Here is a 55,088-nt window from a genome sequence, read left to right as displayed (position 1 = left end):
CGCCAAGCTGCGGGTCAGGCGGTCAATTTTGTAAACAACCACAATGTCGACTTGGCCACGCTCAATGTCAGCCATCAGGCGTTTGAGTCCCGGGCGCTCGGTATTTCCACCAGAGAACCCGGGGTCGTCGTAGTCATCCACCACCGGTATCCAACCTTCGGAGCGTTGACTGGTCACGTAAGCGTGGCCAGCCTCTTTTTGGGCATCGATCGAGTTGAACTCCTGTTCGAGTCGCTCGTCGCTTGATACGCGGCAATACACAGCGCAGCGTTTGCGCGCCTTCGATGATGAATCGTGGGTGGTGGTACTCACTCAGCGTCCTTGCGATTGGATCGAAGGCCAAAAAACAGTGGTCCAGACCAGGGGGTGCCAGATATGTGCCTGGCAACAGCTGACAGGCTCTTATACAACCTGCCCTCATATTCAAAGCGACCTTCAGCAGTCACGGTTACCTTGTGGTCACGCTCTCCCCACTCGCGCAGCAAAACGGTGCCAGGTGCAAGTTCAATTGCCCGCGCAATCTGCCGGCCCTTGATCTTTGAGTGGCGCATGCCGATGTTGATCAATCTGCGCTGAGTTTCTGCAGAAAGACCGCCAAACGCCTGCTCCTGGAGTTTGTATGCCACTCGCGATTCCACATAGCTGCGGTTGGGGTACTCGGGTCTGCGTTTGAAAAACCGATCCCATAAGACCCAAAGGTCTGGCATTGGCAGGCTGGACAGCGCAGCCACTTGAGCCGCCACTGAAGTGGAGTCTTTCATTTGAAAATCCTTTGTTGATTGGGGCTCGTATGAACGCTCTGGTTGCCAGAAAAGCCAAGGTCAATTTGTCTCTGTGTTTGATCTGTCGCAGACTCGCTACAAGCGTGGGTGCGCATAATTGCTGTGCAAAGAATGGATGTGATCTCGGCTGCGCGCTGACGCGCTGACATCTCGTTCGGGTGAGTGAGTTTGGTTGGTTTCATGGTTAGCACAGGGCATTTGAAAGACCCGCAAATCATGATTCAAATCATCCGAACCAATGGGTAAGCTAGGGCAACAGGGGGAAATGAATGAGAGCATTGGGGCTCGTATTGGCACTGCTCATGACCTTAGGCGCAGTCAGGGCCGAGGTACTGACGGGGCATGTGTTGGGGGTCGCGGACGGTGACACCATCACAGTGCTGGATGCCGACAAGGTGCAGCACAAAGTTCGACTGTCGGGCATTGATGCGCTAGAAAAGAATCAACCGTTTGGCCAGTTTGACTTCCAATTTCATTGCACATTTCGCCAATGCCTGAGGACTGAACCGCAGAAGGAAGACACAGACCAATATTCCAAAGTAATGATGAGCTTAGATTTCAACTATTCGCCCCAGTTGGGGTGTTAAAACCAACGGCAGTATCAAAAATGTCCTCACCTCGAAACCAGACCACGACCTTGTCGAGCGTTTTTTTCCTTCTTACACTTTGGTGTTTTAGCGCTTTGGCAGGCGAGTACGACTCACCATACGGAGAGTGGCACGGTCAGACTGAATACCAACCGTACATCAGGTCAGTCTCAGATCCAGCGGGGCATATCGTTACCGAACTGACAATCAACATTGACCAGGGTGGCAAAGTGGTTGGCTCAAGCACTGAGAACAAATGCAAACTCTTAGGTCTCGCGGCGCCAGGGTTGGCCGCACATATCGTCACCCTGAACGTGACGTTTACCGGCTGTTTGTACCCCGGATTCAATCGCACGTATAAGGGACACTTATCGGTTGCAGCGAAAGAACGGCACGCTAAGTTCACACTCCAAGCCATTGACATGACGCCCGGCAGGCCTGGTAGTTTCAACATCAACGCCACTATGCGCAGATAAGGCACATCGGTGGTATGCGCAAATCAATCTAGTCCCGAGGGTGGTCGTGGCGCATCAACGGAGTTTGGGCGATTCGAATCACAGTGCCCTAAGGTACCTGCCCGTTGGAGAAGTCCGCCTTGACCAAAATTGTTGGCGATCATTGGGCGGCTTCCCACCCCGGCGACTATCGATTCAGTGCCTGCGCTATTTTTCGAGTGACAAACCGAGGAGAGAACTTGCCGAGAAATGCCAGTGCACTGTTTTTAAATCCCGAGATCGCAATCGTCCTGTTGTTTTGAAACCCGGTAACCCCAACCCGGGCCACCTCTTCAGCCGATTGCGCACCCAGTTTAAAAAGTCCAACGCCCTCCATTCCGGCAGCTGCAACAAATCCCGTATGGGTCGGACCCGGGCACAGGCAACTGACATGCAACTTTGTCCCGCCAACTTCTTCATGCAAAGCCTCGGTATAAGACAACACGAATGCCTTTGACGCGTAATAAATCGCCATGTTCGGACCTGCCTGAAAAGCCGCAGTTGATGCCACGTTGAGCACACCTCCGGTGTCTCGGGCCAGCATGCCTGGAAGCAGTAACCGGGTCAGAAGCACCAGGGAAGTTATGTTGACTTGCACCATGTCCATCTGCCGCTGGACATCCAGATCGGCGTGTGGACCCAACAGGCCAAAACCGGCGTTGTTGACCAAAACATCGATCTGAAGATCCCGTCGCGTCAGTTCCTCCAAAATATTCGCAGGAGCCTGAGGGTCACATAGATCGGCAACTATGACTTGCGCAGAAACCTTGTGTTGCATCTGAATTTCAAGTGCCAGTGCTTCAAGAGCGGCGCGCCCTCGGGCCAGCATCACAAGGTTGTGCCCCAATTGAGCAAACTGTCGCGCCAGTTCCATGCCGATGCCCGACGAGGCGCCTGTGACCAAAACCGTGTGCTTTGACATGAGAGGTTTCCTTGGGTTGTGTGGAATGAAACCAGCGGTTGCTTTGATACCGAATCTCACCAAATTGCTGTCAGAAAGTTCAACAATCAGATGACAAGTATGGCGCGTTGATGGTCGGATAGCTTGGCATGGCCCAATCGATCCAGCCCGTCACAAGGGAATTGCTCAGTTCCGCTAATTCTGAATGGCGCAATCGGCGCCAACTATTTCAGGTGTGGACAAAACGCTTGTGTTGAATCACATCCAGTCATATACTGTGTTTTTATACAGCATAGGGAGGCACCATGCCAGCAAATCAGCCGGACTCAGAGTCGGCAAACATCCACCCCACCCCGCCGGATTCTGACTCAGCAGCAGAAAGGGTCGCCAAACCCAAACGCGGCGAAGATTTTGGCAACACGCTGTTGCCTGGCATGGCCCAGTTCCAGCTATTGGCAAGAAAGGTCAAGCAACCGTTGCGGCTACAGCGCTTGATCGAGCACCTGTGCGATACCAGTTTGCCCAGTGACTTGATCCAGGAGATCTGCAGCACCAAGGCCGCATTGCCCCCAAAGCTGCGAACCCAGATTTATGCCTGGCTGGCTCAAACCGCGACACAGCAGCTTGCAACCCTGGAAAAAATCAGTAGCCGAATCACTGCGCTGACCGACATTTTTGGTCATCAGGCGGTGATGGCCATGCTGGATTTACAAAATGAGCAGGATGCGCTGGTACTCGCAGATCCTTCAGAAAAATGGTCACGCGCGCTTTACCTCTACCTGGCACAGTTTGTTGACACGCCAGACATCCATGCCGGATGGCTGCCAGACACCCGCTTTGAGCAGGCCGAGCGTCGCCAGTCAATGAACCAGCACTGGAACTCCAAAGATTTTGCCAGCCACTATCTTGGCCCCAAAGACACGGAACCCTTGCCCCTGGCAGCTTACGAGCAGGCGTTGCGCGAGCAGGTGGCAGCACTGTACCCCGGTGTTAACCCGCAGTTGATCGTGATCGACCATCATTGCACTGATGACATCTCTCACACTCATCGCCATGGACTGGCCGACCAGGCACTTGGCCGAACACAGCGTCAACACACGATTTCCGCCACCTTCAATGCCGCACGCGCCCAGTACAAAACAGTGGTCGGCGACTCTGCCACGGACGCCCAGATCGTTGAAGTTGATCAGCCTGCAGCCATTGAAGTCGTGTTCGCATGGGAGAGTGCCACTGGAATGCTGGGTGTCTTTTGTCCAGACAATGCTTATCGACCAAGCTTGGCCAGTAGTTTCCAGCAATTGGTTTTGGGCATAGAGGGTTTGCCGAACCAAATTCCGATGTGCTCGTTTGATCTGCAGGCTTTTGGGGATGCCGCTGTGCTGCAACAGATAGCCGGTACCCTGGTCGATGGCGTGCAGGACCTGGCCATCCAGAAGATCCGCCTGACCAATCCGATCGCGGTTGAAAGTGCGCAAAGCAACATTCCTGCTCGCAGTCGCACAGCATCGAATTCACTGCAGATCAGCCGGCACAGCCGAGACAGGCGCAGTATTTATCAGGTCAGCCGCGATGTGTACCGCATTCCTGCCATCGACGGACACGACATCTCACACGTGACACTGAGCCTGGTCATGAAGGATCAGCCCGATTGCAAGGCGCACCGTGTTGCGGTGCATGTCGCCAGACCCAACGGCCTGACGCATGGCTGCAAGTCAGCGCTGGACCGCCAAATCATGCAGCTTCAACTCAGTGCCATCGGTGTGATGAATCTGGCCATGGCATGACGCTGCGATGCCTTTATGACGACTACCTCTCGGCCCTGGAATATGTTCAAGACATAGGAGATACTGTCTTCGAGCAAGCGATCTGGCCCCACTCACAGGCATTTCTCAGTCGAGGTTGGATCAGGATTGCGGGCTACTTTGCCGGACAGAACATTGAGGGTGAAGATGGCTGTGTGGATGAAGTCACCCACGACATCGATCTCGCAGCAGGTGTCTACCGATACCCAAATCCCAGGTGGCGCGGCAGTACCGTCGTGCGCCCCTTAGGGGAGATCACGTTTTACAAGCTGTGTGTCGAGCGCTTCCTGGATGATCTGTCAGCAGTCATCGGCAGCGCGCTCCAGCGGCGATCCGCTACCTTTGAGCATGTACCTGGGCATCTTTGGGAGTTGGGTCAGGTGCGAGTCGGCCAGTCCAGCCAATGGGCTCGGGTATTTGTTGGTCGCCATCTCCGTGGGGCTGCACACACCCAAATCAAGGCTTGGCTCGATGATGAGGTCTGGCCAGGGCAAAGTCTCTTATTGGTCCACAAGGCCACAAATCCCCCCATATTGGGCGAGCATATCGAGCGCTGCCTGTCCGACTTGCTGGAAGTTGATGGGGGCCATCCTCAGTTCAGAGTTGACAAGTTGCAGCGCATCTTGCTGCGCTATGCACAGACTGCGGCGGCATCGGGACCCGTCGAGTACATCGATGGGAATGCGCTCAAACTGGCACACCTTGACGAACCGATCCAGCTTTCGCCTGCTCTGGCGAGGATTGTCAAACAGTGCTGGGGCACCTCAGAAAAGCCGCCGCCAATCGTCTCGTGGGCTGAAACCAATGAACGGGTAAAGACTGGGTACGTGTCGTTTGACGATGCATTTGGCAGTCAACCGGCCCGCGCACAGATCTTTGCCTTGGTCAAACGTGGCAAATATCAGCTTCGGCGTGGCGAAGGAGGCCACAACCATAGATCAACCCTAAGCACGTCCACAAACACGCCATAAAACCCGGCTGGACGATCGGTGTGCATTCCAACCAGGAGGTACACCCAAATGCAAAACCCAACCGCTTTTATCCATTCTGATCGGCCCAGCCGACAGACCGTGCGCCCGGCCGTGGCGCGCATCGCCATCAACGAGCTTGAACTGTCGCAGCGCTGGGGACTGTCGGTCAAGACACTGCGCCGCTGGCGCCAGGAAAACCTCGGTCCCATCTTTTGCAAGATGGGGGCTCGGGTCACCTACTTGCTCTCTGAGGTCGAGGCCTATGAGCGCCGGGTGTCGCGTCATTCCACCGCGCGCTGTGTCTACCAGTGACGCAGGAGTTGACCATGACCGATCTGACACTTTACCCAGGCGACATCGCTGCCATGTCAGTGGCACAAATGGCCAGACTTGCACCTGTGCAAAAGCACGAGCTCAAAAAGAACCTGCTTGAGGCCAGCGACTTTCTCAAAAAACAAATGCTCAAGCTGGATGCGGCGCTGGAGCAGTCCTATGCCGAAAGGGCCAAAGCCGCGCTTATGGAATCCGGCCGTGACTTTGGCACCACGCACATCACGGACGGTCCTTTGTGCATCAAGGTCGAATGGCCCAAAAAAGTCAGCTGGGACCAAAAGAAACTGGCCGAGATTGCCGAACGCGTGGTGGCATCGGGCGAGCAGGTCAAAAGCTACATGGACGTGAAGTTGGCCGTATCCGAAACCCGCTACACCCATTGGCCACCGGCGCTACAGCAGCAATTTGCCGACGCCCGCAGCGTGGAAGCTGGCAAGCCGACATTTACCCTGAACCTCGACCAGGAGGAGGCATAAATGGCACTTCCCATCATCAGTGCGGACCAGCGACGTGCTCAGCGTCGGGGTGTCAAGATCGTCGTGCTGGGTGTCAGCGGCATTGGCAAGACCAGCCAGCTCAAATCCCTGGCGACCCACTCCACTTTGTTCATTGATCTTGAAGCCGGTGACCTGTCGGTTTCGGATTGGGATGGCGACTGTCTGCGACCGCGCACCTGGCCCGAGTTTCGGGATCTGGTGGTCTATCTGGCCGGCCCCAACCCCGCGCTGCCCGATCAGTCACCGTTCTCGCAGGCGCACTTTGACCATGTCTGCTCGGTCTATGGCGACCCGGCAAGCCTGGACAAGTACCAAACCTACTTCTGCGACTCCATCACGGCGCTCTCGCGGCTGTGCTTTAACTGGGCCAAAAGTCAGCCAGCAGCATTCTCTGAGCGCACCGGTAAGCCCGACTCACGCGGCGCGTATGGTCTTTTGGGCCAGGAGATGGTCACCGCATTGACCCATCTGCAACACGCGCGCGGCAAAAACGTGGTGTTTGTGGCCATCCTGGACTGCAAGACCGACGATTTCGGCCGCAAGGTGTTTGTGCCACAGATTGAGGGCAGTGCGACCGCCTTGCAGTTGCCAGGCATTGTGGACGAGGTGGTCACCTTGGCGGAAATCAAAGCCGATGACGGCAGCGCCTATCGGGCATTTGTCACCCAGACCATCAATCCCTACGGCTTTCCAGCCAAGGACCGAAGCGGTCGTCTTGACCTGCTGGAGCCGCCCGACCTGGGCGCACTGATCGCCAAGTGTGCAGCGACTGGCGCACCCACACAGCACCCACAAGCCCCAAGCCCCACCGATTCCAAGGAGTGATTCAAATGAACGACAACAGCCCCAATGCCTGGTCAGATTTCAACGATGCCGAGTCACAGCAGTCAGGCTTTAACCTGATCCCCAAGGGTGAGCTCGTACCCGTGCTGATGACACTCAAACCCGGTGGCCACTACGACGCCAGCCAGGGTTGGTCGGACGGCTACCCAACCTTGTCATCCAAGACGGGCGCCGTCTACCTGGCCGCCGAGTTTGTCATCACCGGCGGCGAGTTCGCCAAACGCAAGATGTGGTCGAACATCGGTCTGTACTCCCCCAAGGGTCCAACCTGGACCCAGATGGGCAGAACCTTTGTGCGTGCAGCACTCAACAGCGCCCGAAACGTGCTGCCCCAGGACAACAGTCCCCAAGCGGCTGCGTCCCGGCGTATCCAGGGATTCGTTGAACTCGACGGTCTGGAGTTTGTTGTGCGCGTGGACATCGAAAAGGATGAACGCGGCGATGACCGCAATGTGGTGAAGATCGCGGTGGAGCCTGACCATCCGCAATACGCCCAAATCATGGGCGTGCCGTCCAGAACAGTCCCAGCGTCGGGGAGTTCTGCAGCGGCAGCGGGTTCTTCATCCGCAGTTCCTCCACAACACTCTGGCAAAGCAGCGTCGGTGGCACAGCGCCCAGTTCTTGCGGGTAAACCGGCCTGGGCTCAGTAGCGAAGGGCAGCCACGTGAACACGAGTACTTTTGCTGCCCCACGCGTCGCAGCGTCGCCGCACCCTGCCTGCTTTGACAACACCCGCCAGTACCTTCAATGGCGCAAGTACGCCGTTCGCTCGCGGGTGGGTGAGAGCGATTTCTGCACCGATTGCACCCGCGCCTACCAGCACCAGATGATCAAGCAGTGTCGCTGCGCCCATGCCCATACCCGCTTCTCAGTGGACTGCGATGGGTTTGCGCAGGGGCGTCACCCGGTCAGCGAACGCCTTGTCCACCTCAAAAGGAAAGGCAGGCGATGAAATGCTGGGTCTGCTCCCGTCAAGCCCGGGGTTACGGTCACACCGATACCCGGCACCACATCGGCCAGCCTCAGCGCTACCCGCTGGACTGGGTGTTCTGTTCCGAACGCTGTCAAAAAGCGTTTCACGCCATGTACGGCAACTGGGTCAGACTGAAGGACGATCTGGTCGACTCCAAGGGGGTGACCATGGTCAATCTCTCTGAGCTCGAGCGAGCCGCCATGATCCAGTGCCTTAAGGCCTTCGGCGAAGCAGCCGGGGCCATTGGGTTCACCAAACCACTGGGTGACTATTCTGAATCCGAGGCCTTGGCGGTAGTCGAATCAATCGTGACCTGCTTCACGCAGGCCATGGTGGAGCATCACGAGAAATCCAAGTACCCACCGGTGCGTGGACTGCCTGAAGTTCCAGACCCGATGGCAAACATGCAAGCCAATCCGTTGGCCGACATGGAAAGCGACCTGCCCTGGGAGGATGCCAAATGATGGACTACAACTCATCATCCAGCGTGAGTGGCCAGATCAGCACCTTGATCGATCTGGGTCTGCAAAAGACCCGCTCCAAGGAGAAATCCCGCCAGTATCTGGGCGCATCTCGTCTGGGGGTGTCGTGCGAGCGCGCCCTGCAATACGAGTACGCCCAGGCGCCAGTGGACCCAGGACGGGAAACGCATGGTCGAATCCTGCGCATTTTTGAGCGCGGCCACGTCAACGAAGACAGCATGGTCACCTGGCTGCGTGCTGCCGGGTTCGATCTGCGCACCCACAAACCCAACGGCGAGCAGTTTGGGTTCTCAACGGCTGAGGGTCACTTGCAAGGACACATCGATGGTGTCTTTGTCGGCGGACCTGAAGGTTTCAAGTACCCGGCACTTTGGGAGCATAAATGCCTCTCGGCAAAGTCCTGGCGCGATCTTGAGAAGAACAAGCTCGCGGTCTCCAAGCCGGTCTATGCCGCGCAAGTGGCTCTCTACCAGGCCTACCTGGAGTTGTTTGAGAACCCGGCCATCTTCACAGCAGTCAACGCCGACACCATGGACATCTACGCAGAGTTGGTCCCGTTTGACGCGGCGCTGGCCCAGCGCATGTCCGACCGGGGTGTGAAGGTGATTGCCGCCACTGAGGCCGGTGAACTGCTGCCTCGCGCCTACCTTGATGCCACCCACTTTGAATGCAAGTTTTGCGCGTGGCAAGACCGCTGCTGGAGAACAACCCAATGAACACAAAAAACCAAGAATTTCAAACTGATGCCGAGCCCATGATCGACGCCAAGCAGGCTGCCTGCGCGCTGCGGCTGCCCCTGTACTGGTTTGGCGACCCCAAGATGCGGACCAAACACCGTATTCCGCACTATCTGCTGGGCAGCCTGGTTCGATTTCGCTTGCGGGATCTGCGTGCATGGGCGGCCGACAGCCGCACAGCGGGGGCCTCACAAACTGATGCCCGTGAGTCGGAGGGTGTCCGTCATGATGGACTTTAACGACCTCACGCCGGGATCGGTCCCATCCTTCGAGGGTCAGCGCGAGGAGATTCGCGCCAGTTTGCTGTTGCGACTTGAGTCAGTGCTGATGGACATGTTCCCCGCTGGCAAGGTCAAGCGTGGCAGGTTTCTGGTTGGCGACATCCTGGGCAGCCCGGGCGACAGCCTGGAGATCGTGGTCACCGGCGAGAAAGCCGGGCTCTGGACCGATCGTGCAACGGGTCAGGGTGGAGACATCTTTGACCTGATCTCGGGCCATTTGGCACTCAACGTCCATTCTGACTTTGCCAAGGTACTGAGTTTTTCGGCGCAGTTGCTCGGAAAAATCCCTCAGGGGCCAACGCGCAAACGCAAGGCACAGCCCGCCATGGATGAACTCGGTCCAGCCACAGCCAAGTGGGAATACCAGGACGGCGAAGGCAAGTTGATCGCCATCGTGTACCGCTATGACCCACCGGGGCAGAAAAAGGAATTTCGCCCCTGGGATGTCAAGCGCAAGAAGGCAGCGCCTCCAGATCCACGGCCACTCTACAACCAGCCGGGCATGCTAAAACCTGACCAGGTGGTGGTGGTCGAGGGTGAAAAGTGTGCCCAAACCCTGATTGATGCGGGCATCTGCGCCACCACCGCCATGCACGGAGCCAACGCGCCGGTCGATAAAACCGATTGGTCACCGCTGGCTGGCAAGGTGGTGATCATCTGGCCCGACAAGGACAAGCCTGGCTGGGAATATGCAGATCGTGCCGCGCAGGCGATGTTGGCCGCTGGAGCCAAGACCTGCCATATCCTGTACCCGCCAGAGGCTGCGGCCGAGGGGTGGGATGCAGCAGATGCTCAAGCCGAGGGCTTCGATGTTGCAGGCTTCATTGCTCACGGCCCGCGAATGCAGATGTATTTGGTGGCCGATGGCCCTGACTCCAATACCACCGGCAGTGCAACTGAAGAGGCTGTCTGGGGCACGGAAGATGCGTTGGCACTGTCCTTCACCCGGCGCTATCGCAACGATTGGCGCTATGTTGCCGCTTGGGGCAAGTGGCTGGTTTGGGACGGCCTGCGCTGGCGTGCCGAAGACACACTGGCTGCAACCGACTTGATTCGGCATGTCTGTCGGCACGCATCGCTCAAAGCGGACAATCCCAGAATTGCGGCCAAACTGGCGGCATCCAGCACCATCGGTGGCGTTGAGCGTTTGGCACGCGCTGACCGCCGTCACGCCGCAACCACGGATGAGTGGGATGCCGATCCCTGGCTGCTTAACACCCCCGGCGGCGTTGTTGATCTCAGGAGTGGGCGACTGCGTGTCCATGACCGATGCGACCGCATCACCAAGATCACCACGGCCACACCTCGAGGTGAGTGTCCGATCTGGCGGCAGTTCATCCTGGAGGTCACTGGCGACGATCTGGAAATGCAGGCTTACCTGCAACGCATGGTGGGTTACGCCTTGACCGGTTCAACCCGAGAGCACGCACTGTTCTTTCTGTATGGCACGGGTGCCAATGGCAAGTCTGTGTTTGTCAACACCCTGGCTGCCATCCTGGGCGACTATGCCACCAACGCGCCAATGGACACGTTCATGGAAACCCGCACCGACCGACATCCAACCGACATGGCCGGTCTGCGTGGGGCACGCTTTGTGGCGGCGATTGAGACGGAACAGGGTCGCCGCTGGGCTGAATCCAAGGTCAAGAACCTCACTGGTGGCGACAAGATCGCCGCACGCTTTATGCGCCAGGACTTCTTTGAGTTCTTTCCGCAGTTCAAACTCTTTGTCGCGGGCAACCATAAGCCTGCCATTCGCAATATCGATGAGGCCATGAAGCGGCGCTTGCACCTGATTCCGTTCACCATCACCGTGCCGCCTGAAAAGCGCGACAAACACCTGCAGCAAAAACTCCTGGCCGAGCGTGACGGCATCCTGGCCTGGGCCTTGGAGGGCTGTCTGGCATGGCAGCGACTGGGTCGCCTTGATCGCCCGCAGCAGGTCACGGATGCCACCGACGAGTATTTTGAAGCCGAGGATGCCTTGGGTCGCTGGCTTGATGAGCGTTGCGTGGCTGTTGACAGTGCAAAATCACTGACCGCCGAGTTGTTCAACGACTGGAAGTCCTGGGCAGAGGCGGCTGGTGAATTCATTGGCGCGCAACGCAGGTTCTCAGACCTGCTGATCACCCGTGGCTATGAAAAGTGGCGCAACGGCTCTGGTGTGCGTGGCTTCAAAGGCATCGGACTGAAGTCGCCACCCAGTGCCAGCTACACCCCCTACGCAGACAACTGACCCCATGACAAACCATCGGTCTGACGCAGTCGTCACAGTCCCTCGTTAGTCTCTACACGTGCGCGTGACGCGCGCCTTATGGGAAGTTACGACAAGCTGTGACGACTGTGTCAGACCACCCCAGAAATGACACACCTCATGAACAACACAATCCTTACCTTGGACCTTGGCACCACCACCGGTTGGGCCTTGATTTCGCGTGACGGCCAGATCACCCACGGCTTTGTCAGTTTCAGGTCGCAGCGCTTTGAGGGCGGCGGCATGCGCTACCTGCGCTTCAAACGCTGGCTCTCAGAAGTTCCGGCACTGGCTGACGAGATTCACTCGGTCTATTTTGAGGAAGTGCGCCGACACGCAGGAGTAGATGCCGCCCATGTCTACGGTGGCCTGATGGCCACACTGACCTCATGGTGCGAGCACCACCGCATTCCTTACCAGGGTGTGCCAGTGGGCACGATCAAGAAGCGCGCCACCGGTAAAGGCAACGCTAGCAAGGCTGAGGTCATCGCTGCGATGCGCGCCCTTGGTCACACTGTCGCCGACGACAACGAAGCCGACGCTCTTGCCATCCTGCACTGGGCACTTGACACGCAAGAGGTGTGAAATGAAGGTTCCCACCCACCACTACCAATGCCCCATGGGTCGCTTGCAGCCCAAAGTCACTGACCTGGATGCCATGAAAGAGCGCGGTTGGCGCGATCAGAACATCCTGGTGGTCAGCGCCGAAGACCAGCGACTGGACTACCTTGAGCGGGAACTGGTGCGTCGCATTGGGGAGCGCCTGTATGGCACACCAAGGACACGTCATGGCTGAGCGCGAAACACCGTGGACACAGGAAGACGTGGCCAATCGCTTCGAGAACGCTGCGGTCACAGCCAGGCGACTGCCTTCGGCCAAGGTGCAAGGCTACTTCAACGCCTGGCCGACGATCGTGCGCTGCCAGTGGGAGCTCCTGGCACGCGATGAACGCCAAGTCTGCCGCTTCCCACCAACACCGAAGGACGTCGAGCAGATGCTCGAGGTCATGACCTGGGTGGAGTGGCTTGAGGTCGAGCAACGCCATCTGGTCTGGATGCGGGCCAAGCGTTATGGCTGGCGAGACATCTGCACCCGCTTTGGCATGTGCCGCACCACTGCGTGGCAAAACTGGCAAAAGTCCATGCAATTGGTGGCACAAAGGCTCAACGACAGCCGCAAAAAGAAAGGCTGAGCCGACAAGTGCAGGCGACCTTATCCGTGTCAAATGGGCAGAGAGGTCAATACGTCTAGCCCTTGTCCAGAGTTTTGCCAGTTTGTCCTTTTCGGCGTTCAAACGGGGCTGAACATCCAGCCTGTTTTTCGGTACATTTACGGCTATGGAGTGAAAAGGCCGTCGGCAATCAGGCACTGCATTTCGAATCCGAGGGGTCCTTCCTGACCAAAATCCAATGCGGGGGGCAACAGCGCAAGACTCGCCTACCGACAGACTGCAAACCAAGGTTTGCGGCAGTTTGCACCGGCCTCAGGTTTGCACGATTTTGATGCATCGCAAGACCATTGAACGATAATTCATGCCCGCCGCAAGGGCGAAGTTTTTTCGTGATTGCGGCGCATACGAACTATCAGAAAGACAAGCAGCATGGCCATTTCAAAAGCAACCTTGACGGCAATTCACAAGACTGGCGTGGTAACGCAGAACCTGCAGACAGCACTGCGCACAGAGGCCAAAAAATACGCGGATCGACTGAGCAAAGCACTCGCTGACAGCGCCGATGGCCAAGTCTTTGAGTTACTCGATGGCCCTCTTGTCAACCACTGGAAGGGCGTGGGCCGACTCTCCAAGATGGTCGAATCGATCGAGAAGGAGTTGATGGCAGTGATGCAACTTGCTACAGAACTTGTCGCCGATGTGCAAAAAGTCTCTGAAGAAATTCTGGCAGCCAGTGTGCCTAAACCTGTGGCGGCAGCACCGAAGAAGATGCCCGCCAGTGGCAAAGCGAATGTTGCTGCGAGCAAGAAGGAATCCAACCCCACAAAGCTGCTAAGCGTCTTGACAGCCAAACTGAGCAGCGACGCATTTACGATCCTGACGCAAACCGAGTTGGCCAAAGCTGCAGGTATCCCGATGGGCTCGATCGCTGCCACTATCAAACGAGTGGCGGCAAGCGGCGCAGTCGAAATTAACGCCGACGGCACGGGGTACAAATTGGCGAGCAAGGCAATCCAGGCGCCTGCGGCCAAGCCGAAGAAGCTCAGCAAGGCTACCGCAAGTCCTCAAACGCCGACACCAGTTGTGGCATCGGTCGCACCCGCGCCGGTTACACCAACGCCAGTCACACCAACACCAGCTAAAAAGGCTGCAGCAAAGAAGGCAACGACCAAGAAGCCAGCAGCAAAGACCGTTGCGGCCGACAAGCCCAAGGCCAAGAAAGCAGTTGCCAAGAAGGCCGCTGCAAACGATGCAGCACCTGCAGTGGCCGTAAATGCCGAGCCACCAGCAACGACGGATGCACCGGCGGCAGTTGAAACTGCTTCCTGATCGGATCCAATCGCACCCCTGAAAACCGAGAGCCTGAAAGCCCGACTGAAGTTAGCCTGATCACTCACCTCTAAACCCGCTGTGTGCGCTTCGCCTCAGCGGGTTTTTTATCGCATGCTCAAAGCCTTGACGGCCCGTTGCAACTGTGCTGGTTGTGCGGGCCGTACTTTTTTGAAAGCCAAAATCCTTGAACACCCTCAACGTCGAGTACCGCACGGTCGACGGATTGATTCCGTTTGCCCGAAACCCGCGAACCCACAGCCCAGAGCAGATTGCCAAAGTTGCTGCCAGCATTGCTGAATTCGGCTGGACGAATCCAATCCTGGTTGACGGCAACAATGGCGTGATCGCCGGACATGGCAGGCTCGCGGGTGCGCGCCTGCTCGGACTGACCGAAGTTCCGGTGATCGAACTGGCACACCTCTCACCCACCCAGAAGCGCGCCTATGTGATCGCCGATAACCGTGTCGCACTCGATGCTGGCTGGGACGCCGCGATGCTGGCCCTGGAACTCACCGAACTGTGTGAGTCCGGTTACGACATGGCACTGACAGGCTTTGAAGATGCCGAGATCCAAGCCATGATGGTCGAGCACACCCATGGTGAACCCAATGAGGATCAGGCTGAAGATACCGAAGGCGACGACGCAACTGACGCGGGGGATGATGTTCCTGAGGCGCCACTCAATCCTGTATCGCGAACCGGGGACATCTGGCTCATCGGAGCGCATCGGCTGATCTGTGGTGATGCAGGTGATCCTGCGGTGATCGCAGACCTGATGCAAAACGAGCGGGCCACACTATGTTTCACCTCGCCACCCTACTCCAGTCAGCGCGACTACACCGACAGAAAAGTTGACTGGGACGCCTTGATGCGCAACGTCTTTGCGCAGGTACCACTTGCAGCCAACGGCCAGTTGCTGGTGAACCTGGGGCTAATCCACCGGGACCAGGAAGTCGTGCCGTACTGGGACGGCTGGCTGTCCTGGATGCGTCAGCAGGGCTGGCGGCGCTTTGGCTGGTACGTCTGGGATCAGGGTCCGGGCCTGCCGGGCGACTGGAATGGTCGATTCGCACCAGCGTTTGAGTTCGTATTTCACTTCAACCGCAAGGACTCTGAAGTGCGCCGACCCAACAAAAACGTGCCCTGCATCTACGCAGGCAAGGATACCCACCTTCGTGGTGACGGCACCAGCGCTGGCGGCATGCGTAACAAGGATGGCAGCAAAACCGCGTGGAACCATGTCGGCACCCTCACCCAAGACACCAAGGTCGCCGATGCGGTGATTCGCATCATGCGCCACAAGGGCAAGATCGGACACGACATCGATCACCCGGCCGTGTTTCCGGTGGCACTGCCGGAATTTGTCATCGAGGCCTTTACGCAGTCAGGCGACATCGTGTTTGAGCCCTTTTGCGGTAGCGGCACAACCATGCTGGCCGCGCAGCGCAGTGCTCGCCAGTGCCGACTGGTGGAGATTGCGCCACAGTACGTGGACGTCGCCCTGATCCGTTTCCAACAGAACTTCCCCGATGTGCCGGTCACTCTTGCAGCCACATCAGAACCTTTTGAGGTCGTTGCCACCCGGCGCCGACAAGAACACCATGCAGTTGTCCAGTCACTTTGAATTGAACGAACTGATTGTCTCGGAACTGGCAGCCCGGCGTGGCATCGCCAATGATCCGACGCCTGAGGTGATCGACAACCTGCGTCGGCTGTGTCAGTCCGTGCTCGAACCCCTGCGGGTGAAACTCGGTCGCCCGGTGGTGATTACCTCTGGCTATCGCTGCGCAGCACTCAACAGTGCAGTGGGTGGCAGCCCGACCAGCCACCATGTGCTGGGTCGCGCCGCTGATGTGCTCGTACCTGGCCTGGCCCCACTGCTGGTATGTCAAACCGCCCAGCAGATGAAACTGCCCTGTGTGCAAATCATTCATGAGTTTGGCCGCTGGGCACACTTGTCGGTCGGTCAACCGGGAACTGTGCCCGAACTACTGACAGCCAGTCTGGCCGCAGGCAAGACGGTTTACACCAGAGGTCTGTGCCATGTCTGAGCGATGGATGAGCACTCACATTGAGCAATGGCCGACCGCCAGACTGCTGCCCTATGCCCGCAACTCGCGCACACATTCGCTGGAGCAGGTGGCACAGGTCGCCGCTTCGATTGTTGAATTTGGCTTTACGAACCCCTGTCTGGTCGGCAGTGATGGCATCTTGGTGGCCGGTCACTGCAGGCTTGCTGCGGCGCAAAAACTCGGTCTTGAATCCATCCCTGTGATCGTGCTTGATCACTTGACGCCCATCCAACGCCGGGCACTGGTGATCGCTGACAACCGTACTGCCGAGTTGGCGGGATGGGATGACGCGATGTTGCGGGTGGAGCTGGATGCGCTGCGAGACGACGATTTCGATTTATCCCTGACCGGTTTTGATGCCGATGCGCTGGCCCACCTGTTCGAGGGCAAGGACGGCGATGTGGGCCAAACCGGCGACGACGAGGTACCCGAGGCGCAACCCACAGTGATCTCGCGTCCTGGCGACGTTTGGCTGCTTGGTGGCCACCGGGTGCTGTGTGGCGATGCCACCGATGCCAGCAGTTATGAGGTACTGCTTCAGGGCAAACGGGCGGACATGACCGTCACCGACCCACCCTACAACGTCAACTACGCCAACAGTGCCAAGGACAAGATGCGTGGCAAAGACCGCGCCATTTTGAACGACAACCTGGGCGACGGTTTCTACGACTTCCTGCTGGATGCACTGACGCCCATCATGACCCATTGCATCGGAGCGATCTATGTGGCCATGTCATCCAGCGAGCTCGATGTGCTGCAGGCGGCGTTTCGCGCTGCTGGCGGCAAGTGGTCAACGTTCATCATCTGGGCCAAGAACACGTTCACCATGGGGCGTTCAGACTACCAGCGCCAGTACGAACCGATTCTGTATGGTTGGCCCGAAGGTGCCAGGCACCATTGGTGTGGTGACCGCGATCAGAGTGATGTGTGGCAGATCAACAAGCCTCACAAGAACGATTTGCACCCAACCATGAAACCGCTCGAACTCGTGGAGCGTGCCATCCGCAACTCCAGCAAACCCGGTGACGTCGTGCTGGACCCGTTCGGTGGCTCCGGCACCACCCTGATCGCCGCAGAAAAGTCCGGCAGATTAGCCAGACTGATGGAACTTGATCCGAAGTACGTCGACGTGATTGTTCGGCGCTGGCAGGACTGGAGTGGAAAGTTTGCCAAGAGAGAGTCCGACGGAAGCGACTTCAATACATTGACGCAATCAGACATGTCTTTGGAAGGGACCAACAGTGAAGTGTCAATCCAAAGAAGTCCAAGTGTTGCTCCGATACGATAGCCTGTCGCTTGAGGATGTTGACATTGGTGGCCCGTCGAAATACAGTTCGGCAATCAACAACGTTACGGCTCTACTGAGTCTGAGAATAGTGTCTACACCCTTGCAAGGAGAACTTGTTTGGTGAGGTTGGCAGCCTTCACTATTCGTTGCTGCTAGTAAGCAGTAAGGTAACGTAACTGGGAGGTCGGCAACAGCTGCCTCGGTCCGTATACAGGAAGCCACCACAGGCTGTCATATGGCATAACCTATCGAGGTGATGCTATGCCTGTCAGAAATGCGGAAATCAAACAAACAACCCTTACGGCTCATAAACAACTGTCTTTCGAGAACCTGTTGGCAGCTTGGTTATTAAGCGATGGATGGGAGGTTCTCGTACCGGCGATTGACCATGGTATGAAGACGGATCTGGTGGTTGCCGATGACAACCGCTTTTATCGCATTCAGGTCAAGAGCCTGAAAACTACCCACGAAGATGTCAACGTAGAGAACAAGTGGAAAGGCGTCAAAATTGATTACGTCGTTTACTTTTCGATGAAAGCGGAGTGGGGATACATCGCACCCGCGTTTTCTGAAGAAAGCCGCCCATTGAATTCGCCGGACCACATTCGCTTTCATAAACATCCGACGCACTTTTTAAAAGCATTTAAGAGAATTTGATCGACTTTCCGTCGGTCATCTTGCGCGTGCTTTAGGCGGCGAGTTCATCGTCGATGGCGGCGTGCACCACAAACCCGCTCAGATAGGCCATGCCGCGCGGGATGCCGTACTCTTTGCTGGTCTGCAGGTTGATGCGCCAACCCATCCACTTGGCGGTGGCTGTGTCAATTGCCTCCTCAAGACGGGCTCCCACAAAGAGTCCATTTTGAACTTCATCAGCGAAGTGGCGACCATAACGACTGTCCAGGAAGGCTCGGATCTGTTCAGGTTCACACCCTGTGGCTGTGGCAATCGCTGTCGATGCAATTGGCCAAGCGGCGCTGGCGTGCTCGTTCATGGTGCCCCAAAAGCCCCAGGACTCGTTCTGGGTGGCAAGTGTTTGTGTGGGGTTGGTCATTTCAGCTCTTTCGTTGGGTTGGTTGCGATGCCTCTAGTAACGCGCTGTTTGATGGAGAAGCCAAGTCAATTTGGCTTCTTTTTTGATCAATTGGCTTATCCGAGACGGGCCACGTACCTGGCATAGTCGCCGCCTTCAGGGTTGACGTAAAGGTAGGGCCGACCCGACGCGCAGACCTCGACGCACAGGCTGCCTTCGCGTGTAGTACCACCTCGACCTTGGAGCCAGGTGCGTGAGCACAGCAGGTTGGCCGCAAACTCGTCAAATTCCGAAGTGTTCATCTGGCGAGTCTCTGTGACCAGGACAATTTCTGGATTTCCGCCGCCAAGCTCGCTCAGGCCACAGGGCTTGCGGGCAAAGGGCAAGGTGAGACTCAACTCTTCGACTTGCAGGGCGATGTCGCCAAGTTGGACAGTGCGTGGGGTGCGCTCGATGGTGATGGTCATGGTGCTCATTGCAGTTTTCTTTCAATGTTCGTCGTCAATCTCGACACCTCTATGAAGACGCTGTTCGAGACAGAAGCCAAGTTAAATCTGCTTCACTTTGAGTTAATTTTTAGGCCGCGGCCCGGTAGGTCCGCTCACCACCTTGGGCTTTGACTGATGTGATGGTCATGCCCAGCTTCTTTTTGAAGGCACCGGCAAAGGTGCCGCGCACGGTGTGAGCTTGCCAGCCGGTTGCCTCGCAAATCTGAGCGATGGTGGCACCCTCGGCACGTTGGAGCATCCCAATGATGGTGGCCTGCTTACTGTGTTCGCGGGTGCGCACGACTTTGATGGGGGTCTGCTCTACCGGTGCTGCACTGGGTGCCATGTCTGGCAAGGAATGGCCCTGTGTGGCGCCGATTTCAGTGGCTGGCGCATCAGTACCCCCCTGGTGGCCGTGGCAGCCCGTGGCGCTGTGTTGCTGGCATGCCTGGCTCTCGAACTTGATGGACATGTCGTCTGACGCGTCTTCATCAGCTGGGACAGACGCGTTGGTTTCCACAGCATGCGCCCAGGTCGCCTCGGCCTGCGCCACTTCGGCCTCGAGTTCCAGGTTTGGCGCGATGCTGCAAATGCCGGGTCTGGGGTAGCCCAGCGCATCGTAACCTTCGGCAGCCACAAAATGGTCAACACCGTTGCTGGTGATCAGGGCGCGGTTGAACAGGCCGGTGAGCACCTTCTGGCGTGCGCCGCCTTTGATGCTTTCGGGAAACCATTCGATGCGGCCTTCGGTGTGGTGGATGGCATGGGCCAGCGTCGCTTGCTGGGTGGCGGTCAATGTGATGGTGCTCATTTGAGACTCCTTCAGGGTGGGGTGGACTATTTAAAATCGCGTTGTTTGCAAGACAAGCCAGGCGATTTCTGCGTGGCCTGTCCTGATGGGTTTAGCCCTTGCCAATCTCCGACGCTGTCGGTTTGGGCATGGATGCACCCAACTCAACCCCTGCTTTAAAGGCGGCTTTCAAGGCACTGCGAACACCCCAGACTGAGACATCGTGGAAGTCAAGGCGGTCAGAGTTGCGTGTTTCAAGGGTCTCGATCAAGAGGTGTTCTTTGGCGATCAGGGCAAAAATGTTGTCGATGGTGGTTGACATTTCAATTCTTCCGTTGGGTTGGTTGCGATGGTTGTAGTAACGCGCTGTGTGCTTGTGAAGCCAAGTCAATTTCGAACTTTTTTTATTCTTGGTTTGGTCAGTCGCTTGTATCTGACGCTGCCCCGTTGACTTGAAAAAATGCCCGCTTGCCTGCCTGCGCCAACGCCAACGCTGCCAGGGCGAAAGCCGCATGGGCCACCCAGGGTGCCTCGTCGATTTGGTCCAGCAATTCATCAATGACCTGGGGCGCATGGTCGCGCATCGCTGCACAGGCCACATCCTGTTGTTCTTTTGTGGCTTGACCAATCGCCGGGCAGATGCGTAGCAAGCTGATCAAAGCGGTTCGTCCAAGCTGGTGCGCCAGGGTTTCGATCGTCTTCTTGTTCATAGTGCAAGGCGGAAATAGGTGAACCGAAAGGTCAAACAGGTCCCTGGTATGGCCGGTTTGACCGGTGGTGCGATGCACTGATCAGGATGCATCAACATGATTGGCGTTTTCCAACTCGGCAATGGTGTCGTCCATGTCAACCATGGAGCCGCCCAAGTAACTGTGGTTTTTGGTGATGGCCATGCGGGCGTGTGCCAGCCAGTAGCTCTGGGCGCGCTCGCGGGTGATGCTTGGGGCGGTGCGCAGCAGACGCTGTGCTTGATCAAGTAAGTCAATCAACTCTGCTTGGATGTCTCGAAGTTGCTCGGCCACTTGCGTGGTGGATGGGGTTGCTGTGTTACTCATGATGTGCGTCCTTTCGGTTGGGTTTTTTCGCGTTGAGCAGGATTGCTGCAACACCTCTATGAAGACGCTCCTTTCTTGTGAAGCCAAGTCAATTCGCATCATTTTTTGATCTTCTGAATCACCTTTTGCTTCAAAGCCACACCCCAGTTTGCGGGCAAAGTTTCGGGAAGTTGCTTGAAAACAAATCTACAAATTTGCATTCATTTATTCCTGCATCCAAGGCCCGGCAGACCTTGCAATGAAGAACAAACGCACCACCCATGGGACTATCGATTCGCGCCTACGCCCGTCATCGCGGGGTTACCGACACGGCCGTTCACAAGGCCATCCGTAGCGGTCGCATCCAGGCTCAGGCCGACGGCACGATTGATCCCGATCAGGCCGACGCGCAGTGGGCGCGCAACACCAGTGCGCCCAGGACCGGTACTCAACAGGCCACCGTCAAGGTCAAGGCGCAGGAGACAGACAGTGGTGAGGGTCAAAGACATGCCGCAGGTGCTGCGAGCAAACTCGGTGCTGGCACAGGTGGCACAGGGGGTTCAGGCGGCACCTCACTACTGCAAGCGCGAACCGTCAATGAGGTGGTCAAAGCGCAGACCAACAAGGTACGCCTGGCCAGACTCAAGGGTGAACTCATTGATCGGCCGCAAGCGATTGCCCATGTGTTCAAACTGGCCAGGAGTGAACGGGATGCCTGGCTGAACTGGCCAGCACGGGTATCGGCCCAGATGGCCGCCAAATTGGAACTGGATGCGCACACCATGCACGTGGCGCTGGAGAACGCGGTGCGCGAGCACCTGCAGGAGTTGGGCAATTTGCAGGTCAGTGTGGATTAATGAACCCCGATACCGATACTGAAACCGATCACTACGAAGGTGCGAGCGAAATCGAGCGCGCCTGGGCAGCGGGTATGACCCCAGACCCGCTGCTATCGGTGTCTGAGTGGTCAGACCAACACCGCATGCTCTCCAGCAAGGCCTCTGCGGAGCCGGGCCGCTGGCGAACCAATCGCACGCCGTACTTGAAGGAGATCATGGACTGCCTGTCACCGAACTCACCGCTGGAGCGGGTAGTGTTCATGAAGGCTGCGCAACTCGGTGCGACGGAAATGGGCAGCAACTGGATCGGCTATGTGATCCACCATGCGCCCGGTCCCATGATGGCGGTCTGGCCGACGGTGGACATGGCCAAGCGCAACTCAAAGCAGCGCATTGACCCCTTGATTGAGGAGTCCACAGCTCTGCGTGAATTGATTTCACCGGCCCGATCGCGCGATTCCGGCAACACCATCCTGGCCAAAGAGTTCAGAGGGGGGGTGTTGGTGATGACCGGTGCCAACAGCGCGGTGGGCCTGCGGTCCATGCCGGTGCGCTACTTGTTCCTGGACGAAGTAGACGGCTACCCTCTGGACGTAGAAGGCGAAGGCGATGCAATTTCGCTTGCCGAAGCCCGAACGCGCACCTTCACGCGGCGCAAGATTTTTATCGTATCGACCCCGACCATCTCCGGCGTGTCGGCCATCGAGCGTGAATACGAGGCATCCGACCAGCGACGCTACTTTGTTCCCTGTCCGCACTGTGACCACCGCCAATGGCTGCGTTTTGAGCAGCTGCGCTGGGAAAAAGCCAAACCTGAGACCGCAGCCTATGTGTGCGAGTCCTGTGAACAGCCGATTGCAGAGCACCATAAGACGCGAATGCTCGAGCTGGGCCAATGGCAAAGCATGGTCACGCAAGAGAGTGTCAAAGACGCAAAAGGACGTCAAAAGACCGCCGGGTTTCACCTGTCCTCCCTGTACAGCCCGATCGGCTGGCGTAGCTGGCGCGATGTGGCAGCGGCCTGGGAGAGTGCGGTCAGCAAAGAATCCGGATCGGCCGCGGCAATCAAGACCTTTAAGAACACCGAACTGGGTGAGACCTGGCTTGAAGAAGGCGAAGCACCGGACTGGCAGCGCTTGCTGGAACGCCGGGAGGACTACCGCATCGGCACCGTCCCCATGGGTGGCCTGCTTCTGGTGGCAGGAGCCGACGTGCAGAAGGACCGGCTGGAGGTGTCGATTTGGGCCTTTGGCCGTGGCAAGGAGTCCTGGCTGGTGGAACACAGGGTGTTGATGGGTGACACCGCACGCGATACGGTGTGGCAACAGCTGGCCCTGATGCTGGTCGAACACTGGACACACGACAGTGGTGCGCTGATGCCTTTGGCACGGCTGGCGCTTGACACCGGCTTTGCAACCCAGGAGGCCTATGCATTTGCCCGCAGTTGCCACGACCCCCGACTCATGCCCGTCAAAGGCATGCGCGCCGGTGCCATGGGCGGTGCCGCCTTGATCGGTACGCCCACGGCGGTCGATGTGACCCAGGGTGGCAAAAAACTGCGCCGGGGCATCAAGCTGTATTCGGTGGCTGCGGGCATGGCCAAGATGGAGTTTTACAACAACCTGAGAAAAAGCGCCGACCTGGCAGCCGACGGATCCACCCTGCTCTATCCGGCAGGCTTCGTGCATCTGCCCAAAGTCGATGCGGAATTTGTGCAGCAGCTGTGCGCTGAAAGTTTGCATACCCGCCACGACAGAGGCGGCTTTGCCCACCGGGAATGGCAGAAGATGCGTGAGCGTAACGAGGCACTGGATTGCTATGTCTACGCCCGGGCAGCGGCCAGCAGTGCCGGACTGGACCGCTTTGAGGAGCGCCACTGGCGTGAGCTTCAAAAACAACTGGGACTCGCGCCGCCCGATGCAAGGGTCGCACCGGTGATGCCTGTACCCATGACCATGCCCCAAAAGCACAGTGATGCCAGCCAGAACAGTGATGTTCGCGCTGGCATCACCACTTCCGGGCCACCCGTATTCAGTCGGCGCGTGATCCGCAGTCCCTGGCTTAAACGCTAGGGCCAAGATCTGTTGACGACTGTCTGACGCCGGGCACTGCGGTGTCCGGTACTTCCTGGCACCTCGGTGCCGTCCTATTTGTCCTTTCTTTTTTTGGAGTCTTCCCCATGAGTTTGCAAACACGTCTTGAATCCCTGGTTCTGCGTCTGGCCGCCGAGTTCAAGGCCATTTATGGGCAGGTTGGTACCCTGTCCAACCTGTCAACCACCGACAAGACCAATCTGGTCTCCAGCATCAATGAGCTGCGCAGTCAGATCACGACGCTGGCTGGCATTGCCGTCATCAATGACGCCAATGCGGCGGGCACCGCCACGACCTTCTCGGCATCCAAGATCACCACCTTGCTTGATGCCCTCAAGGCCGACCTGCTCGGTGGTGCCGATGCCGCATTTGACACACTGAAGGAGTTGCAAACGGCGATTCAGAGCGATCAGTCGGGAATCGCCGCGCTGCTGGCTGCCGTTGACAAGCGTGTCCGTTTTGACGCTGCACAGGCTTTGACCGCAACGGAGCAGCAGCAGGCACGACAGAACATCGGAGCGCTTGCGGCCATCGATGTCGGCAATACCGACACCGACTTTGTCGCGGCGTTTGAAGCGGCACTGCTGGTTTGATCCAACATGACCCTGTCCCAACGCATCACTGAGTTGGCGCAGGCGCTGGCCAGAGAGCTCAAAGCCCACACCACATCGGAACACGGCGGTGTGGCGCGGGCCTGGGTGAGCTTCACTGATACCGGTGGCGCTCACACGCAACCTAGGGCGCTTGCCAGTCACAACGTGGCCGGCGTTGAGCGCATCGCCAGGGGCCGGTACCAGGTGAACTTCGCTGTGGCCATGGTCGATGCCAACTACTTCTGGCTGGGTCAGGCCACCCACCGCTGTTGGTGGGCGTGGTTCAAACCCGGAAAAGCGCACCTGCAACTGGCCGCCAAAACGCCTGACTTCCTTCAGATCAGTTGCCGCAGTGCCTTTGGCCTGCCGGTGGCCGCTCTCGAAGTGAATCTGACGGTTTGGCGCTGATGTGCCGCTGTCAACCCGATGCCATCCCCGAGCTCTTCTCCCAGGTCCTTCACTTGTGTCATTCACTCATGTCATTCACCCAAGACCAACTCCAGGCGCTTCAATCGGCGCTCTCGCAAGGCGAACGCCGAGTCACGTTTGGCGACAAGACCGTCGAGTACCGCTCCATCGAGGAACTTCGACTGGCCATCCGCGAGGTCAAACGGGGCCTGCTTGAGCAAGCCGCTGCCACAGGACTGTGGCCAGGTGCCGCCCGGCAGATCCAGATCAACACCGGCAAAGGGACCTGAATGGCCGCCCTACCCTTGAAAGCCTGGTTTCAGTCGGTGCGACGGCGCTTCCTGGCGGCGACACCCACCTATGACGGCGTGGGCACCGGCAGGCGCGCGCTGGCCTGGTCGGTCGGCAACCCGGGTGCGGTTGCCGCCATGCTGTTCAATCAGAACGAGCTGCGCGCCAAAAGCCGTGATCTGGTGCGTCGCAATGCCTGGGCCAACGCCGCGCTGGAGTCCTATGTGGCCAACGCCATCGGCACCGGTATCAAACCGCAGTCCATGCTCACCCAATCGGCGCAGCGGGAGGCGGTTCAGGCGCTTTGGCGAAACTGGTGTGTCGATGCCGATGCCGCAGGACTAACCGACTTTTACGGCCTTCAGGCCATGGCCTGTCGCGCCATGCTCGAAGGCGGTGAAGCCCTGGTGCGACTGCGCTATCGCCGCGCCGACGACGGTTTGAGTGTGGGCCTGCAGTTGCAGGTCCTGGAGCCCGAGCATCTGCCTGCCAATATGAACACCACGGCAGAAAACGGCAACCTGATTCGCGCGGGCATCGAGTTTGACCGACTGGGCAGGCGGGTGGCATACCACCTGTACCGCTCACATCCTCAGGACGGTTCACTGACGCCCATGTCGGGTGCAGGCGATGTCAGCACCGTCCGCGTGGATGCACGAGAAATTGTGCATCTGTACCGGCCACTGCGCCCGGGGCAAATCCGCGGTGAGCCGTGGCTGGCGCGCGCCCTGGTCAAACTGCACGACCTGGACCAGTACGACGACGCCGAGCTGGTGCGCAAGAAAACTGCCGCCATGTTTGCCGGTTTCGTGACCCGCCTGACGCCTGAAGACAACCTGCTGGGCGAAGGCTTGCCCAACCCCAATGGCGTGGCCCTGGCTGGCCTTGAACCCGGCACCATGCAAATACTCGAGCCCGGCGAAGACATCAAGTTCTCGCAACCGGCGGATGTGGGCGGTTCGTACTCGGAGTTCCTGCGCATGCAGTTTCGTGCCGTGGCTGCGGCCATGGGGGTCACTTATGAACAACTCACGGGTGACCTCACCCAGGTGAACTATTCGTCGATTCGTGCCGGGCTGCTGGAGTTTCGTCGCCGCGTTGAGGCTTTGCAGCATGGTGTCATCGTGCACCAACTGTGCCGACCGGTCTGGAATGCCTGGATGGATCAGGCCGTACTCGAAGGCACCCTGGTGCTGCCAGACTACATCAGCCACGCGGGACAGCGTCGGGACTATCAAGCGTGCAAATGGATCCCACAGGGTTGGCAGTGGGTCGATCCCCTCAAGGAGGCCGATGCCATGAAGGCAGCAATCCGCTGTGGACTGATGAGCCGATCGGAGGCAATTTCTGCCAATGGATATGACGCCGAGGACGTGGATCGGGAGATTGCCGCCGACAACGCGCGCGCCGATGGTTTAGGTCTGGTTCTTGACTCGGACCCGAGGTTTGATCAAGGCACAGCACAAGTCGGAACCACAGGTGTTGCGCCACAAGCACCTGCCAACGCCTCCCGTAAAGGAAACTGACCATGTTTTTGCCCCATTTGGCAGCCCGACTCTATGGGACGCCGCTGTTGCTTGCGCGCTCCAAGCTCGACATCATTCTCAACGTGCTGGGCAGTCGGATTGACTGGACGCCTGGTGAGGCGCAGCCATCGACTGCTCCAGAAAATCCCCCTTTCACCACCCGCCTGGCGCGATCCAATCCGGCGTCACTGCTGGAACTCGGGCCAAACCTTGCCAGCGCCGCCAGCGGCATTGCGGTGATTGGCATCAGCGGCTCGCTGGTGCGCCGCAGTATCGGCATTGATGCCCAGTCCGGTCTGACGAGTTACGCAGAAATCGGGCAAAAACTCGAATCGGCGGCGGCTGATCCCTCAATTTCTGGAATATTGCTTGACATCGACTCTCCCGGCGGAGAAGCCGGTGGCGTTTTTGAACTGGCACAGCGCATTCGCGAGATTGATGCGGCAAAGCCGGTTTGGGCGCTGGCCAGCGACAGCGCTTTGTCGGCGGCCTATGCGCTTGCATGCGCCGCTTCGCGCGTCCTGGTCACCCAGACCAGTGCACTGGGCTCTATTGGTGTGCTTGCCATGCATGTTGACCAGTCGGCCCGTGACATCCAGCAGGGATACCGCTTTACTGCGCTGACTGCCGGGGACTTCAAAGCCGATCTCTCCCCGCATGAACCGCTCAATCCGGGCTCGACCGCCCGGCTACAGGCCGAAGTCGATCGTTTGTATGGCCTGTTTGTCGATCATGTCGCGGGCATGCGCACCCTGACACCCAAAGCGGTGCGCGCCACCCAGGCTGCCTGCTTCTTTGGGCCGAATGCAGTCGAGGTGGGACTGGCCGATGCCATGGTCCGCTCGGATCAACTGCTGGGCGAGTTTGCCGCTTTCGTGGCCCGGCCATCGGTCCACGCATTGTTCAGCGCCAGTGTCCAACCGATGACACCCATTTCCAACCCCAACCCCAAGGAGTCCCTGATGACGCAAGACCTGCAGCCAAAACCTGCGCCCCACCCCGCATCCGCATCCGCATCCGCATCCACATCCGCAACCACATCCTCCTGCACATCCGTGGACAGGCCAGACCAAGACGACCTTCTCTCCAGCGAACCACCCGCAGCGGACACCGATCCGGCGCAGGCCGAGGGGGTGGCCCAACCGCTGCCGCCCCAGTCCGATGCACCAGAGAGTGACGCTGGGTCGGCCAGTGAGGTGCAAGCGCAGGCCGTGGAGATCGCCCAACTGTGCCAGTTGGCGGGCCAGACCACCCGCATTGCGGGTTTTCTAGCACAAGGCCTCACCGCCACCCAGGTGCGTCAGGCGCTACTGCTGGCGCGCTCGCAAAGTGAGGAGATCGCCTCGCTGATTCAGCCCGAGGCGACCGGGCCACGCACCAATGCCCCCCATGACGGGGCCCGCGCCATGCTGGCTGCGGTCAAAAGACTCAACGGCACACCATGAATATGAACCTGCAAAACATTCTCCTGGGCTTTAGAGCACTTTGGGATTTCGCTCTTCTTCTGATCAACCGTCTCATCAAAAAAGGACCCCGCCATGACCGCCATCCATGAATCCGTGAATCTGGGCGACTTGCTCAAGTTTGAAGAAGGCGCGCTGCGCTATTCGCGCGACATCGCCACGGTCGCCGCCGGGCAGAACCTGCCATTGGGCTGCGTTGTGGGGCGAGAAACCAGCAGCGCCAAACTCAAGCAACTCGACCCCCAGGCCAGCGACGGCAGCCAAACCCCGGTCGGTCTGCTGCTCATGCCAGTGGATGCCAACCTGATGGATGTGCAGGACTCGCTGCTCTTGAGCCGCCATGCCGCAGTCGCCTCCTGTGCTGTGGTCTGGCCAGCAGCAATCAGCGCGGCTGACCAAGCCGATGCCACCGCGACGCTGGCAAGCCTGGGCATTCTGATCTACCCATCGGCCTGATCCGGTCGCATACACCCTCCTTCTTCTTCAAAGGTCAGGACTCCCACCATGAACAACCCATTCAACAATCCCGCCTTCTCCATGTACTCTCTGACGGCGGCGATCAACATCATTCCCAACCGTTTCGGGCGCATTGAGGCCTTGCGGATCTTTCCAGACAAGCCCGTGCGCACACGACAGGTGATGGTCGAAGAGCAAAACGGCGTGCTCAACCTGTTGCCCACCATGCCAGTGGGCGCCCCGGGCACAGTGGGGACCCGGGCCAAACGCAGTCTTCGCTCCTTTGTGGTTCCGCACATTCCGCACGACGATGTGGTGTTGCCCGAAGAAGTTCAGGGCATCCGGGCCTTTGGCAGCGAGACCGAGATGGAAACCATCGCCTCGGTCATGGCCCGGCATTTGCAAACCATGCGCAATAAACACGCCATCACTTTGGAAAACCTGCGCATGGGTGCGCTCAAAGGGGTGATCCTGGATGCCGACGGGTCGGTGATCTACAACCTGTTCGATGAATTCGGCATCACACCGGCGGTGATCAACTTTGATCTGGCCAATGCCAGCGCCAATATCAAGAGGGCCTGCGCCAATGTGCTGCGCCACTTCGAGGACAACCTCAAAGGCGAATTCATGACGGCGGTGCACTGCCTGTGCTCACCCGAGTTCTTTGACGCACTGACCGAACACCCGAAAGTCAAAGACGCCTTCGCCTACAGCCAGCAACGCGCGGTACTGATCGACGATATGCGTGCGGGCTTCACTTTTGGTGGCGTGACCTTTGAAGAATACCGGGGTCAGGCCACCGACATGAACGGCGTGACCCGTCGCTTCATTGCGGCCGGTGAAGCCCACGCCTTTCCTTTGGGCACCGTGGACACCTTCAGCACCTATTACGCCCCAGCCGACTTCAATGAGACCGCCAATACCCTGGGGCAAGCGCTGTATGCCAAGCAGGAGCCGCGCAAGTTTGAGCGCGGCACCGACTTGCACACGCAAAGCAACCCATTGCCCATGTGTCACCGCCCGGGCGTGCTGGTCAAGCTGACCATGGCTTGATCAATTCGTTATGGCCACCTTGGTTGAGAAAATCTACCTAGCCGCTGCCAACGTCGGGTTTCTCAAAACCTGCGTCTGGCAACCCAGCGATGGCGGTGCAGATCAAACCCATTCGGTAGGGTTTTCTGCACCGGATCAAGATGTGCTCTCAGGGTTGGGAGTCAGCACCGAATACGAGATGACCTACCCTAACTCCTGCTTTGTGGGTCTGAATTCTCGCGAGGTCGTGCAAATCGAGGGTGTGCAATATCAGGTGCGAGAAGTCATGGCTGTAGGCGATGGCTCCGAGGTGCGCGCCAAACTGATGCGGGTGTGATGGCACAACCCGACCATTGTTCACCTACTGATCTTTGCCGGCAATCACGATCCAGTGATTCCAGAACATGCGGGCAATGGCAGCATTGGCAGCTTTGCGGTCAAAACGATCAGGGTCAAAGTCCAATCCGACCCAATCTCTGAATTCAAGGGCTTCGGTTTCATCGGGTGCCTCGTCGTTGTCATTGAGGAATTCTTGATAGGTCCAAATGCCGCCGCAGTCCTCTGGCGGGCAGGCTCGTTGGCCATCTTCGATCCAGGCGCTGCCCACATCACAGATTGATCTGCTGGAAGGAGTGGCGGTCACAACAGTGATGTTGTGCCGCCAGCCGTCGCCAAAGTCGTATAGGTAGGCGAAAGTTTTGCCCTTTTTGACCAAGTCCTTGAGCGTGAACTGTGCTTCGTCGAGCGTGTCAGGAAAATCGCCATATTCGTCTTCCTCTGGCTTGGCGTAACGCTTGCCTGCGATTTCGAATTCGTGCAGGTGCGAATCGGTCCAGCCCATGGCTGCTTGCAGGATGTGGTGCAGCACCTCCAGCGTGGCACGGCTATCAATTTCGATTTTTCGCCAGATGGTGGGCACCGATTCAGCCAGTTCAACACGCAGGGTGAAAACGCTTGGCACCGCTTTGGGAGTCGTTTTGGTCGTGGATTTGGGCTTGGCTTTGGGATTGGCGACCTTGGTGGCGCGAATCGGAACGACTGAATTTGCCATGGCACAAACCTCTTTTGTCTGAAACAGCCATTTTATGAATGACCCATAACCCATCCAGAAACCATGACCCAGTCCATTCGCGAACGAATCCTGCAAGCAATCGTCAGGGTACTGACACCGCTCGCCCCGGATCAGGCAGCCACTGTGTGGCGCACGCCCAGTGCCGCCATCCCGCGCGAGCAGTGCCCAGCGCTGGTGGTGTTGGCTGAGAGCGAGTCCCTGGCAGAGCGTGCCAACGACCGGGTTACCCGCGAGTTGACGGTGCGCGTCACTGCACTGGTGCGAGTTGTGCCACCCTTGGTTGCCGAAACTCAGGCTGACGCCTTGCTCTGCGCGGCCCATGCCGCCCTGATGACTGACACCAATCTGGGCGGTTTGGCGCTCGGTATCCGCGAAGTCGAGTCCGAGTGGGAGGTCGACGACGCGGACGGGGTGGCTGCCAGCGTGTCTGCGCGCTACCAGATCACCTATCGAACCCTGGTAGCCAACATCGCCATCCAGGGCTAAGTCCGACTTCCATTGTCTCCATTGTTTTATCCAGTCATTCCAATTTCAGCATTGAAGGATCCAAATCCATGAGTACCTATGCATCTTTCCAGGGCCGGGTTTACCTGGGCAAACGCGACGCGCAGGGCAATCCCACAGAGGTGCGTTCACCCGGCAATGTGGCAGAGTTAAAACTCTCCCTCAAAACCGATGTGCTGGAACACTACGAGAGCCAGACCGGTCAGCGCACCTTGGATCACCGCATGGTCAAACAAAAGTCGGCCACGGTGAATCTGACCATCGAAGAATTCACCAAGGAGAACCTCTCGCTGGCCCTGTACGGCAACTACCGGGTTGGTGCCGCCAGTACGGTAAGCAACGAGACTCTGGGTGGCGCAGCGCCCATGGTCGGGGAGCGCTATTTCCTGGCGCATCCCAAAATCGATGACCTGGTCGTGCTTGACAGCAGCGCCACACCGGCCACCCTGGTCGAGGGGCTGGACTACACGGCCGACACTGACTTTGGCGCGGTCCAGTTTCTGCGCCTCAACGATGGCGGCACACCTGCCGTGCCCTACCTGGCACCCTTGAAGGCCAGCTACGCCTTTGGCGTCACCACTGAGATTGGCATCTTCACGCAAGCGCTGCCCGAGCGTTTCCTGCGGCTAGAGGGCATCAATACCGCCGACGGCAATGCCCGCGTGCTGGTGGAGTTGTACCGGGTGGCATTTGACCCTTTGAAGGAAATCTCATTTATCTCCAACGAGTACAACAAGTTCGAGATGGAAGGCTCACTTCTGGCCGATGCGAGCAAACCCATTGATGCAACCCTGGGTCAATTCGGCCGAATTGTCCAAATCTGAGAGGCAACCCATGACGGATCTGGAAAAACTCATACCTCAAGACACCCTGGTGCAGGTGGCTGGCGAAACCCTTGTGATCTCCCCCCTTAAAGTGGGGCAGTTGCCAGCTTTCCTGCGCGTGATCTCGCCGGTGATGACGCAGTTGAGCCAGCCGCACATCCACTGGCTGGCGCTGTTTGGCCAGCATGGTGAGGACTTGTTGAGCGCCATTGGCATCGCAGTCAGAAAGCCGCGTGAGTGGGTGGATGACCTCGCCGCTGATGATGCTCTACTGCTGGCGGCCAAGGTGATGGAGGTCAACGCTGATTTTTTTACCCGAACGGTGATTCCCAAACTCGACGGACTGCTGGGTCTGGGCAAGGGAATTCAAGCGGCCAGCACTGGTTCGACCTCACCGAGCGCCTGATTGAACACGGCCACCGGCTGCCTGACATCCTGGACTACACGCTGGCGCAACTGACGGGATTTGCTGCGGCCAGCCTGCGATCTGACGCTGCGCGTGATGCGCAACGCCTGTCCCTGATCGCCATTGGTAGCCGGGGCGAGTCCCGAAACCTCGATCAAACACTTGACCGTCTGACCACTGCATCAACCTCCTCATGAAAATCTCCCTCCATCTCAACAGCAAGGCGGCGCAAGCCCAATTGCGCCGCTGGGGCGGTGAGTTCCGAGACACGGTCAAAAAGGCGGTAACCAAGGCCATGGCCAAAGAGGCTGTCTCAATCAAACAGGACGTGCGCGCCCAGGTTGCGAGTCAACTGACCGTTGTTAAAAAGAACTTTCTCAAGGGGTTTGCAGCCTATGTGATCGACAAGGACAAGGCACGGTTGCCAGCGTTGTATGTTGGCTCGCGCATCCCCTGGGTTGGCATGCACGAAAAAGGCGGGACGATCTCGGCCAAGATGCTGATTCCCTTGCATGGCCGGGTCGGGCGCAAGCGCTTTAAGGCGCAGATTGCTGAACTGATGCGGGGTGGCAACGCCTACTTCATCAAAAACGCCCGCGGCAACGTGGTGCTGATGGCCGAAAACATCAAAGAGCACGACCGGCCCTTGGCTGGATTCAAGCGTCGCTTGCGCAAAGCGCAAGGCATCAAGCGCTTAAAGCGTGGTGCTGATGTTCCGATTGCGGTGCTGGTGCCACGGGTGATGCTCAAGAAACGGCTGGATATTGAGCGCTTGGTGGTACGGCGTGTTCCACGACTGGCAGCAGGCATTGAACAACAAATCCGCACAAGCGCATGACCCTCAAACCGCGAATTCAACCATGGCCAACCACCGCCCAAGCATAGTTGGCAACGACGCCAGGCGCAGTGACTACGGGTAAGGTATCGACGCCAGGCAATCGCGCCCAAGTCGTGTAAAGACCACTTCGAAGTCCTCACCCGTGCGCACGGCCTCGAGCAGCACAGGAACGCCTTTCGCACCAGCGCAACGCATCCAGGTGCGCAGGACGTGGCCGGCCATGGAATAGACCACGCGCAGATTGTCCGGATCATCCACTTGGATCTCGCCGTATTGGCGCAATGCGCTCACCCAATCGGAGCGAGTCCTCAATGTGCCCAACATTGGCCGCTTCAAGCCGCGGCGCAGGATTTCCTGCCAGTTTTGCTCGGAATGCCGGGGCTCACCCGCCACGACGACCGCCACACCCTCATCGAACCAACGTGGGATGGCATTGATGCGCCAAAATCCACCCACACGGTAGTACACCTCCGCATGGACCCATTCATGCGCCACCAATGCAGCAGTCCACCCGTTGGGCGACAACCGAATGGCGGTATCACCAAAAGCTGCGGCCCGCTCTCCATAGCTGCCAAATCGGGCAGCACATTCGTTGCTGGCACAGGCGACGATGTACGGGTTGGTCTTGAGGTCACCAAAGAACTGACCGACTTGCGCACGTCCCAACTCGATTTCGTGGGGAAGCGTGCGGCGTTCTTCGGGTGAGAGCGACGCTTCGACATACAGGCCGGCACCATCTTGCGCCATCCCTGAGGTTTGCGGTGCCCACAAGCGTGCGTTGTGCAAGACACCGCAAGCTGTCAGTTGAATGCAGCAAGCCAATATCGCGATCCAGCGTCCCAGCGTGCAGGTCCAAGGTGCGACAGAACCGCCTGACCCAAGGCGCACTCAGGTCTCCCAGGGATTGATCAGATCAACCCCTAAACCGTTGAAATCTCGCACATTGCGGGTCACCAGCGTGAGGTCATGGCGCAAAGCGGTGGCAGCCAGCAGCGCGTCGATCGCGGGCAGTGGCCCAGCCGCCTGCGCCATCAGGCGTCCCCAGCGATCAGCGGTGGCCACATCAACAGGCAGCAGGCGTGCGACAAAGTAGTTGGGCAAATCCACCTCCAACCAGTCCAGCAGGGATTGGCGTCTGGCGGCATCGTCCACACGTTCCACCCCTTTGCGGATTTCACCCAGCGTCAATACGCTGAGAAACAGCGACTGGGGATGGCGGGCCTGCATCCAGGTCACCACATTGGGGTCGGGCAGCTTGCGGCGCAACTCCGAAAGCACGTTGGTGTCAATCAGGTAACTCAAAAGTCCACCTCGCGGACCGCGCTGTGATCGCGCTCGAATTCAACATCTTCGCTGGCGTACAGCGGCGAGCGGCGCATGAAATCGACTAACGATGTATCGCTGCCACTCAGGCGCTCGAACAACTCGCTGGAGACGAGCACTGCCACAGGCCGACCGTGCATGGTGATCTCCTGAGGACCTTCGTCGGTGGCATGTTTGAGTACTTCAGAAAACCGCGCCTTGGCGCTTTGCACTTGCCAGGTTTGCATTCAAGTCCTCCTTTGAGTCTGGTAAATCCATCTTTCTGACTATTCTAGTCAGAATTGAACTGTAACCGAACCTCTTCAAATGGCCAACAACCGCATCGCTGTTTTAGTCGCCCTCGAAGGCGCCGATGACGGGCTCAAACGCGCCTTGAGTTCTGCCCAAAAAAGCATGGGCGAACTGGCGGCCACCGCCAAAACCGCAGGCGACAAGGCCGCACGCGGCATGGCCGAAGTCAAAGCAGGCATGTCCGCCTTTGGTGATCAGGTGTCAGCTGCCAAGACGCAGTTGCTGGCATTCCTCTCGATCAACTGGGCGACGGGAAAAGTGCAGGAGGTCGTCCAGGTGGCCGACGCCTGGGCCATGATGGGTGCGCGCTTGAAACTGGCCACTGCCGGTCAGAATGAGTTTGTCACCGCGCAAAAGTCGCTCTTTGAGATCGCCCAGCGCATCGGTGTCCCGATTCAGGAAGTCTCCACCCTGTATGGCAAGTTGCAGCAAGCAGTTCGCATGCTCGGTGGTGAACAAAAAGATGCATTGACCATTACTGAGAGCATCTCGCAGGCCTTGCGCCTGTCGGGTGCGTCGGCCACAGAAGCCCAGTCGTCTTTGCTGCAGTTCGGACAAGCCCTGGCTTCCGGCGTTCTGCGCGGTGAAGAATTCAACTCCGTAGTCGAGAACAGTCCCCGTTTGGCCCAGGCCCTGGCCGATGGCTTGAACGTGCCCATTGGACGCTTACGCAAGCTGGCTGAAGAAGGCAGGCTCACCGCTGACGTGGTGGTCAAGGCCTTGATGGGTCAAAAGGACAAGCTTGCTGCCGAATACTCCCAGTTGCCTGCGACAGTCAGTCAGGCTTTCCAGCGCCTGCAAAACGCCTTCGGGCAGTGGGTCGCGCAGGTCGATGCCGCCACAGGCATCACCAAACAACTCGCTGACGGCCTGACTTGGCTGGCCGCCAATCTTGATACGGTCATGCAGTGGCTCAAAAAAATCGCCGAAGCTGGGCTGGCGGTGCTCATCTACCGGCTGTTGCCCGCACTCATGACGGCCTGGCAAACCGCAGGGGCCGCAGCCATCACCGCAGCCACTGCCACCTCTGCGGCCTGGGCCAGCGCCAATTTGTCGGTGACGGCAGCAATTGCAAGCGTCGGCTTGCTCAAAACCGCCTTCGCCGCGCTCGGAGCGTTTGCCGTCGGCTGGGAAATCGGCACCTGGTTGTCCGAGAGGTTTGAGATCGTGCGCAAAGCGGGCATCTTCATGGTCGAAATTCTGGTCAAGGCGGTTGAGCAGTTGCAGTACCGCTGGGAAGCTTTTGCAGCGATCTTCACCAGCGACACGATTGACGCGGCCACCAAGCGCCATGAAGCCCGTCTCGCCGAGATGAATGTGATCTTCGCCCAGATGTATGCCGATGCCACCAAGGGGTCTGAGACTGCCAAAGCGGCCATGACCACTGCGGCCACCACGGCACAAGAGATTGCCAAAAAGTTGGAAGCCGTGCGCCAGGGCACGCAGGAAGCGGTCGGTCGTGGAGTCGAGGCGGTTCACTCAGCCGTGGAAAAGCTCAAATCCCGATTGGGCGAGGTGGAACAAGCAGTCACCAAGGCCAATGGCGTGGTCACGGATGCCACTGCCAAGATGGCTGAAGCGTACAAAGGCCTGACTGCCACGGTCGAGGCCAACCTGCAAAAGCAGGTTGATGCTGTGAAAACACGCTACCAGCAGGAGCAAACGGCGCTGGAGTTGTCTTCAGCATCTCAGGCAACCCAGATTGCCAAATCGATCCTGCTGCTCACCGATGCACTGACTCAGCAGACTACCCTGCGGCAAAAAGCCACCACGGACACACTGAAACTCATCGATGACGAGTCCACTGCCAGGGTGGCAGCAGCGGCCAAACAAGGCGCAACTGAGGCCGAGCGCAGCGCCAACGTGACACGCGTGGAAAACGAGATTCTGGCCACCAAACGCCAGTCCATGGTCACCGCAGCCACGGAATACCGCGCCCACATCAATGCTTTGAACGCTGAAGCCAACCGGCATTTGCTTGAGGTCGAACGCATCGAAGAAGCCAAGCGGCTGCTGACGATGACCACGCAGGAGAAGATCCGCGAGTTGCATCGTCAGGGCATGACGGAGTTTGAGGCCAGTGAAGACCGCAAACGCCAGATTGTTGAGTTGCAGACGCAGGCGCGCAATGCACTGGCCGCTGGTGAATTTGAGCAAGCCCGACAGTTTGCGCAAAAGGCCATGGATTTGGCAGTGCAAGTGGGCAGCGCCCAGATCGCCGAGGCCAAAAAGGCGCAAGAAGCCAGGAAGCAGTCTGAGCAGGCGCACACCCAGGTGGTGGCCTTGGAGTCACAAGCCCGCCAGGCATCAAGCCAGGGCGAATACGACAAAGCCACAGATCTGATGCGCCAGGCCGACGCCTTGCGCTTGGAGCTGGCTCAGAAAACCACCGCAGCCGATGCAGCGATCACCCAGGGCAAGGAAGGTGTCAACCGGTCCATTCAGGCCATTCGTGAATCCGAAGACATCCTCCTCAAGTCACTGGACGCTCAGGCTCAGGCGCACAAACAGGCAGCCCAAGCGGCACTCGCAGCGCGTGAGCAGATCAAGCAGACCTTGACAGACACTGAAACCCAGATTGACCAGATCACCGCCAAGCTCAAAGATGGCTTGAAAGTCACGCTGGACGCGGACACCACCCGGTTTGATAAAGCCATGGCTGAACTGGACAAGGCGATGGCCGAGAAGGAACGTCTGCTGGTCATCAAGGCTGACTTGGAACAGGCCCAGAAAAAGCTCCAGGACTATGAGGCATTACTCAAAGAAGGCAAAACCCTGCCGGTGGATGCCGATATCACCCAAGCCAAAGCGGCGCTGGACAAACTGACCGTCTACGCCAAGCAAAACTCGCTAATCGAGCTGCAAGTCACCTCTGAAAAAGCCCAAGCCGCGATCAGCAATGTCGAGGGCATGATCAGCTCACTGGGTCGCATCCGCACCGAGTCTCAGCACAGTGTGAGCACCAATGCGGTGGAAGCCCGCTCAGAAATCTCCAGCCTCAATGGGCTCAACACGTCGAGCACGCATACGGTTTATGTGACCAAAGTCGAAGCCAATGCCACCGGCGGTCTGGTGGGCGCAGGTGTGCCGCATTTTGCGGTCGGTGGGTCTGTGGCATCACCAGTTGCCCAGGCATTTACCCGCATGACCGGTGGTTCGGTGCCGGGCTCCGGTGATCAGGACACAGTACCGCGCAGGCTAGACGCTGGCGCGTATGTGCTGCGCAAAGCGGCAGTGCGCAAGTACGGAAGCACTGCATTGTCGAAAATTGCCAATGGTGTAGCCCGGTTTGCCACGGGTGGTTCGGTGGAATCTCCTGGTTCGAACGTCATTAAACGCAACAAAGATGCGGTGGAAGCCCAGCAAATGATCGAGTTGGGTCTATCCGGAATGCGTCAATACGTGCAGTGGATGCGTCATCAGTACGGTGCATCGTTGAGCATCGGATTTGAGTACGACACCCTGCAGGGCTACGGTCAACTGGCCAACACGGACCGCAGAACCCTTGAGAGCCTAGTCGGTCGCAAACAACTCACAGGCAATGAAAAACAAAAACTCGGTGCCATCAAGGCCAACTGGCGGCAAGCTATGGCGCAGTCTCTGCTGTATGGCATAGACCTGGAACGCGACCTGATGGAGTACATGGAGCAGCACCAGGGTGAGTTTTACTGGGGTGGTGGTGTGGCCAAGTCCGATACGGTTCCTGCGATGCTCACTCCCGGCGAATATGTGGTCAACCGGTCTGCGGTATCTCGGTTTGGCACCGGGTTTTTTGAGTCGCTCAACAACCTGAGCCTGCCAGCGAAAGCCCTGGCCGCGCGTGTGCAGGGCTTTGCTGGTGGTGGGCTGGTGCAGTCGCTGGTTTCACCGATGGCTGTGCCAAGACCTGCATTTGCAGGAGAAACCGCACCGGTGCGCACAGTGCGGGTTGAATTGGCGGCGGGAAACCGCAGTGTGTCAGCCACGGTCGATGCCAAGGATGAAACCCGTCTGCTGGACATCTTGAAACAAGCGAAATCACGCGCTTTTTAGCGGTCACTTTCCCATGGAACTTAAAAACCTCTTTAGTGGGGCCACGTTGACCCTGCCTGACGATTTGCTGTGGAGCGATGAGCACGACTGGACTCCGGTGGTCTCCAGCGTGTCTTACCTGATGACGGGTGCCCTCCTGGTGCAGTCGGCCACCCGCCAGGCTGGTCGGGCCATCACCCTGGTGGGTGCTGCCGACATGGCCTGGGTTACACGCGCAACGCTGGAGAAATTGCGCCTGTGGGCGGGTGTCGCACTGGATCCGCCCTCGGGCAGCTTCACGCTCACGTTCAAAGACGCACGCACATTCACCGTGGCCTTTGACCATGCCAGCGGACCCATTGAGGCCGCACCGGTGCTGGGTTATCCCAGCGGCCATGACGGCGACTTCTATCACCTCTTGCTTCGATTCCTGGAGATTTGACATGCCCATCCAATCTGGCGACATTCGCTTGCTCAAATCTGCCGTGATGGCTGATGTGCCCGAAGGCGGTGGTGCGCCCACAGGCATTGCCATCACCGATGGCGCCTCCAACGCCATCTTTCCTGACATCTCCGAGCTCGATCGCGCCGGAGGTCGGGTCAACCTCAGAAAGTGCTTTGTCAGCGTCCAAACCGATGACACTGACACCTATTTCGGCTCCAACGTGATCGTGGCGCAGCCACCCCTGGATCCCAGGGTCAGCGTAACGCTGTTTAGCACCCAAAAGAGTTTCGATACGCGCGAGCAGGCGCAGGTTCGCATTGAGGCATATCTCAGCAAAGGGCCGACCCTTGCGGGCTATCTGTTTGAGAACCACATCGCCGGTCAGCGCGTGGTGCAGCTGTTTCAGCGCCCAAGCGACACCGTTGCCAATGTCGGCCAAACACTGGTGTTAGTCGAAAACGAGGGTCTGGAAACCCAAAAAGAGCAGTACATCCGGGCCACTTCCGTCTCAGTGGTGCAGCGCACCTTCACCTACGATGGCGATCAGGACTATCAGGCCGCCATCGTCACCGTTGAGATCAGCGACGCGCTGCGCCACGACTTCACGGGCTCTGAGGCTTCAAGAACCTTCACCCGCGCAAGCGAGGCCACCCGGATGCGCGATACGGTCGTTGCCGATGCTGGAACCTACGCCGGGGTGGTGGCACTGACGCAAGCGGCAGGCGTTGGCGACTTCACGGTCAAGGGGGCATCCATCTACTCCCAACTGGTACCCAGCGCCCAAACCGAAACCCCCCTGTCGGCTATGCCACCCTACGCAAGCGCGGCCCTGCCCGTGCCGGGCACACAGGGCTTGAGTTACAGCGCCGAGCACGCGTGGACACCCGACACCGATTTCAATCTGGCCAGCGGATGCCTGCCGGGCTCACTGTCCATCAGTACCGAGGGGATCACCATTGTGGACGACGCGGGTCTGCTCAAGGCGGGCGGCAGCAGTGGTCAAGAAGCGCTTGGCAGCATTGACTACGCCAGTGGACTGCTGCGGCTGTACAGCCAATCGATGTCCAACCCCAAGGTCATCAGCTACACACCGGCGGCGCACATACTGCGAACGCCACAAAGCACGGAGGTGCCAATCACACCGGAGTCGCGCAGCCAGTCCTACGTCGGCATGGTCAATCCGCTGGCGCAGCCCGGCACGTTATCGATCAGCTACATGGCACAGGGGCGCTGGTACGTCCTGGCAGACACGGGCAACGCAGAGCTCAAAGGGCTTGACAGCAGCTACGGTGCTGGCACCTTCAACAAAAATACCGGTGCCTATGTTGTCACACTGGGGGCGCTGCCCGACGTTGGCAGTTCGCTGATTCTGTCCTGGAATACGCCCACCCAAGAAACCCGGCACACCGCGTTGATGCTCAAGGCAAGCCACAGCCTCACGCTCACCCCCCCCGCAGCAAGGCGCTGTGCAGCCCGCAACCCTGAGCATCAGCTGGCCCGACGCACAGGACAGCACTCTCACACTTGGCGCAAGCGCTCAGAGTTCAGGGGCGCTCGCGGGAGACGCCACTGGCTGGTTGAACGTGGCACAAAACCGTCTCGATTTCGCCCCCAATGTGCTGCCACCGGTGGGCACACGCTTGAGCGTGAGCTACGTTGTTGGCCCAAAGCGTGAGGATTCGTTTACTCACCCGTCTCGCGACGGTGAGGGACTGTTGCCGCTGAGGGCCAGCTTGGGCTCGATTGCCCCGGGTTCGCTGGAGATCGAATGGAACACCATCACCGACGAGGCGGTGCTCGATATCTACACCATCAGCCAGTTGTCGGAAATGGGCCTTGGCATGTCCAGTTGGCGCGATCCGACCCAGTTCGCCCAGGACGATGGCGCAGGCGTCCTATTGCACCAGGGCCATCCCATTGGCAGCGTTGATTACGCCAACGGTCAAATCAGCTTTAACCCGGATGTGACCATCAAGATTGTTCGGCCCAATTACACCCCGATCGGCACCGTTGCCAGCGGGCGCTGGCGGTTGAACTACGATGGGTTGACCTATGTGAGTGCGCCCTCGCTCTACCCCAACGACGAGTCGGGCTATGTGAAGTTGCGCTACAACAGCCCGGGATCCAGCGGCAACCACACCGAGACGCACACCTTTGCGCCCAGCTTCAAGTTGGTGCCCGGGGTCAACGCGCAGGTCGTGGCCGGCTCGGTGCTGCTGCATCAGCCGGGGCAATCGCCCTGGGGTGACGACGCGCGAGGGACCTTGCGCGAGTTCACCACCAGTGGCTGGCTCAAGCGCGGCAGTATCAACTATTTGAGCGGTGAGGTGTCACTGAGCTCCTGGAGCGCTGGCTCAGAAAACGCCCTCACACGCAGCAGCTGTGCCACCACCGTTGGCGAAAACATCTCCAGTGAGTACGTGTTTCGCAGTGGTGCAGCACCACTGCGCCCGGGATCGGTGTCCATTGAGTTTGCGCGAGCGCTGTCGGGCACGCAGGTGGTTACGGCCAGCATCGATGGCACGATCGAAGCAGGTGGTGTCAGCGCAGTGGTCGACTATGAAACCGGACTGATACGCCTGCGATTTGGCTCCTGGGTCAGCGCTGCAGGCAACGAGAATCAGCCCTGGTTTGCCAGTTCCCTGGTGCGCGCAGATGGCCAGATCTTTAGGCCCGAGCCAGTGGCCGCCTCCAGCGTGCGCTACAGCGCCGTGGCCTACAGCTACTTGCCGCTGGATGCCAGCCTGCTCGGTATTGACCCGGTTCGCCTGCCAAGCGACGGGCGTGTGCCCATCTTTCGACCTGGTGGCTTTGCCGTCGTCGGTCACACCGGGCGCATCACAGCGGCAGTCACCAATGGTCAGACCATTGACATGGCTCGGGTGCGATTGTCTCGGGTACGCTTAATTGGGCAGGACGGTGTGATGATCCATGGCGGCTACAGCGCCGACCTGGAGGCAGGCACGGTGAGTTTTACCGATGTCTCCACCTACGCACAGCCCGTCACCATCGAGCACCGCATCGAGGACATGGCGGTGGTGCGAGACGTTCAAATCAACGGTGAGATCAGCTTTACACGCGCCCTGACCCACCACTACCCGCTGGCCAGCGCCGGCCAAGAGGGCAGTTTTGTCTCAAGTGCGCTGGTTGCAGGTGATCTGTTTGCCCGCGTCAGCCTGATCTTTGATGCCTACACCTGGGACAGCGTCTGGCATGACTCCGTGCAGGGCGACGGTGCCACTGCCACCTTCAACGCCGTGCAGTTTCCCATCCGAGTGAGCAATCGCGGCGCGATGACGCAGCGCTGGCTCATCCGCATGACCAACGTCACCGCCTTTGAGGTGATTGGTGAGAACGTTGGGGTCATTGCCACTGGCAACACCAGCAGCGACTGCGCGCCCATCAATCCGGCCACAGGCGTGCCCTACTTTGTGATTCCGGCACTGGGCTGGGGCAGCGGTTGGTCAGCGGGCAACGTGCTGCGCTTTAACACCATCGGCGCACAGGTCCCTCTGTGGGTTGTGCGCACGGTGCAGCAAGGACCGCAAAGCGTGGCTGACGACCATTTCAGTTTGCTCATCCGCGGCGATGTCGATACACCGTGAGCGCTCTTCATCCGAATAACTTCATTCGTCCATTTAGGAAACCAAACCCATGAGTGCGCTCAGCGTCAAATTCTTCTCCAGCGCCATGGCAGGTGCACCGCAGATCACCAACAACTGGGGCGATCTGATTACGCTGCTCGATGCATGCCTGGTCAACGGCTTTGCACTCAAAGCCATCACCAGTCTGAGTCAGCAAAACGGGGTGGCCACGGCAACCATCGCCAGCGGACACAGTTACCAGCCCTATCAGGTTCTCGAGGTCAAAGGTGCCGATCAGCCCGAATACAACGGGCAGGTGCGCGTGCTCAGCACAACTTCGAACCAATTCACCTATGCCATTGGCGCGGCTGTGCCCTCGGCTGCCACCAGCAGCACCAGTCTGAGTGTCAAGCTTGCCCCCTTGGGTTGGGAGAAACCATTTGCCGGCACCCACAAGGGTGCCTACCGCAGCGCCCATCCGCAATCACCCCAAAACCTGTTGCTCATCGATGACAGCCTGAAAACGCCGAGCTACACCAGTTCCTGGGCCAAGTGGGCCAACGTGGGCATCGTGGAGGACTTGGCCGATATGGATACGCCTGTGGGGGCGCAGGCACCCTATGACCCCAACTCACCGCGACAGAACTGGAAGAAAGTGGTCACAGACCAATGGGGCTGGTTCAAGTGGTTTCACGCACGCGGCTCGGGCTATGAGAGCCAGGGCGATGGCGGCCCAGGCGAGCGTCAATGGTTGCTCATCGGCGATGAGCGCCTGTTTTACCTGTGGTGCACCAACGCACCGGGTGCCGACTGGTTTGGTCGCAACTTCTATTGCTTTGGTGACATTCAGTCCTTCAAAGCCGGTGACAACTTCAGCACCATTCTGTGCGCTGATGACAACCTCATCTCCAGCGCCTACTACTACAGCTATCCCGGTGAGAGCAATGGCAACGGATTGATCGCCTCGCTGAACTACACCGGCAAGGTGCTGCTGCGCAACCACACGCAGCTTGGAAATCCGTCGCGTTTTGGCGTGACCTCCTTGAACACCAACAATAGCCAGCAGATCAGTGGCCGGGGCAGCATGCCCTTTCCCAATGGGGCCGACTACAGCCTGTGGCTGCTGCCGTGCTTTGTTCAGCAAGAAGACGGCCACATCCGAGGAAGCTTGCCGGGCATGTTGTGGATGCCGCAAGACCGCCCCTACAGCGACCAGACCGTCATTGACAACGTGGTGGGGCAAATGGACAAGCGCTTTTTGTTGATTCGAACCCAGTATGGCGCCGAAGCTGACGGCGCGCAGGTGGCTTTCGATTTGACGGGACCGTGGTGGTGAGCGATGACCTATCCGTTTAGCGAGAGTTTTGTTACTGCCCCCGCAGCTGCATACCTTACCCGCCTTGGGGGCATGGTTGCCACCTACAACAGTTCGCTGCAGGCGATCAATCTCTCGGCAATCGACCAGCCGTCGGTGTTGCGCTTTAGCGAACCAGCCCACGACAATTTCTGGTTTGAGGCCGACCTGCGCCTGAACTCTGACGCCATCGGTCAGCGTCACATTGGTCTGTGGATGTGCACGGGCCAGAGCACGCAGGGTTATCGCTTTGCGCATGCCAGTGGCAACTGGAGCGTGAGCCGGTTTGATGCAGACTTCCAGGACGGTGCACTGGTAGGCCCGCTGGTACGCGACGGGGACACGCCCATTGCCGGCCTCACAGGGCTTGCGCCAAGTTTCAATCCCGGCCAGCGCTGGGTCTTGCGCTGCGAGTGTGTGGTGGGTGCCTGGGACAGCCAGGGCACGCCAAGAGCGCGTGTACTGCGTTTTTTTGCAGGCGGCGTGCAGATCTGTGTGGTCGACGATGTCACCTACCCTGGTGCGCTGATACCCGGGGTATGTCTGCAAGGGGCTACGGCGCGCATTGAATCGATTGCTGGCGGAGCACCTTCGACGCTGGCAGCCCTGGGCAGCCAGGTGGGACTGCGCTCGATGTCTGAACTGCGCCAACTGGCTAGTCCCTGTGGCGAGAGTTGGGACCAAGTTGGGGGACCCGGGGCCAAGCGCTTTGGCTTGCCCATGCTCAGACGCAACATCCACTTTGGCGGCGATGGCTTCATCACGGGAACCATCAAAGAAAAGGGCAACACAGGTCAGGCCGATCAACCCCTTGAGCGTCAAGTTTTGCTCATGAGCGACAACACGCGCACGCTGGTGGCCCAGACCTGGAGCGACGCCCTTGGGAGATATCGGTTTGACACACTGGATCCGGCGCAGACCTACACGGTCATTTGTGAAGACCACCAGCGACTCTATCGCGCCGTGATTGCTGACCGGCTGCGCCCGACTTCGACCGAGCGCTGACTCAGTTGGCAGGTTCTTGGCCAGCGCTTGAGAAGTGGTTGGCCGCCCTATTCACCTTGAGTCTCCATTGGATATGCTATGACTGTTGCCATCACACCTGAACACAACCATGCCCGACTAAGCGCAACACTGGCGTTTCTTGACTGCGGCAGTTCCCCGGCGCGACTACGCATCTACGCGGGCACAAGACCGCAGTCACCGGAGATGCCAGCGGCGAGTGAAATGCTGGTGGAAATCAGGCTGACCAAACCCGCAGGAGTCATTTCTGAGGGTTTACTGACACTGACCCAGCAAGAAAATGGGCTCATTGTGGCAAGCGGCATCGCCTCCTGGGCGCGGCTGGTCAATGGCAATGAGGTGTGTGCGATGGACATGGACTGCAGTGAGAGCGATGCCAGTGGCGACATCAAGCTTGCCAGTCTGAGCTTGTATCTGGGTGGGGACACCCGGATGGTCTCAGCCATCCTGACATGATCGGCTCAAGTGGCTGGGCGGCGCAGCCGGACCTGGCGCTGACCGCACAGACCGACCCGCAAATGGGTGCGCTGAGTGCTTCGGGCACGCACACATCTGTCGATTTGCTGTTCGAGTTGCCCGCAGCGATCGATGGCAACTTGGTGCTTGCCGCAGGCGAGGTTGTATCAGGCAACGAGTTGAGGATCTGGGCACAGTTGCCAACTCCGTTGATCTCGGTCAGTTTCATGGCTTCGCAGCAAGCGTGGGTTCACGCTGAAATGGCCGCATTGACGGTCAACATTGGCCTGCGCAGCAGCATTGCGTTAAACCTCGGCCCCATCACGGGCTCGCCCCTGCCTGACCTGGCGCTCAGCGCTGAGTTGGGCTATCTATCCAACACACAGCGACCCACAGTAGGCGCGACAACCACCTCCTGGCAGATCGGTTCGCAGTTTGGCGCAGGACTGTCCCTTGAGCAGCAAAGCAGTGCTCCGGTATCGGTCCACTTCACCGGCAGGTGGCAACGCGGCTTGAATTGGGTGCAGGACGTTGTGCATCACTTACCCAAGGTGATGAAGTCCTGGACGCAACAGCGCTTTTTTGCCTATCAAGGGGCGGCTTGTCTGCGAAGCAGTGCTCGTCTGACCAGTCAGGACGGTATGGCCCTTGCATTGGAGCGAGAAATCGCAATGGTTGCGGCGGTGCGTTGGCCTTTGGCTGTGGGATTCAGGCATCAGGCGGGCGACTCGCGGCCCCGCACTCCCCTGAAAAGTCCTTGGCAACCTTCCCGCCCGCTGCTGCAGTTGCAGGCGACTGACTTCCAGTGCGCAAGCCCATCTGCTCGCAGAATTTCCGGCGGTTTCCAGGCAGCGCTGGGGCCGGCACCTGGACTGAGCCAATGGCATCCCCAAACGCCACCGCAACAGCCAAGGTGTCGGGCTGGTCCTTACACACCCGGGGGGATGCTGCTGCTTTCGAGCAAAGCACCTGCAGACAGCAGTTTGCGGTTTTTATGTGAGTACCACGAGGACTGGGACCCTTCTGTGGGCAAACCAGTCGTCATCGCGATTCGAAAGGTGTATGTCGTGATCAATGATGTCAGTCTGCGCCGGGCATCCAACGGCGTGCAAGTGCCGCTCATCAGTATGTCCCTGTCGCTTGATGCATCCTCCTGGACTTGGGGATTTGATGCGGTGCTGCCGCACACGGCGCAAAATCTGATCGACGCAGGTGGCACTGGCGTGGTGGAGTTGCTGGCCACGGTGAACGGCACCACTTTTGCAGTCCTTGCAGAAAACATCAGCCGTGAGCGCAGCTTCGGGCAAACCAGCATTCGATTGACTGGTCGAGGCAAGAATGCAGTGCTGGCCGCACCTTATGCGCCGGTGATGACGTTCTCCAACTCACAGGCTCGAACGGCACGCCAGTTGATGGACGATGTGCTGAGCATCAACGGTGTTTCCATGGGCTGGAGCGTGGACTGGGGCTTGACTGACTGGAGTGTGCCAGCCAAGGTGTTCTCACACCAAGGGACATGGATCGAAGCCTTGAGTGTCATAGCTGGGGCGGCCGGAGGCTATCTACTGCCGCACCCCAGAGATCAAACGATTCGTGTGCGCCACCGCTATCCGGTCGCACCCTGGGAGTGGGCCACTGTGACCCCAAACTTTGTTCTGCCAGTTGATGCAGTGGAAAAAGAGTCCCTACGTTGGCTGGAAAAGCCACCCTACAACCGGGTGTTTGTCTCTGGTGTGGATGCCGGAGTATTGGCACAGGTGACCCGGGCTGGCACCGCTGGCGACTCGCTGGCGCCGATGGTGGTGGATGCCCTGATCACTGAGGCAACCGTTGCCCGACAGCGCGGTCTGACGGTCCTGGGTGATACCGGTCGGCAGATTGAGGTCAGCTTGAACCTGCCGGTGCTGCTTGACACCGGAATCATTGAGCCCGGAGCTTTTGTGCAGTACCGCGACGGCGGGATCGAGCGCATCGGGGTGGTGCGATCCACCCAAGTGCAGGCCGGGTTTCCAGAGGTTTGGCAAACCTTGGGAGTGCAGACCTATGCATAACGTCTATGAGCAGTTCAAGCAACTGCTGTCTGACCCACCGCTACAGGTCGGCACCGTGTCTGAGATTGGCACCGGTGTGGTCACCATCCAGTTGCCCGGTGGTGGCACGGTCAAGGCAAGAGGCAGCGCAAACATGGGCGCGCGCGTGTTTGTGCGTAACGGCGTTCTGGAAGCCGTTGCACCCAATTTGAGCCTGGAAATCATTGAAATCTGACCACAGATTGAAAAGCAATTTTTGCCTTTTTAACCCCTTTTTAACCAGGAGCCCGCTTCGATGTGCATCACGCGCATCTGGCGGGTTTCGCATTTTGGAGCATGAAAATGGAAGCTAATCTTACTGAGCGACGCAAGATGGTGACGATGCCGCATGACGACTTTGAGCAAATGCTCGAGCGTGCGGCCGAGCGGGGTGCGCGTCATGCCCTGCATGAGGTGGGCCTAGACGGCGAGGATGCCGCTCAGGATATCCGTGAACTGCGCAGTCTGCTTGATGCCTTCAATCAGGCCAAGAAAACGGCAGGCCTGACCATCATCAAACTCGTCATTACCGGACTGGTGATGGCGATTCTGACCGGCACCCTGATCAAACTCAAACTGTTCGGAGGTGCGCAATGATTGAAACACTTCTGGGTGGATTGTTGGGTGGCGCGTTTCGACTGGCTCCAGAGTTCCTCAAATGGATGGACCGCAAGGGCGAGCGTGGCCACGAGCTGGCGATGCAGGACAAGGCGCTCGAGTTTGAGAAGGTCCGTGGCGCGCAACATATGTCTGAGATTAGCTCACAAGCTGACGCGGCCTGGAACACCGGTGCTATTGAGGCACTGCGTGACGCGGTGCGCACCCAGGGTGAGAAAACCGGTGTCTGGTGGGCAGATGCCCTGTCTTCCAGCGTGCGGCCGATCATCACCTACTGGTTGATGGCTCTGTACTGTGCGGCAAAATTGGTGGCGTTCATTGCGGCGCTGAACGCTGGCGCTGGTTGGGGGGTTGCCGTGTTGGCTGCTTGGTCGGAGGCAGATCAGGCGCTTTGGGCCGGTGTGCTGAACTTCTGGTTTTTGGGACGGGTTTTTGATCGGGGTCGGTCATGATTGAGGTGCCCCAAGCGGCCGTCGAACTGGCCAAGCGGTTTGAGGGGTTTCACAGGGTGCCAAAAAACGACCCTATGCGCCGAGCCCATCCCTACATTTGTCCTGCCGGATTTTGGACTGTGGGGTTTGGGCATCTGTGCAAGCCGGACCACCAGCCGATCACTGAGGCTGAAGCTGAGGTCTATTTGGCGCAAGACCTGATGACTGCACTCACCGCCACGTTGAGGTATTGCCCCGTGCTGGCTACGGAGTCAGAGTCGCGGCTGGCAGCCGTCGCTGACTTCACTTTCAATCTTGGAGCTGGTCGACTGCAGACTTCAATGCTTCGACGACGGATCAACCAGCGTGATTGGCACAACGTGGCAAAAGAGTTACAAAAGTGGATATACGGCGGTGGTCAAATATTGCCAGGGCTACAAAGACGTCGCGAGATGGACGCTTTAATGACCAAGTAACCCAGAATGTTCTTGAACATCATTCAAAAAACCGTCAACAGGATGGACCTATTTCACTGAAGCAACAGCCTGAGTAGCATGTTTTACAACTTCTACAATTTTCAATCCGCCATCCGGGCTTGACTCGTTGTCCAGATAGCCGGTTGGTGTAATTGCAAAGATTGACTTGGTCGTCTCCATCAGAATTGCATTTCTGGACTCGTCATCACTGGCCGCTTTTGTAAATGCTTGAAATGTTCGAAGTGCATTGGCTCTGTGCTTGCTTATGGCCCCCTGATGACGGGCAGCTTTATACAGGCGACCACACCATATTGTGGCAGTGAACAATAAGCCAAGTATCACCACCTTGGAAGTAAACATCTGGATCACCTGCGGCGTGGTCGCATCCGGCCTGATAGGGACGAAAACTAGTCCAATGGCGACGGCCAGAGTCAATGCTGCCACAGCACCCGTCGCCTTCAACCAGCGATCAGCGCTTTCGTCCTGCTCCAATGATTCGGCGTTAAAGTCGGCGGTGAAGTGCGCGACACCAACACTTGCTGCGGCCTCACGAGCAGCAACGATGATGTCGCCAATTTCGCCACGTTTTTTCTCGATCTCATCTTTTGCGCCGCCGACCAACTGTGAAGCCTGTTCGACCGATTCAGTCAACTCGTTGATATTCCGCTGTACATCGCCTTTTTGATAGGCCAAATAGGGAATGTACAGGTGAGCTACTGCAAAGAACTGATCAGACTGCGTTTTCAGTTGGCTGATCAATTGATCCCGTGTACCTGTCGGATTGCTGCTTTCAATTGAGAAACTTTTAATCTGGTCGAGAGTAGCTTTCAAATGAGGCAAGCTGCTAACGATCTGCTGCATCGGTGCGTCTGGTAACAGTTCAACTGGCAACAATTTGAAGTGGTTAAGCATTGAGTATGTGCGCTCGAGCTCAGTTCGACATCCTTCAAAAGTGATTTTTCCCCAATCAGGATTTATCAGCAACTTATCGATAGGAGTTTGAGTGCAGCTATCTGCCAATTCGCGGAGCTGCTTCGTTAGTGCCTCAGTTGCCATTTTTCACCGTCCCTTTAGTAATATTGTTTTATGTAGCTGTATGCCTTCTCAAACAGATCCTCATCTGCATGAAGCTTGTATTTGAAGAGCGCTTTGCGCAGGGCCTTTTTCACCTCGCGTTCACCGGCTTGTGTGCCCTGCCAGCCAGGAAAGCGGACCAGCCGCACAATTTCATCAATGTCGGTCACGACACGCTCGACCATGATCGGTGTCTCAGATGTTTTGACCTCGTTGAACAGTTCCGTCAGGGCAGCCTTGCCTCGATCCTCATCCTCCTCAGGCGGAACTTCCTTTTCGGCCTGCAGTGTTTCCTTGGCAATCTCTAGCAGCTGCTTCAAAAATTCGACGCTGTTGATCTGCCCGGATTCAAAGCGGTCTTTCAGTGCGTCCAACCGTTCAGACAGTTTTTTGAATTTCGGATTGCCTAGGTGCTTGCGCATGCGCCGCACCAACTTAATCTCGATCTCTTTGGCACTCTTGGGGTCCGGGTTGGACAGCACAGCCTCAAGCAAATCAGCGTCCAGAACCAGCGTGTCCAGATCATCGCGAACCGCATCAACATGCACGTTCTGGTGAATCAACTCAATGGTCTTGGCACCCAGCGAATGCCAGATCAACTTGCCATGGCCACTGGATGGCTGAACTGATTGGTACACCTGAGACAGCCATTTGAAGTCTTTCTCAAACGGACCTAGTACCGAGTCCGGGGACAAGGCCTCCCATATCTTACTCAGCAGGCTGTATTCGGCAGCAAAGTTGTCACGAACCGTGTTGTTGGGCAGGCACTGCTGCGCCGCAATCAGACCTTCATAGCCCGTCAGGCTGCGGTCCACGCCGGTAAAAAATGCCAGGCATTTCTGCATGGCCTCGGGCAACTTGTCTTTCAACTCCTGAATATTGCTGACCACCTGCTTGACGCTCTGGTCATCAAACTCCAGTGCCGCTGCAACATCATCAAAGATGCCCAGATAGTCCACGATCAAACCATGCGTTTTCTGATCTGAATACGTGCGGTTGACCCGGCAAATGGCTTGCAGCAGGGTATGGTCACGCAGCGGCTTGTCAAGGTACATCGCCTGCAGAATAGGTGCATCAAAGCCAGTGAGCAACTTGGCTGTGACGATGATCAGCTTGAGTGGGTCGGCTGGGTCACGGAATCGGTCCAGTAATCGCTCCTCCGCATCCCGACTGCGCTCATAGGCGGCGTATTCGGGGTGCTCTTTCTTGTCTGCGGCCTGTATCGACATGACGATGTCGGTTGCCTCGGGGGGCAGCAGTTTGTCCAGTTCCGCTTTGTAGAGCAGGCAAGACTCGCGGTCGAACGTGACGATCTGCCCTTTGAAGCCGTTAGGCTCTACCTTGGTCTGGTAGTGCAACACAATGTCTTCGCACACGCGCCGAACGCGCTCAGGCGTTTTCACCAAGACGGCCATCTTGGCGGCCGTTTTGCCCAACGTGTCTCGGTCCAGGTCTGACAAACCACCGGTTAAATCCTTGAACGCAGCCTCAATCGCCGCCTTGTCGATGTGCAGGTTGACCAGTCGTGGCTCAAAATGCAGCTTTAGCGTAGCGCCATCACGGATGGATTCCTCAAAGCCATAGCGGCTCATGTAACCCAAAGCATCTTCGTCTGCACCAAAGGCGTAGAACGTATTGCGGTCCGAGCGGTTGATTGGCGTGCCAGTCAAGCCGAAAAGAAACGCGTTGGGCAGTGCCTCCCGCATCTTGCGGCCCAGGTCGCCTTCTTGCGTGCGGTGGGCTTCATCCACCAGCGCAATGATGTTACTGCGGTCATTCAGGCAACCAGTAGCTTCACCAAACTTGAAGATGGTGGTGATGATGATTTTGCGCACATCCTGCCCCAGCAGCTGTTGCAACTTCTCGCGGGTGTCCGCCTTCTCCAAGTTGGGAATGTCGGCACCGGTGAAGGTGCCGGTGATCTGGCTGTCCAGATCAATGCGGTCCACCACAATGATGACCGTCGGGTTCTTCAAGTGCGAGTGCATGCGCAGCTTTTGCGCGGCAAACACCATCAGCAGCGACTTGCCCGAACCCTGAAAATGCCAAATCAGCCCCTTCTTGGGGTAGCCCGCCACCACGCGCTCCACCAGTTTGTTGGCGGCCTCGTACTGCTGGTAGCGGCAAATGATCTTGATGCGGCGCTTCTTCTTGTCCGTGGCAAATAAGGTGAAACTTCCCAGAATGTCCAGCACTACGTTTGGCCGCAACATGCTCTGGGCCGACAGCTTGAGTGTTTTCAACGGGTGGTGTTGGGCTCCATCCGATGCTTTGCCCTCAATCAAGTGCCATGGGCCCCAGTCCTTAACTGGCAGGCCAATGGATCCGTAGTGATACTCCTTACCCTCAGTGGCCACCGAGAACACGTTGCAGACGAACAGTTCAGGTACAAACTTTTCGTAGTCCGTGTTCACCTGCATGGCACCATCCACCCAACTGATGCACTTCTTGACTGGCGTTTTGGCCTCAATCAGCACCAATGGCAGGCCGTTGACCAACAGCACCAGATCGGCACGGCGCTCGGTTGGCCCGGCACGGTAGGTGTACTGCTGGGTGACGACGTACTGGTTTTGCGTCAGGTCGTCAAAGTCAATCAGGCGCACCGGCACATGCTGGTTGTTGTCGCCGAAAGGCATGGAGCGTTCGCCACGCATCCAGGCAGTCATTTCTTCATTGGCGCGGATCAGTCCGTCAGAGCGCACCGACAGCACAATGGCGCGCAGCTTGTAGAGCACCTCATCCGCGCGGTCAGGCTGAGTGGCGATTTCAGGGTTTAGGCGGATCAGCGCATCACGCAGCCAGGATTCGACCAACACCTCCTGAATCTGGCGTGGCACTTCCGCCGGAGCCTTGTAACGCCAGCCGATACCTTTTTGACTGGTGCCATAACTGGCCTGCGGCTCCTGCGCAACATTGGCTGGAACTGCTTTTGCCGGCCCGGCGAGTAAGTCGCGTACATACGCTTCCACAGTATTTGATTCGGTGAAACTCATATGCCGCCTCCCGCCACTTGTTTCACCAACCTTGCCCGAGAAGCTCTGTTGCGCAATTCTGGAATCGCCTGAACGACACTCGAAATAACGCTCACAACTGATTTCTGTGCGTCCAAGCTAATTAGTGGAAACTTCATTCTTGCGAAGCGCAATACACCCAAATGGGCAATCGACGTGGTTTGCTTTGATATTTGAACAAATCGACTGGTGTATTGGCAGTATTGAAAGAAATAGTGAGCGAATTCCGGCAAGACGCTTGATCCCGAGCGAAACCGGATCAGCGTATTTTGAAAGCAGCAATCTACAACTTCATCGCGGAATATGGCGCTTCTTCCAACGAGTTCCCGACTCTGCCCTTCATTAAGTAATACGTCACCGGGTCTCAAACGATAGGTGGAAAATTCGGCATCCGAAAAGTCCATTTCCCCTACGTCAGAAGTATCTATAAAGCCGTCATAGACATTGGCAACACGCAGGTACTTGCGTGAATTTTGGCCGGTCTTGTACTTTGGGGCGAGCTGCCTTCCCATCTGGACGTCTCCTACGGAACTCATTTCGCGCCAATCGCAAGTGGTATCAGTCCCGAAGATGGATATTTCGTCTGCTCCTGATGCGAACAGCGTATCGAACACTTGAAACAGGATCGACTTTCTCAGCTTTTCTGCGATTCTTTCGGCTTCATCAAAACTTGACTGTGCATCTTCCGCCGCAATTAAGAGTTTCACTAGCCGTTCTTGGTCCACCACCGTAGGCAATGCAAATTCAAAATCAGCGAGGCTCGTCCAGTTAGTTCGTGGGCTCAGTGAACCAGCCGACGTCCCCACAGCGTGATCAAAAAATGCATCAGTCTGGCAAATGAACGGCAGCAACTCGGGTAGCAGTTTGGACGCATCTTGGCTCTCAAACACATAGATGTCGCCTGAACACACACCAGAAAAGTCCGCCACCGCCACCTTACGCTGGTAAGCACGACGCTTGCCGAAAAGCACCTGCCCGGGTTGGAAGATGCTGGTGAAAGTGACACCGTCGGCAACATTGCCCCAATTGCGAATCCGCAAGTCGCCTGGCTCCAAGTGCTCCAGGCCAACGTATCGCTCCACGCCTTCGGCCAGAGGGTCAGCGCAACGCGCCTTGGACAGCCGCACCACGTCGCCAAACTTCACGCGACGCCAGCCAGATTTGAGGCTCTCTGTATTCTTGGTTTTATGCATAAATCTGGCCTCTAGCCATCGTGCTATGTGCGCAAGCGGCTATTGCATTAATAGCGATTGAAAGCCTGGATTGTTGCAAGCCTTCAAACATGCTCCTCCTTCTTGAGGCTGAAGCAATGGGATGGACGCCCCCACCTTAAGCGGCACAGATGTGCCAAAGTGGAGGTGCGTATCAACCACTTAACCGACAGGAGCGTCCACCATGAAGGCTACAACAATCGGCATCGATCTGGCAAAG

At 58.0% G+C, this 55,088-nt stretch carries 62 protein-coding genes (1 of these 62 running past the window's edge); 46 read left to right on the top strand and 16 right to left on the bottom strand.

Annotated elements, in window-relative coordinates; translation table 11 throughout:
* Together KBF66_RS03235 and KBF66_RS03230 are read right to left on the bottom strand one after the other, a co-directional pair.
* Positions 1–312: the 5' portion of a recombinase family protein gene (locus tag KBF66_RS03235; protein WP_296652149.1), read on the bottom strand. 1,068 nt of this gene lie to the left of the window's left edge; the window shows 312 of its 1,380 coding nt (coding positions 1–312); it begins with the start codon at positions 310–312; its stop codon lies off the left edge, out of view.
* The gene (locus KBF66_RS03230; RefSeq protein WP_296652146.1) at positions 309–761 is read right to left on the bottom strand and encodes a DUF2924 domain-containing protein; all 453 of its coding nucleotides are present in this window, start codon (positions 759–761) and stop codon (positions 309–311) included. The genes KBF66_RS03235 and KBF66_RS03230 overlap by 4 nt, the downstream gene beginning before the upstream one ends.
* A gap of 323 nt (positions 762–1,084) precedes the next feature.
* Between KBF66_RS03230 and KBF66_RS03225 the strand changes: the two genes are divergently transcribed.
* The gene (locus KBF66_RS03225; RefSeq protein ID WP_296652144.1) at positions 1,085–1,369 is read left to right on the top strand and encodes a hypothetical protein; all 285 of its coding nucleotides are present in this window, start codon (positions 1,085–1,087) and stop codon (positions 1,367–1,369) included.
* A gap of 642 nt (positions 1,370–2,011) precedes the next feature.
* Here the strand turns inward: KBF66_RS03225 and KBF66_RS03220 are convergent.
* Positions 2,012–2,785, bottom strand: coding sequence for an SDR family oxidoreductase (locus tag KBF66_RS03220; RefSeq protein WP_296652204.1), 774 nt, complete (start codon positions 2,783–2,785; stop codon positions 2,012–2,014).
* Between the two features lie 284 nt (positions 2,786–3,069).
* Here KBF66_RS03220 and KBF66_RS03215 point away from each other — a divergent pair, with 284 nt between their 5' ends.
* The 19 genes from KBF66_RS03215 (at position 3,070) to KBF66_RS03125 (ending at position 18,458) form a co-directional block, all read left to right on the top strand.
* Positions 3,070–4,548, top strand: coding sequence for a hypothetical protein (locus KBF66_RS03215; RefSeq protein WP_296652141.1), 1,479 nt, complete (start codon positions 3,070–3,072; stop codon positions 4,546–4,548).
* The gene (locus KBF66_RS03210) at positions 4,545–5,537 is read left to right on the top strand and encodes a hypothetical protein (RefSeq protein ID WP_296652138.1); all 993 of its coding nucleotides are present in this window, start codon (positions 4,545–4,547) and stop codon (positions 5,535–5,537) included. The genes KBF66_RS03215 and KBF66_RS03210 overlap by 4 nt, the downstream gene beginning before the upstream one ends.
* A gap of 48 nt (positions 5,538–5,585) precedes the next feature.
* The gene (locus tag KBF66_RS03205; protein WP_296652135.1) at positions 5,586–5,849 is read left to right on the top strand and encodes a DNA-binding protein; all 264 of its coding nucleotides are present in this window, start codon (positions 5,586–5,588) and stop codon (positions 5,847–5,849) included.
* A gap of 14 nt (positions 5,850–5,863) precedes the next feature.
* Complete coding sequence (locus KBF66_RS03200) at positions 5,864–6,346, top strand: hypothetical protein (protein WP_296652132.1); 483 nt, start codon at positions 5,864–5,866, stop codon at positions 6,344–6,346.
* The gene (locus tag KBF66_RS03195; protein ID WP_296652130.1) at positions 6,347–7,192 is read left to right on the top strand and encodes an ATP-binding protein; all 846 of its coding nucleotides are present in this window, start codon (positions 6,347–6,349) and stop codon (positions 7,190–7,192) included. It abuts the gene before it with no gap.
* A gap of 5 nt (positions 7,193–7,197) precedes the next feature.
* On the top strand, positions 7,198–7,860 hold the full coding sequence (locus KBF66_RS03190; protein WP_296652128.1) for a hypothetical protein: 663 nt from the start codon (positions 7,198–7,200) through the stop codon (positions 7,858–7,860).
* 14 nt (positions 7,861–7,874) lie between these two features.
* A complete protein-coding gene (locus KBF66_RS03185; protein ID WP_296652125.1) occupies positions 7,875–8,162 on the top strand; it encodes a hypothetical protein in 288 nt (95 codons plus the stop codon).
* On the top strand, positions 8,159–8,647 hold the full coding sequence (locus KBF66_RS03180) for a DUF6511 domain-containing protein (RefSeq protein WP_296652122.1): 489 nt from the start codon (positions 8,159–8,161) through the stop codon (positions 8,645–8,647). Before KBF66_RS03185 ends, KBF66_RS03180 begins: the two co-directional genes overlap by 4 nt.
* Positions 8,644–9,381, top strand: a complete 738-nt coding sequence (locus KBF66_RS03175) for a hypothetical protein (protein WP_296652119.1) — start codon at positions 8,644–8,646, stop codon at positions 9,379–9,381. The genes KBF66_RS03180 and KBF66_RS03175 overlap by 4 nt, the downstream gene beginning before the upstream one ends.
* Positions 9,378–9,641 carry a hypothetical protein gene (locus tag KBF66_RS03170; protein ID WP_296652115.1) on the top strand — a complete coding sequence of 88 codons (264 nt, stop codon included), beginning with the start codon at positions 9,378–9,380 and terminating at the stop codon, positions 9,639–9,641. The genes KBF66_RS03175 and KBF66_RS03170 overlap by 4 nt, the downstream gene beginning before the upstream one ends.
* Positions 9,628–11,919 (top strand): phage/plasmid primase, P4 family, encoded by a 2,292-nt coding sequence (locus KBF66_RS03165; protein ID WP_296652112.1) that lies wholly within the window; start codon positions 9,628–9,630, stop codon positions 11,917–11,919. The genes KBF66_RS03170 and KBF66_RS03165 overlap by 14 nt, the downstream gene beginning before the upstream one ends.
* 138 nt (positions 11,920–12,057) lie before the next feature.
* The gene (locus KBF66_RS03160; protein ID WP_296652109.1) at positions 12,058–12,522 is read left to right on the top strand and encodes a hypothetical protein; all 465 of its coding nucleotides are present in this window, start codon (positions 12,058–12,060) and stop codon (positions 12,520–12,522) included.
* Position 12,523: 1 nt separating this feature from the next.
* A complete protein-coding gene (locus tag KBF66_RS03155; RefSeq protein WP_296652106.1) occupies positions 12,524–12,733 on the top strand; it encodes a hypothetical protein in 210 nt (69 codons plus the stop codon).
* A complete protein-coding gene (locus KBF66_RS03150) occupies positions 12,726–13,130 on the top strand; it encodes a DUF6362 family protein (RefSeq protein ID WP_296652103.1) in 405 nt (134 codons plus the stop codon). The genes KBF66_RS03155 and KBF66_RS03150 overlap by 8 nt, the downstream gene beginning before the upstream one ends.
* 408 nt (positions 13,131–13,538) lie before the next feature.
* On the top strand, positions 13,539–14,438 hold the full coding sequence (locus KBF66_RS03145) for a hypothetical protein (RefSeq protein ID WP_296652100.1): 900 nt from the start codon (positions 13,539–13,541) through the stop codon (positions 14,436–14,438).
* A 187-nt stretch (positions 14,439–14,625) separates the two neighbouring features.
* Positions 14,626–16,065 carry a site-specific DNA-methyltransferase gene (locus tag KBF66_RS03140; protein ID WP_296652097.1) on the top strand — a complete coding sequence of 480 codons (1,440 nt, stop codon included), beginning with the start codon at positions 14,626–14,628 and terminating at the stop codon, positions 16,063–16,065.
* Positions 16,043–16,492: a D-Ala-D-Ala carboxypeptidase family metallohydrolase gene (locus KBF66_RS03135; protein WP_296652094.1), complete on the top strand. Its 450-nt coding sequence runs from the start codon at positions 16,043–16,045 to the stop codon at positions 16,490–16,492. The genes KBF66_RS03140 and KBF66_RS03135 overlap by 23 nt, the downstream gene beginning before the upstream one ends.
* Positions 16,485–17,801 carry a site-specific DNA-methyltransferase gene (locus KBF66_RS03130; protein WP_296652088.1) on the top strand — a complete coding sequence of 439 codons (1,317 nt, stop codon included), beginning with the start codon at positions 16,485–16,487 and terminating at the stop codon, positions 17,799–17,801. The genes KBF66_RS03135 and KBF66_RS03130 overlap by 8 nt, the downstream gene beginning before the upstream one ends.
* Positions 17,802–18,062: 261 nt before the next feature.
* Complete coding sequence (locus KBF66_RS03125; RefSeq protein WP_296652085.1) at positions 18,063–18,458, top strand: group I intron-associated PD-(D/E)XK endonuclease; 396 nt, start codon at positions 18,063–18,065, stop codon at positions 18,456–18,458.
* Between the two features lie 31 nt (positions 18,459–18,489).
* Here the strand turns inward: KBF66_RS03125 and KBF66_RS03120 are convergent, their stop codons facing one another.
* From KBF66_RS03120 to KBF66_RS03095, 6 genes are all read right to left on the bottom strand, one after another.
* Positions 18,490–18,855, bottom strand: a complete 366-nt coding sequence (locus KBF66_RS03120) for a hypothetical protein (protein ID WP_296652081.1) — start codon at positions 18,853–18,855, stop codon at positions 18,490–18,492.
* 95 nt (positions 18,856–18,950) lie between these two features.
* Positions 18,951–19,310, bottom strand: coding sequence for a hypothetical protein (locus tag KBF66_RS03115; protein WP_296652078.1), 360 nt, complete (start codon positions 19,308–19,310; stop codon positions 18,951–18,953).
* A gap of 100 nt (positions 19,311–19,410) precedes the next feature.
* Positions 19,411–20,133, bottom strand: a complete 723-nt coding sequence (locus KBF66_RS03110) for a DUF3489 domain-containing protein (protein WP_296652075.1) — start codon at positions 20,131–20,133, stop codon at positions 19,411–19,413.
* Between the two features lie 91 nt (positions 20,134–20,224).
* On the bottom strand, positions 20,225–20,434 hold the full coding sequence (locus tag KBF66_RS03105) for a hypothetical protein (RefSeq protein WP_296652072.1): 210 nt from the start codon (positions 20,432–20,434) through the stop codon (positions 20,225–20,227).
* Positions 20,435–20,531: 97 nt separating this feature from the next.
* Entirely contained in the window at positions 20,532–20,822 is a 291-nt protein-coding gene (locus tag KBF66_RS03100; protein ID WP_296652068.1) for a hypothetical protein, read from the bottom strand.
* Positions 20,823–20,903: 81 nt separating this feature from the next.
* Positions 20,904–21,167, bottom strand: a complete 264-nt coding sequence (locus tag KBF66_RS03095) for a hypothetical protein (RefSeq protein WP_296652066.1) — start codon at positions 21,165–21,167, stop codon at positions 20,904–20,906.
* Positions 21,168–21,427: 260 nt separating this feature from the next.
* Between KBF66_RS03095 and KBF66_RS03090 the strand changes: the two genes are divergently transcribed.
* From KBF66_RS03090 to KBF66_RS03045, 10 genes are all read left to right on the top strand, one after another.
* Entirely contained in the window at positions 21,428–22,003 is a 576-nt protein-coding gene (locus KBF66_RS03090; protein WP_296652063.1) for an elements of external origin, read from the top strand.
* Positions 22,003–24,057, top strand: a complete 2,055-nt coding sequence (locus KBF66_RS03085; RefSeq protein WP_296652059.1) for a phage terminase large subunit family protein — start codon at positions 22,003–22,005, stop codon at positions 24,055–24,057. Before KBF66_RS03090 ends, KBF66_RS03085 begins: the two co-directional genes overlap by 1 nt.
* A gap of 107 nt (positions 24,058–24,164) precedes the next feature.
* Positions 24,165–24,671: a hypothetical protein gene (locus tag KBF66_RS03080; protein ID WP_296652055.1), complete on the top strand. Its 507-nt coding sequence runs from the start codon at positions 24,165–24,167 to the stop codon at positions 24,669–24,671.
* 6 nt (positions 24,672–24,677) lie between these two features.
* Complete coding sequence (locus tag KBF66_RS03075) at positions 24,678–25,079, top strand: hypothetical protein (protein ID WP_296652052.1); 402 nt, start codon at positions 24,678–24,680, stop codon at positions 25,077–25,079.
* A gap of 68 nt (positions 25,080–25,147) precedes the next feature.
* Positions 25,148–25,369, top strand: a complete 222-nt coding sequence (locus tag KBF66_RS03070) for a hypothetical protein (protein WP_296652050.1) — start codon at positions 25,148–25,150, stop codon at positions 25,367–25,369.
* The gene (locus KBF66_RS03065) at positions 25,370–26,896 is read left to right on the top strand and encodes a phage portal protein (protein WP_296652047.1); all 1,527 of its coding nucleotides are present in this window, start codon (positions 25,370–25,372) and stop codon (positions 26,894–26,896) included.
* A gap of 2 nt (positions 26,897–26,898) precedes the next feature.
* Positions 26,899–28,341, top strand: coding sequence for a S49 family peptidase (locus tag KBF66_RS03060; protein WP_296652042.1), 1,443 nt, complete (start codon positions 26,899–26,901; stop codon positions 28,339–28,341).
* A gap of 93 nt (positions 28,342–28,434) precedes the next feature.
* On the top strand, positions 28,435–28,815 hold the full coding sequence (locus KBF66_RS03055; RefSeq protein WP_296652039.1) for a head decoration protein: 381 nt from the start codon (positions 28,435–28,437) through the stop codon (positions 28,813–28,815).
* A 48-nt stretch (positions 28,816–28,863) separates the two neighbouring features.
* Positions 28,864–29,868, top strand: coding sequence for a major capsid protein (locus tag KBF66_RS03050; RefSeq protein ID WP_296652034.1), 1,005 nt, complete (start codon positions 28,864–28,866; stop codon positions 29,866–29,868).
* 10 nt (positions 29,869–29,878) lie between these two features.
* Positions 29,879–30,184: a hypothetical protein gene (locus KBF66_RS03045; protein WP_296652030.1), complete on the top strand. Its 306-nt coding sequence runs from the start codon at positions 29,879–29,881 to the stop codon at positions 30,182–30,184.
* A 24-nt stretch (positions 30,185–30,208) separates the two neighbouring features.
* Here the strand turns inward: KBF66_RS03045 and KBF66_RS03040 are convergent, their stop codons facing one another.
* Complete coding sequence (locus KBF66_RS03040; RefSeq protein WP_296652027.1) at positions 30,209–30,898, bottom strand: plasmid pRiA4b ORF-3 family protein; 690 nt, start codon at positions 30,896–30,898, stop codon at positions 30,209–30,211.
* Between the two features lie 63 nt (positions 30,899–30,961).
* On the opposite strand from KBF66_RS03040, the gene KBF66_RS03035 reads away from it, so the two are divergent.
* From KBF66_RS03035 to KBF66_RS03020, 4 genes are all read left to right on the top strand, one after another.
* Positions 30,962–31,405 carry a hypothetical protein gene (locus tag KBF66_RS03035; protein ID WP_296652025.1) on the top strand — a complete coding sequence of 148 codons (444 nt, stop codon included), beginning with the start codon at positions 30,962–30,964 and terminating at the stop codon, positions 31,403–31,405.
* A gap of 68 nt (positions 31,406–31,473) precedes the next feature.
* Positions 31,474–32,247, top strand: a complete 774-nt coding sequence (locus tag KBF66_RS03030) for a hypothetical protein (RefSeq protein WP_296652021.1) — start codon at positions 31,474–31,476, stop codon at positions 32,245–32,247.
* 10 nt (positions 32,248–32,257) lie between these two features.
* Positions 32,258–32,653: a hypothetical protein gene (locus KBF66_RS03025; protein WP_296652018.1), complete on the top strand. Its 396-nt coding sequence runs from the start codon at positions 32,258–32,260 to the stop codon at positions 32,651–32,653.
* A gap of 193 nt (positions 32,654–32,846) precedes the next feature.
* Complete coding sequence (locus KBF66_RS03020) at positions 32,847–33,491, top strand: DUF6441 family protein (RefSeq protein ID WP_296652015.1); 645 nt, start codon at positions 32,847–32,849, stop codon at positions 33,489–33,491.
* 72 nt (positions 33,492–33,563) lie between these two features.
* On the opposite strand, the gene KBF66_RS03015 is transcribed toward KBF66_RS03020, so the two are convergent.
* The 3 genes from KBF66_RS03015 to KBF66_RS03005 all read right to left on the bottom strand — a co-directional run bounded on the left by KBF66_RS03015 (position 33,564) and on the right by KBF66_RS03005 (position 35,041).
* The gene (locus tag KBF66_RS03015) at positions 33,564–34,277 is read right to left on the bottom strand and encodes a hypothetical protein (protein ID WP_296652013.1); all 714 of its coding nucleotides are present in this window, start codon (positions 34,275–34,277) and stop codon (positions 33,564–33,566) included.
* Positions 34,278–34,379: 102 nt separating this feature from the next.
* On the bottom strand, positions 34,380–34,793 hold the full coding sequence (locus KBF66_RS03010) for a type II toxin-antitoxin system VapC family toxin (RefSeq protein WP_296652008.1): 414 nt from the start codon (positions 34,791–34,793) through the stop codon (positions 34,380–34,382).
* Positions 34,790–35,041, bottom strand: coding sequence for a type II toxin-antitoxin system Phd/YefM family antitoxin (locus KBF66_RS03005; protein ID WP_296652005.1), 252 nt, complete (start codon positions 35,039–35,041; stop codon positions 34,790–34,792). Before KBF66_RS03005 ends, KBF66_RS03010 begins: the two co-directional genes overlap by 4 nt.
* Positions 35,042–35,120: 79 nt before the next feature.
* On the opposite strand from KBF66_RS03005, the gene KBF66_RS03000 reads away from it, so the two are divergent.
* From KBF66_RS03000 to KBF66_RS02945, 12 genes are all read left to right on the top strand, one after another.
* Complete coding sequence (locus KBF66_RS03000; protein WP_296652002.1) at positions 35,121–39,137, top strand: tape measure protein; 4,017 nt, start codon at positions 35,121–35,123, stop codon at positions 39,135–39,137.
* Positions 39,138–39,150: 13 nt separating this feature from the next.
* Positions 39,151–39,558, top strand: coding sequence for a hypothetical protein (locus tag KBF66_RS02995; RefSeq protein ID WP_296652001.1), 408 nt, complete (start codon positions 39,151–39,153; stop codon positions 39,556–39,558).
* A 1-nt stretch (position 39,559) separates the two neighbouring features.
* Positions 39,560–41,236 (top strand): hypothetical protein, encoded by a 1,677-nt coding sequence (locus KBF66_RS02990; protein ID WP_296651998.1) that lies wholly within the window; start codon positions 39,560–39,562, stop codon positions 41,234–41,236.
* The gene (locus tag KBF66_RS02985; protein WP_296651996.1) at positions 41,145–43,166 is read left to right on the top strand and encodes a hypothetical protein; all 2,022 of its coding nucleotides are present in this window, start codon (positions 41,145–41,147) and stop codon (positions 43,164–43,166) included. Before KBF66_RS02990 ends, KBF66_RS02985 begins: the two co-directional genes overlap by 92 nt.
* A gap of 49 nt (positions 43,167–43,215) precedes the next feature.
* The gene (locus KBF66_RS02980) at positions 43,216–44,481 is read left to right on the top strand and encodes a hypothetical protein (RefSeq protein ID WP_296651993.1); all 1,266 of its coding nucleotides are present in this window, start codon (positions 43,216–43,218) and stop codon (positions 44,479–44,481) included.
* 72 nt (positions 44,482–44,553) lie between these two features.
* Positions 44,554–45,504 carry a hypothetical protein gene (locus KBF66_RS02975; protein WP_296651990.1) on the top strand — a complete coding sequence of 317 codons (951 nt, stop codon included), beginning with the start codon at positions 44,554–44,556 and terminating at the stop codon, positions 45,502–45,504.
* Positions 45,505–45,582: 78 nt separating this feature from the next.
* A complete protein-coding gene (locus KBF66_RS02970) occupies positions 45,583–45,978 on the top strand; it encodes a hypothetical protein (protein ID WP_296651987.1) in 396 nt (131 codons plus the stop codon).
* Positions 45,975–48,029, top strand: a complete 2,055-nt coding sequence (locus KBF66_RS02965; protein ID WP_296651984.1) for a hypothetical protein — start codon at positions 45,975–45,977, stop codon at positions 48,027–48,029. Before KBF66_RS02970 ends, KBF66_RS02965 begins: the two co-directional genes overlap by 4 nt.
* Entirely contained in the window at positions 48,022–48,243 is a 222-nt protein-coding gene (locus KBF66_RS02960) for a hypothetical protein (RefSeq protein ID WP_296651981.1), read from the top strand. Before KBF66_RS02965 ends, KBF66_RS02960 begins: the two co-directional genes overlap by 8 nt.
* 107 nt (positions 48,244–48,350) lie before the next feature.
* Positions 48,351–48,644 carry a DUF6127 family protein gene (locus KBF66_RS02955; protein ID WP_296651977.1) on the top strand — a complete coding sequence of 98 codons (294 nt, stop codon included), beginning with the start codon at positions 48,351–48,353 and terminating at the stop codon, positions 48,642–48,644.
* Entirely contained in the window at positions 48,641–49,117 is a 477-nt protein-coding gene (locus KBF66_RS02950; RefSeq protein ID WP_296651974.1) for a hypothetical protein, read from the top strand. The genes KBF66_RS02955 and KBF66_RS02950 overlap by 4 nt, the downstream gene beginning before the upstream one ends.
* Positions 49,114–49,572 (top strand): lysozyme, encoded by a 459-nt coding sequence (locus KBF66_RS02945; RefSeq protein WP_296651971.1) that lies wholly within the window; start codon positions 49,114–49,116, stop codon positions 49,570–49,572. The genes KBF66_RS02950 and KBF66_RS02945 overlap by 4 nt, the downstream gene beginning before the upstream one ends.
* A gap of 48 nt (positions 49,573–49,620) precedes the next feature.
* Here KBF66_RS02945 and KBF66_RS02940 read toward each other — a convergent pair whose 3' ends face one another.
* Genes KBF66_RS02940 through KBF66_RS02930 form a run of 3 tightly spaced genes read right to left on the bottom strand, consistent with a single transcriptional unit; the run spans position 49,621 to position 54,850 of the window.
* A complete protein-coding gene (locus tag KBF66_RS02940) occupies positions 49,621–50,628 on the bottom strand; it encodes a hypothetical protein (protein WP_296651968.1) in 1,008 nt (335 codons plus the stop codon).
* A 14-nt stretch (positions 50,629–50,642) separates the two neighbouring features.
* Complete coding sequence (locus tag KBF66_RS02935) at positions 50,643–53,639, bottom strand: type I restriction endonuclease subunit R (RefSeq protein ID WP_296651965.1); 2,997 nt, start codon at positions 53,637–53,639, stop codon at positions 50,643–50,645.
* Positions 53,636–54,850: a restriction endonuclease subunit S gene (locus tag KBF66_RS02930; protein ID WP_296651962.1), complete on the bottom strand. Its 1,215-nt coding sequence runs from the start codon at positions 54,848–54,850 to the stop codon at positions 53,636–53,638. Before KBF66_RS02930 ends, KBF66_RS02935 begins: the two co-directional genes overlap by 4 nt.
* Positions 54,851–55,088: the final 238 nt, after the last annotated feature.

It is taken from the genome of Rhodoferax sp., assembly GCF_018063565.1.
In the GTDB taxonomy this organism is placed as follows: domain Bacteria; phylum Pseudomonadota; class Gammaproteobacteria; order Burkholderiales; family Burkholderiaceae_C; genus Rhodoferax.
The sequence above is the reverse complement of the archived record's forward strand: the minus strand, read 5'-3'. Positions and strand labels throughout refer to the sequence as shown.

Bases quoted from the DNA above. Each gene is read 5' to 3' on its own strand.
- KBF66_RS03230 (WP_296652146.1), bottom strand. From the start codon at position 761: ATGAAAGACTCCACTTCAGTGGCGGCTCAAGTGGCTGCGCTGTCCAGC.
- KBF66_RS03225 (WP_296652144.1), top strand. From the start codon at position 1,085: ATGACCTTAGGCGCAGTCAGGGCCGAGGTACTGACGGGGCATGTGTTG.
- KBF66_RS03220 (WP_296652204.1), bottom strand. From the start codon at position 2,785: ATGTCAAAGCACACGGTTTTGGTCACAGGCGCCTCGTCGGGCATCGGC.
- KBF66_RS03215 (WP_296652141.1), top strand. From the start codon at position 3,070: ATGCCAGCAAATCAGCCGGACTCAGAGTCGGCAAACATCCACCCCACC.
- KBF66_RS03210 (WP_296652138.1), top strand. From the start codon at position 4,545: ATGACGCTGCGATGCCTTTATGACGACTACCTCTCGGCCCTGGAATAT.
- KBF66_RS03205 (WP_296652135.1), top strand. From the start codon at position 5,586: ATGCAAAACCCAACCGCTTTTATCCATTCTGATCGGCCCAGCCGACAG.
- KBF66_RS03200 (WP_296652132.1), top strand. From the start codon at position 5,864: ATGACCGATCTGACACTTTACCCAGGCGACATCGCTGCCATGTCAGTG.
- KBF66_RS03195 (WP_296652130.1), top strand. From the start codon at position 6,347: ATGGCACTTCCCATCATCAGTGCGGACCAGCGACGTGCTCAGCGTCGG.
- KBF66_RS03190 (WP_296652128.1), top strand. From the start codon at position 7,198: ATGAACGACAACAGCCCCAATGCCTGGTCAGATTTCAACGATGCCGAG.
- KBF66_RS03180 (WP_296652122.1), top strand. From the start codon at position 8,159: ATGAAATGCTGGGTCTGCTCCCGTCAAGCCCGGGGTTACGGTCACACC.
- KBF66_RS03175 (WP_296652119.1), top strand. From the start codon at position 8,644: ATGATGGACTACAACTCATCATCCAGCGTGAGTGGCCAGATCAGCACC.
- KBF66_RS03170 (WP_296652115.1), top strand. From the start codon at position 9,378: ATGAACACAAAAAACCAAGAATTTCAAACTGATGCCGAGCCCATGATC.
- KBF66_RS03165 (WP_296652112.1), top strand. From the start codon at position 9,628: ATGATGGACTTTAACGACCTCACGCCGGGATCGGTCCCATCCTTCGAG.
- KBF66_RS03160 (WP_296652109.1), top strand. From the start codon at position 12,058: ATGAACAACACAATCCTTACCTTGGACCTTGGCACCACCACCGGTTGG.
- KBF66_RS03155 (WP_296652106.1), top strand. From the start codon at position 12,524: ATGAAGGTTCCCACCCACCACTACCAATGCCCCATGGGTCGCTTGCAG.
- KBF66_RS03150 (WP_296652103.1), top strand. From the start codon at position 12,726: ATGGCTGAGCGCGAAACACCGTGGACACAGGAAGACGTGGCCAATCGC.
- KBF66_RS03145 (WP_296652100.1), top strand. From the start codon at position 13,539: ATGGCCATTTCAAAAGCAACCTTGACGGCAATTCACAAGACTGGCGTG.
- KBF66_RS03135 (WP_296652094.1), top strand. From the start codon at position 16,043: ATGCAGTTGTCCAGTCACTTTGAATTGAACGAACTGATTGTCTCGGAA.
- KBF66_RS03130 (WP_296652088.1), top strand. From the start codon at position 16,485: ATGTCTGAGCGATGGATGAGCACTCACATTGAGCAATGGCCGACCGCC.
- KBF66_RS03125 (WP_296652085.1), top strand. From the start codon at position 18,063: ATGCCTGTCAGAAATGCGGAAATCAAACAAACAACCCTTACGGCTCAT.
- KBF66_RS03120 (WP_296652081.1), bottom strand. From the start codon at position 18,855: ATGACCAACCCCACACAAACACTTGCCACCCAGAACGAGTCCTGGGGC.
- KBF66_RS03115 (WP_296652078.1), bottom strand. From the start codon at position 19,310: ATGAGCACCATGACCATCACCATCGAGCGCACCCCACGCACTGTCCAA.
- KBF66_RS03110 (WP_296652075.1), bottom strand. From the start codon at position 20,133: ATGAGCACCATCACATTGACCGCCACCCAGCAAGCGACGCTGGCCCAT.
- KBF66_RS03105 (WP_296652072.1), bottom strand. From the start codon at position 20,434: ATGTCAACCACCATCGACAACATTTTTGCCCTGATCGCCAAAGAACAC.
- KBF66_RS03100 (WP_296652068.1), bottom strand. From the start codon at position 20,822: ATGAACAAGAAGACGATCGAAACCCTGGCGCACCAGCTTGGACGAACC.
- KBF66_RS03095 (WP_296652066.1), bottom strand. From the start codon at position 21,167: ATGAGTAACACAGCAACCCCATCCACCACGCAAGTGGCCGAGCAACTT.
- KBF66_RS03090 (WP_296652063.1), top strand. From the start codon at position 21,428: ATGGGACTATCGATTCGCGCCTACGCCCGTCATCGCGGGGTTACCGAC.
- KBF66_RS03085 (WP_296652059.1), top strand. From the start codon at position 22,003: ATGAACCCCGATACCGATACTGAAACCGATCACTACGAAGGTGCGAGC.
- KBF66_RS03080 (WP_296652055.1), top strand. From the start codon at position 24,165: ATGAGTTTGCAAACACGTCTTGAATCCCTGGTTCTGCGTCTGGCCGCC.
- KBF66_RS03075 (WP_296652052.1), top strand. From the start codon at position 24,678: ATGACCCTGTCCCAACGCATCACTGAGTTGGCGCAGGCGCTGGCCAGA.
- KBF66_RS03070 (WP_296652050.1), top strand. From the start codon at position 25,148: ATGTCATTCACCCAAGACCAACTCCAGGCGCTTCAATCGGCGCTCTCG.
- KBF66_RS03065 (WP_296652047.1), top strand. From the start codon at position 25,370: ATGGCCGCCCTACCCTTGAAAGCCTGGTTTCAGTCGGTGCGACGGCGC.
- KBF66_RS03060 (WP_296652042.1), top strand. From the start codon at position 26,899: ATGTTTTTGCCCCATTTGGCAGCCCGACTCTATGGGACGCCGCTGTTG.
- KBF66_RS03055 (WP_296652039.1), top strand. From the start codon at position 28,435: ATGACCGCCATCCATGAATCCGTGAATCTGGGCGACTTGCTCAAGTTT.
- KBF66_RS03050 (WP_296652034.1), top strand. From the start codon at position 28,864: ATGAACAACCCATTCAACAATCCCGCCTTCTCCATGTACTCTCTGACG.
- KBF66_RS03045 (WP_296652030.1), top strand. From the start codon at position 29,879: ATGGCCACCTTGGTTGAGAAAATCTACCTAGCCGCTGCCAACGTCGGG.
- KBF66_RS03040 (WP_296652027.1), bottom strand. From the start codon at position 30,898: ATGGCAAATTCAGTCGTTCCGATTCGCGCCACCAAGGTCGCCAATCCC.
- KBF66_RS03035 (WP_296652025.1), top strand. From the start codon at position 30,962: ATGACCCAGTCCATTCGCGAACGAATCCTGCAAGCAATCGTCAGGGTA.
- KBF66_RS03030 (WP_296652021.1), top strand. From the start codon at position 31,474: ATGAGTACCTATGCATCTTTCCAGGGCCGGGTTTACCTGGGCAAACGC.
- KBF66_RS03025 (WP_296652018.1), top strand. From the start codon at position 32,258: ATGACGGATCTGGAAAAACTCATACCTCAAGACACCCTGGTGCAGGTG.
- KBF66_RS03020 (WP_296652015.1), top strand. From the start codon at position 32,847: ATGAAAATCTCCCTCCATCTCAACAGCAAGGCGGCGCAAGCCCAATTG.
- KBF66_RS03005 (WP_296652005.1), bottom strand. From the start codon at position 35,041: ATGCAAACCTGGCAAGTGCAAAGCGCCAAGGCGCGGTTTTCTGAAGTA.
- KBF66_RS03000 (WP_296652002.1), top strand. From the start codon at position 35,121: ATGGCCAACAACCGCATCGCTGTTTTAGTCGCCCTCGAAGGCGCCGAT.
- KBF66_RS02995 (WP_296652001.1), top strand. From the start codon at position 39,151: ATGGAACTTAAAAACCTCTTTAGTGGGGCCACGTTGACCCTGCCTGAC.
- KBF66_RS02990 (WP_296651998.1), top strand. From the start codon at position 39,560: ATGCCCATCCAATCTGGCGACATTCGCTTGCTCAAATCTGCCGTGATG.
- KBF66_RS02980 (WP_296651993.1), top strand. From the start codon at position 43,216: ATGAGTGCGCTCAGCGTCAAATTCTTCTCCAGCGCCATGGCAGGTGCA.
- KBF66_RS02975 (WP_296651990.1), top strand. From the start codon at position 44,554: ATGGTTGCCACCTACAACAGTTCGCTGCAGGCGATCAATCTCTCGGCA.
- KBF66_RS02970 (WP_296651987.1), top strand. From the start codon at position 45,583: ATGACTGTTGCCATCACACCTGAACACAACCATGCCCGACTAAGCGCA.
- KBF66_RS02965 (WP_296651984.1), top strand. From the start codon at position 45,975: ATGATCGGCTCAAGTGGCTGGGCGGCGCAGCCGGACCTGGCGCTGACC.
- KBF66_RS02960 (WP_296651981.1), top strand. From the start codon at position 48,022: ATGCATAACGTCTATGAGCAGTTCAAGCAACTGCTGTCTGACCCACCG.
- KBF66_RS02955 (WP_296651977.1), top strand. From the start codon at position 48,351: ATGGAAGCTAATCTTACTGAGCGACGCAAGATGGTGACGATGCCGCAT.
- KBF66_RS02950 (WP_296651974.1), top strand. From the start codon at position 48,641: ATGATTGAAACACTTCTGGGTGGATTGTTGGGTGGCGCGTTTCGACTG.
- KBF66_RS02945 (WP_296651971.1), top strand. From the start codon at position 49,114: ATGATTGAGGTGCCCCAAGCGGCCGTCGAACTGGCCAAGCGGTTTGAG.
- KBF66_RS02940 (WP_296651968.1), bottom strand. From the start codon at position 50,628: ATGGCAACTGAGGCACTAACGAAGCAGCTCCGCGAATTGGCAGATAGC.
- KBF66_RS02935 (WP_296651965.1), bottom strand. From the start codon at position 53,639: ATGAGTTTCACCGAATCAAATACTGTGGAAGCGTATGTACGCGACTTA.
- KBF66_RS02930 (WP_296651962.1), bottom strand. From the start codon at position 54,850: ATGCATAAAACCAAGAATACAGAGAGCCTCAAATCTGGCTGGCGTCGC.